Origin of the sequence: Microbacterium sp., assembly GCF_041641055.1 — a bacterium.
Classification (GTDB): Bacteria; Actinomycetota; Actinomycetes; order Actinomycetales; family Microbacteriaceae; genus Microbacterium.
On sequence record NZ_JBEPZB010000028.1, the window covers coordinates 694 to 41,681 of the forward strand.

General features: G+C 68.7%; 44 protein-coding genes and 1 tRNA gene. 20 read left to right on the forward strand and 25 right to left on the reverse strand.

Annotated features, from left to right (window positions below; genetic code table 11):
- Nucleotides 1–450 (reverse strand): Hsp70 family protein (locus tag ACESK8_RS14600; protein WP_372969273.1); only part of this gene is annotated, 450 nt, incomplete at its 3' end.
- Between the two features lie 188 nt (nt 451–638).
- Between ACESK8_RS14600 and ACESK8_RS14605 the strand changes: the two genes are divergently transcribed.
- From ACESK8_RS14605 to ACESK8_RS14615, 3 genes are read left to right on the forward strand one after another with little or no spacing between them, the layout of a single operon-like run.
- The gene (locus tag ACESK8_RS14605; protein ID WP_372969274.1) at nt 639–1,340 is read left to right on the forward strand and encodes a sirohydrochlorin chelatase; all 702 of its coding nucleotides are present in this window, start codon (nt 639–641) and stop codon (nt 1,338–1,340) included.
- Nucleotides 1,337–2,137, forward strand: a complete 801-nt coding sequence (gene cobA, locus ACESK8_RS14610; RefSeq protein ID WP_372969275.1) for a uroporphyrinogen-III C-methyltransferase — start codon at nt 1,337–1,339, stop codon at nt 2,135–2,137. Before ACESK8_RS14605 ends, cobA begins: the two co-directional genes overlap by 4 nt.
- A gap of 10 nt (nt 2,138–2,147) precedes the next feature.
- Nucleotides 2,148–2,822, forward strand: a complete 675-nt coding sequence (locus ACESK8_RS14615) for a hypothetical protein (protein ID WP_372969276.1) — start codon at nt 2,148–2,150, stop codon at nt 2,820–2,822.
- A 21-nt stretch (nt 2,823–2,843) separates the two neighbouring features.
- On the opposite strand, the gene ACESK8_RS14620 is transcribed toward ACESK8_RS14615, so the two are convergent.
- A complete protein-coding gene (locus ACESK8_RS14620) occupies nt 2,844–3,305 on the reverse strand; it encodes a DUF3817 domain-containing protein (protein WP_372969277.1) in 462 nt (153 codons plus the stop codon).
- Nucleotides 3,306–3,375: 70 nt separating this feature from the next.
- On the opposite strand from ACESK8_RS14620, the gene ACESK8_RS14625 reads away from it, so the two are divergent.
- Entirely contained in the window at nt 3,376–4,293 is a 918-nt protein-coding gene (locus tag ACESK8_RS14625) for a helix-turn-helix transcriptional regulator (RefSeq protein WP_372969278.1), read from the forward strand.
- 176 nt (nt 4,294–4,469) lie between these two features.
- On the opposite strand, the gene ACESK8_RS14630 is transcribed toward ACESK8_RS14625, so the two are convergent.
- The gene (locus tag ACESK8_RS14630) at nt 4,470–4,853 is read right to left on the reverse strand and encodes a hypothetical protein (protein WP_372969279.1); all 384 of its coding nucleotides are present in this window, start codon (nt 4,851–4,853) and stop codon (nt 4,470–4,472) included.
- A 114-nt stretch (nt 4,854–4,967) separates the two neighbouring features.
- Nucleotides 4,968–5,675: an MFS transporter gene (locus ACESK8_RS14635; protein ID WP_372969280.1), complete on the reverse strand. Its 708-nt coding sequence runs from the start codon at nt 5,673–5,675 to the stop codon at nt 4,968–4,970.
- Nucleotides 5,676–5,931: 256 nt separating this feature from the next.
- Between ACESK8_RS14635 and ACESK8_RS14640 the strand changes: the two genes are divergently transcribed.
- Together ACESK8_RS14640 and ACESK8_RS14645 are read left to right on the forward strand one after the other, a co-directional pair.
- Nucleotides 5,932–6,807 carry a serine protein kinase RIO gene (locus ACESK8_RS14640; RefSeq protein ID WP_372969281.1) on the forward strand — a complete coding sequence of 292 codons (876 nt, stop codon included), beginning with the start codon at nt 5,932–5,934 and terminating at the stop codon, nt 6,805–6,807.
- A gap of 296 nt (nt 6,808–7,103) precedes the next feature.
- Complete coding sequence (locus tag ACESK8_RS14645; RefSeq protein WP_372969282.1) at nt 7,104–8,516, forward strand: MFS transporter; 1,413 nt, start codon at nt 7,104–7,106, stop codon at nt 8,514–8,516.
- Nucleotides 8,517–8,526: 10 nt separating this feature from the next.
- Here ACESK8_RS14645 and ACESK8_RS14650 read toward each other — a convergent pair whose 3' ends face one another.
- From ACESK8_RS14650 to ACESK8_RS14665, 4 genes are read right to left on the reverse strand one after another with little or no spacing between them, the layout of a single operon-like run.
- The gene (locus ACESK8_RS14650) at nt 8,527–10,422 is read right to left on the reverse strand and encodes an ATP-binding cassette domain-containing protein (protein ID WP_372969283.1); all 1,896 of its coding nucleotides are present in this window, start codon (nt 10,420–10,422) and stop codon (nt 8,527–8,529) included.
- Nucleotide 10,423: 1 nt separating this feature from the next.
- Nucleotides 10,424–11,665 (reverse strand): peptidoglycan-binding protein, encoded by a 1,242-nt coding sequence (locus ACESK8_RS14655; RefSeq protein WP_372969284.1) that lies wholly within the window; start codon nt 11,663–11,665, stop codon nt 10,424–10,426.
- Complete coding sequence (locus ACESK8_RS14660; RefSeq protein ID WP_372969285.1) at nt 11,662–12,516, reverse strand: hypothetical protein; 855 nt, start codon at nt 12,514–12,516, stop codon at nt 11,662–11,664. The genes ACESK8_RS14655 and ACESK8_RS14660 overlap by 4 nt, the downstream gene beginning before the upstream one ends.
- A 38-nt stretch (nt 12,517–12,554) precedes the next feature.
- Nucleotides 12,555–13,007: a hypothetical protein gene (locus ACESK8_RS14665; protein WP_372969286.1), complete on the reverse strand. Its 453-nt coding sequence runs from the start codon at nt 13,005–13,007 to the stop codon at nt 12,555–12,557.
- Between the two features lie 136 nt (nt 13,008–13,143).
- Between ACESK8_RS14665 and ACESK8_RS14670 the strand changes: the two genes are divergently transcribed.
- Complete coding sequence (locus ACESK8_RS14670) at nt 13,144–14,064, forward strand: cation diffusion facilitator family transporter (RefSeq protein ID WP_372969287.1); 921 nt, start codon at nt 13,144–13,146, stop codon at nt 14,062–14,064.
- A gap of 6 nt (nt 14,065–14,070) precedes the next feature.
- Here the strand turns inward: ACESK8_RS14670 and ACESK8_RS14675 are convergent, their stop codons facing one another.
- A complete protein-coding gene (locus tag ACESK8_RS14675; protein ID WP_372969288.1) occupies nt 14,071–14,676 on the reverse strand; it encodes a MarR family winged helix-turn-helix transcriptional regulator in 606 nt (201 codons plus the stop codon).
- A gap of 104 nt (nt 14,677–14,780) precedes the next feature.
- Between ACESK8_RS14675 and ACESK8_RS14680 the strand changes: the two genes are divergently transcribed.
- Nucleotides 14,781–15,611, forward strand: a complete 831-nt coding sequence (locus ACESK8_RS14680; protein ID WP_372969289.1) for a MarR family winged helix-turn-helix transcriptional regulator — start codon at nt 14,781–14,783, stop codon at nt 15,609–15,611.
- A 423-nt stretch (nt 15,612–16,034) separates the two neighbouring features.
- Here ACESK8_RS14680 and ACESK8_RS14685 read toward each other — a convergent pair whose 3' ends face one another.
- Nucleotides 16,035–16,619: a TetR/AcrR family transcriptional regulator gene (locus tag ACESK8_RS14685; protein ID WP_372969290.1), complete on the reverse strand. Its 585-nt coding sequence runs from the start codon at nt 16,617–16,619 to the stop codon at nt 16,035–16,037.
- A 90-nt stretch (nt 16,620–16,709) separates the two neighbouring features.
- Here ACESK8_RS14685 and ACESK8_RS14690 point away from each other — a divergent pair, with 90 nt between their 5' ends.
- Nucleotides 16,710–17,144, forward strand: a complete 435-nt coding sequence (locus ACESK8_RS14690) for a DUF6069 family protein (RefSeq protein ID WP_372969291.1) — start codon at nt 16,710–16,712, stop codon at nt 17,142–17,144.
- Between the two features lie 486 nt (nt 17,145–17,630).
- Here the strand turns inward: ACESK8_RS14690 and ACESK8_RS14695 are convergent, their stop codons facing one another.
- The 4 genes from ACESK8_RS14695 to dcd all read right to left on the reverse strand — a co-directional run bounded on the left by ACESK8_RS14695 (nt 17,631) and on the right by dcd (nt 19,398).
- Nucleotides 17,631–18,077, reverse strand: a complete 447-nt coding sequence (locus tag ACESK8_RS14695; RefSeq protein ID WP_060928475.1) for a GyrI-like domain-containing protein — start codon at nt 18,075–18,077, stop codon at nt 17,631–17,633.
- Between the two features lie 68 nt (nt 18,078–18,145).
- On the reverse strand, nt 18,146–18,358 hold the full coding sequence (locus ACESK8_RS14700; RefSeq protein WP_060928474.1) for a DUF2283 domain-containing protein: 213 nt from the start codon (nt 18,356–18,358) through the stop codon (nt 18,146–18,148).
- Nucleotides 18,351–18,791: a hypothetical protein gene (locus ACESK8_RS14705; protein WP_372969292.1), complete on the reverse strand. Its 441-nt coding sequence runs from the start codon at nt 18,789–18,791 to the stop codon at nt 18,351–18,353. Before ACESK8_RS14705 ends, ACESK8_RS14700 begins: the two co-directional genes overlap by 8 nt.
- Before the next feature lies 1 nt (nt 18,792).
- Complete coding sequence (gene dcd / locus ACESK8_RS14710) at nt 18,793–19,398, reverse strand: dCTP deaminase (protein WP_060927152.1); 606 nt, start codon at nt 19,396–19,398, stop codon at nt 18,793–18,795.
- Between the two features lie 93 nt (nt 19,399–19,491).
- Here dcd and ACESK8_RS14715 point away from each other — a divergent pair.
- Nucleotides 19,492–19,565 (forward strand) — tRNA-Gly (locus ACESK8_RS14715).
- A gap of 6 nt (nt 19,566–19,571) precedes the next feature.
- Here the strand turns inward: ACESK8_RS14715 and ACESK8_RS14720 are convergent.
- Nucleotides 19,572–20,588, reverse strand: coding sequence for an NAD(P)-dependent alcohol dehydrogenase (locus ACESK8_RS14720; protein ID WP_372969293.1), 1,017 nt, complete (start codon nt 20,586–20,588; stop codon nt 19,572–19,574).
- A gap of 131 nt (nt 20,589–20,719) precedes the next feature.
- Here ACESK8_RS14720 and ACESK8_RS14725 point away from each other — a divergent pair, with 131 nt between their 5' ends.
- From ACESK8_RS14725 to ACESK8_RS14735, 3 genes are read left to right on the forward strand one after another with little or no spacing between them, the layout of a single operon-like run.
- Entirely contained in the window at nt 20,720–21,433 is a 714-nt protein-coding gene (locus tag ACESK8_RS14725) for a DUF2306 domain-containing protein (RefSeq protein WP_372969294.1), read from the forward strand.
- Nucleotides 21,434–21,437: 4 nt separating this feature from the next.
- Nucleotides 21,438–22,556, forward strand: coding sequence for a sensor histidine kinase (locus ACESK8_RS14730; protein ID WP_372969295.1), 1,119 nt, complete (start codon nt 21,438–21,440; stop codon nt 22,554–22,556).
- The gene (locus ACESK8_RS14735; protein ID WP_372969296.1) at nt 22,553–23,233 is read left to right on the forward strand and encodes a response regulator; all 681 of its coding nucleotides are present in this window, start codon (nt 22,553–22,555) and stop codon (nt 23,231–23,233) included. The genes ACESK8_RS14730 and ACESK8_RS14735 overlap by 4 nt, the downstream gene beginning before the upstream one ends.
- Before the next feature lie 46 nt (nt 23,234–23,279).
- On the opposite strand, the gene ACESK8_RS14740 is transcribed toward ACESK8_RS14735, so the two are convergent.
- A complete protein-coding gene (locus tag ACESK8_RS14740) occupies nt 23,280–23,906 on the reverse strand; it encodes a hypothetical protein (protein ID WP_372969297.1) in 627 nt (208 codons plus the stop codon).
- Between the two features lie 93 nt (nt 23,907–23,999).
- On the opposite strand from ACESK8_RS14740, the gene ACESK8_RS14745 reads away from it, so the two are divergent.
- Both ACESK8_RS14745 and ACESK8_RS14750 read left to right on the forward strand, forming a co-directional pair.
- The gene (locus tag ACESK8_RS14745; protein ID WP_372969298.1) at nt 24,000–24,635 is read left to right on the forward strand and encodes a TetR/AcrR family transcriptional regulator; all 636 of its coding nucleotides are present in this window, start codon (nt 24,000–24,002) and stop codon (nt 24,633–24,635) included.
- A 3-nt stretch (nt 24,636–24,638) separates the two neighbouring features.
- Nucleotides 24,639–25,301 (forward strand): hypothetical protein, encoded by a 663-nt coding sequence (locus tag ACESK8_RS14750; protein ID WP_372969299.1) that lies wholly within the window; start codon nt 24,639–24,641, stop codon nt 25,299–25,301.
- Nucleotides 25,302–25,312: 11 nt separating this feature from the next.
- On the opposite strand, the gene ACESK8_RS14755 is transcribed toward ACESK8_RS14750, so the two are convergent.
- Complete coding sequence (locus ACESK8_RS14755; RefSeq protein ID WP_372969300.1) at nt 25,313–26,143, reverse strand: methyltransferase domain-containing protein; 831 nt, start codon at nt 26,141–26,143, stop codon at nt 25,313–25,315.
- Between the two features lie 90 nt (nt 26,144–26,233).
- On the opposite strand from ACESK8_RS14755, the gene ACESK8_RS14760 reads away from it, so the two are divergent.
- A complete protein-coding gene (locus tag ACESK8_RS14760; protein WP_372969301.1) occupies nt 26,234–26,947 on the forward strand; it encodes a winged helix-turn-helix transcriptional regulator in 714 nt (237 codons plus the stop codon).
- Nucleotides 26,948–26,960: 13 nt separating this feature from the next.
- Here the strand turns inward: ACESK8_RS14760 and ACESK8_RS14765 are convergent, their stop codons facing one another.
- From ACESK8_RS14765 to ACESK8_RS14775, 3 genes are all read right to left on the reverse strand, one after another.
- Nucleotides 26,961–27,776 (reverse strand): hypothetical protein, encoded by an 816-nt coding sequence (locus tag ACESK8_RS14765; protein ID WP_372969302.1) that lies wholly within the window; start codon nt 27,774–27,776, stop codon nt 26,961–26,963.
- A gap of 67 nt (nt 27,777–27,843) precedes the next feature.
- Entirely contained in the window at nt 27,844–29,148 is a 1,305-nt protein-coding gene (locus ACESK8_RS14770; RefSeq protein WP_372969303.1) for a cellulase-like family protein, read from the reverse strand.
- 14 nt (nt 29,149–29,162) lie between these two features.
- Entirely contained in the window at nt 29,163–32,096 is a 2,934-nt protein-coding gene (locus ACESK8_RS14775) for a DUF5107 domain-containing protein (RefSeq protein ID WP_372969304.1), read from the reverse strand.
- Nucleotides 32,097–32,187: 91 nt separating this feature from the next.
- On the opposite strand from ACESK8_RS14775, the gene ACESK8_RS14780 reads away from it, so the two are divergent.
- Complete coding sequence (locus tag ACESK8_RS14780; RefSeq protein ID WP_372969305.1) at nt 32,188–33,057, forward strand: helix-turn-helix domain-containing protein; 870 nt, start codon at nt 32,188–32,190, stop codon at nt 33,055–33,057.
- Between the two features lie 24 nt (nt 33,058–33,081).
- Here the strand turns inward: ACESK8_RS14780 and ACESK8_RS14785 are convergent, their stop codons facing one another.
- Together ACESK8_RS14785 and ACESK8_RS14790 are read right to left on the reverse strand one after the other, a co-directional pair.
- Complete coding sequence (locus ACESK8_RS14785; protein ID WP_372969306.1) at nt 33,082–35,448, reverse strand: beta-galactosidase; 2,367 nt, start codon at nt 35,446–35,448, stop codon at nt 33,082–33,084.
- Between the two features lie 366 nt (nt 35,449–35,814).
- Nucleotides 35,815–36,528 carry a YfbU family protein gene (locus tag ACESK8_RS14790; protein WP_372969307.1) on the reverse strand — a complete coding sequence of 238 codons (714 nt, stop codon included), beginning with the start codon at nt 36,526–36,528 and terminating at the stop codon, nt 35,815–35,817.
- A gap of 258 nt (nt 36,529–36,786) precedes the next feature.
- Between ACESK8_RS14790 and ACESK8_RS14795 the strand changes: the two genes are divergently transcribed.
- Both ACESK8_RS14795 and ACESK8_RS14800 read left to right on the forward strand, forming a co-directional pair.
- Nucleotides 36,787–37,023, forward strand: a complete 237-nt coding sequence (locus ACESK8_RS14795; RefSeq protein ID WP_372969312.1) for a DUF1016 N-terminal domain-containing protein — start codon at nt 36,787–36,789, stop codon at nt 37,021–37,023.
- 356 nt (nt 37,024–37,379) lie between these two features.
- Complete coding sequence (locus ACESK8_RS14800; protein WP_372969308.1) at nt 37,380–37,544, forward strand: PDDEXK nuclease domain-containing protein; 165 nt, start codon at nt 37,380–37,382, stop codon at nt 37,542–37,544.
- A 653-nt stretch (nt 37,545–38,197) separates the two neighbouring features.
- Here ACESK8_RS14800 and ACESK8_RS14805 read toward each other — a convergent pair.
- Entirely contained in the window at nt 38,198–38,491 is a 294-nt protein-coding gene (locus ACESK8_RS14805) for a hypothetical protein (RefSeq protein WP_372969309.1), read from the reverse strand.
- The gene (locus ACESK8_RS14810; RefSeq protein ID WP_372969310.1) at nt 38,484–38,969 is read right to left on the reverse strand and encodes a hypothetical protein; all 486 of its coding nucleotides are present in this window, start codon (nt 38,967–38,969) and stop codon (nt 38,484–38,486) included. The genes ACESK8_RS14805 and ACESK8_RS14810 overlap by 8 nt, the downstream gene beginning before the upstream one ends.
- A gap of 383 nt (nt 38,970–39,352) precedes the next feature.
- On the opposite strand from ACESK8_RS14810, the gene ACESK8_RS14815 reads away from it, so the two are divergent.
- On the forward strand, nt 39,353–39,604 hold the full coding sequence (locus ACESK8_RS14815) for a ribbon-helix-helix protein, CopG family (protein WP_372969311.1): 252 nt from the start codon (nt 39,353–39,355) through the stop codon (nt 39,602–39,604).
- 1,191 nt (nt 39,605–40,795) lie between these two features.
- Here the strand turns inward: ACESK8_RS14815 and ACESK8_RS14820 are convergent.
- A complete protein-coding gene (locus tag ACESK8_RS14820; protein WP_372969313.1) occupies nt 40,796–40,969 on the reverse strand; it encodes a CsbD family protein in 174 nt (57 codons plus the stop codon).
- Between the last annotated feature and the right edge of the window lie 19 nt (nt 40,970–40,988).

Consider the following 40,988-nt stretch of genomic DNA (forward strand, 5'->3'; position numbering starts at 1 on the left):
GGCGGTCGGCTCGTTGATGATGCGCAGGACGTTGAGGCCCGCGATCTCACCGGCCTCCTTGGTGGCCTGACGCTCGGCGTCGTTGAAGTACGCGGGGACGGTGATGACGGCATCCGTCACCGTGTCACCCAGGTAGGACTCGGCGTCGCGCTTGAGCTTCTGGAGGATGCGCGCGGAGATCTCCTGCGGCGTCCACTTCTTGCCGTCGACGTCGAACGTCCAGTCGGTGCCCATGTGACGCTTGACGGATGCGATGGTGCGGTCGACGTTCGTGACGGCCTGGCGCTTCGCGGTCTCGCCGACGAGCACCTCGCCGTCCTTGGTGAATGCGACCACCGAAGGGGTGGTGCGGAAGCCCTCGGCATTGGCGATGACCTTCGGCTCGCCACCCTCGAGGACGCTGACGACGGAGTTCGTCGTACCGAGGTCGATTCCAACAGCACGTGCCATGTGATTCTCCTTTGTTGCTGAGGTTGATGTGGTCTGAAAACCCGGGGCGATCAGGGAAACCTGAGTCGCGATGACTCAACTGTACTCCGACCTCGGAACGCTGTCAAACAAACTTGATACGAGAAGGCTCAACTTTGCTCGCAGGTCCTCGAAACATCTCCGTCACACGACTCCCTTAGAGTCCCGGCATGCGTCACCCCACCCTTCTCGCCGTGTCGCACGGCACATCGGACACGGAAGGAGCCCGCGCGATCGCCGACCTGGTCAGCGCCGTGGCCGCCGCCCTGCCCGAGGTCGAGGTGCGCAGCGCCTTCGTCGACGTGCAGCAGCCGGATGCGGCTGATCTGCTGCCCACCATCGACGGCCCCGTGGTCATCGTCCCCCTGCTGCTGTCTCGCGGCTTCCACGTGCATCACGACCTCCACGGCATGGCGGCGAAGAAGGCGGATGCGGTCGTGAGCGCCGCCCTCGGCCCCGACCCGCGCCTGGCCTCGGTGCTCGCCGACCACCTCGCCGCCTCCGTTGCGACTGCCCGGCGCCCGGTCGTCCTCGCGGTCGCCGGCTCCCGCGATCCCGCCTCCCTCGAGGATGCGGAGGCGATGGCGGCGCTGCTCGCCGACCGGATCGCTGCCCCCGTCGAGCTCGCCTACCTGGCTGCGCGACAGCCGGACCTCCCCGCTGCGCTCGCCGCGCATCCGGACGCCGTCGTCTCGACGTACCTCCTCGCCCGCGGCTACTTCTTCGATCTCACGGTGCGCCAGGCGTCCGGTGCGCCGCTCACCCCGCCGCTGCTCGACGGCGTCACGGTGCCGCAGCCGCTGATCGACCTCGTCGTCGAGCGCTACGAGGACGCCGCTGCTCTGCTGCTCGCGGGAGCCGGACGGCCATGACCGCGCGCGGTCGAGAGGCTGCCACCGGGAGGGTGACGCTCGTCGGCGCGGGCCCCGGCGATGCGGGCCTGCTCACCGTGCGCGGATTGCGTGCCATCGAGACCGCGGATGCGATCGTCGCCGACCGCCTCGGCGCGCGGGCCGTGCTCAGCCAGCTCGCCGCCGAGGGAGTGCGACTGGGGGAGATCTTCGACGTCGGCAAGCTGCCCGGCCACCACCCGGTGCCGCAGGACGGCATCAACGAGCTCCTGGTGACGCTCGCCCGCGAGGGACGCCACGTCGTCAGGCTCAAGGGCGGCGACCCCTTCGTATTCGGACGCGGACGCGAGGAGCAGCTGCACTGCGAAGCGGCAGGCGTCCCGGTCGAGGTGATCCCCGGCGTCACCAGCGCGGTGGCCGTGCCGGCGATCGCCGGCATCCCGCTCACCCAGCGCGGCGTCGCAGAGACGTTCACGGTCGCCAGCGCCCACGACCAGATCGGCGACCTGCCCGGGGGCCGCGACCACACCGTCGTGCTGCTCATGGGAGTGGGCACGCTCGCCCACTCCGCGCACGTGCTGGCGTCCGGCGGCCGGGGCGACGACTGCCCGGTGGCGATCATCGAAGACGGGTTCGGGCCCCGACAGCGCATCACCGTCGGCACGCTCGGCACCATCGCGCACCTGGCCGCATCCCGCCATGTGCGCTCCCCCGCTGTCGTGGTGGTCGGAGACGTCGTGGGGGTGGGAGACGTGGTCGGGGTCGCGGCCGGAGAGGTCGTGGCTGTCGGAGAGGTGCGCGCCACCCCCGCGGACTAGGCTGACCGGCATGACGCGCATCTCGCAGGTCTCGCCCCTGGCCCGTCTCGCCGCCGTCTCGGTGGTCGCCCTGGCCATGCTGCCGCTGAGCGGATGCCTGTACGCGCAGATCCCGGTGAACGTCCCGGACGGCGACGGACCCGATCCGTCTCCGCCGGCCGAGCCGACGGACGAGCCCTCCGGCGATCTGCCCGCCGCGCTGTCCTTCGACGAGGGAGCGGACCTGCCGTCGACGGCCTACATCCAGTGGGGCGACGGACTCATCGCCGACGACGGCTGGAAGGTCGTGAAACCGGACGACGGGGAGGGTGGCTGGACGTACGGCACGGTGGACGACACCTGCACCGCGCAGTTCTGGCAGGGACTCATCCCGGATGTCCCGACGGTCCCCGGCGATGACGCCGCGAGCTCCGACGCGATGCTCGCCGTCATCCTCGGCGAAGCCGACGCCACCGAGATCACCCCGTCCGCCACCACCGGCACGTTCAGCTATCAGATCGGCGGCAATGCCGACGTCGAGAACCGGCAGCTCGACGGCGTCGCCGGGGAGCGGAAGTGGAGCATCGCCGCGAGGGCGTTCACCGCGACGGGCGTCGGCCTCTACGTCATCGTCGACTGCACCGGCGGAGACGTCGTCGCCACCCTGGCCGAGGTCGTCGACAAGAACGCCGTCGTCGTGGAGTGACCGCCCGCCTTCGGGTCGCGGTCACTTGCCCCCGGGCGGTCCGACGAGCAGCAGGATCACGTAGAGAGCGACGATGCCGCCCGCGAGCAGGATCGCGAGCACCCACGGCCGGCGGAGGAACCAGCGCATCAGCCGGTCGTACCAGCGCGCGTCGCGGGGGTCGGCCGTCTGCTCCAGCCGCCAGTCGCCGGCCAGACGCCCCGTGCGGTGCAGCCAGATCTCCATCGGGATGGTCGCATAGGGGATCACGGCGCTCACGACCGCCAGGATCGCGACCCCCGGATGCCAGCGCTGGTTGAGGGCGACGAGCACCGCGGTCGCCCCGTACGCGAGGAAGACGAACCCGTGGATGCCGCCGCCCACCGTCACGACGACGCCGGGGGCGCCGACGGCACGGGCGATGATCGCCGCGATGAGGATCGTCCAGGTGATCGCCTCGGCGATCGCGAGGACTCGGAACAGGCGGTCGGGTGTGCGGAACACGGGACTCCTCGGGTGGGGGTCCGTTCAGCGTATCCGGAATAGCTATGACTCCCCGGGTGTTGCCGAAGGCATGGTGACCGTCGATTCCGCAGCGCTCGGGCAGGTGCTCGACTCCGTCGAGCTGCGCGTCGGCATCGCGAGGCGCGTCGCCCTGACCGCCGGCGACCTGCTGCCGATCCCCTCGGGATCCGCCACTCTCGTGTACATCGCGAGCGGAGCGCTGAGCGGACACCCGCCGCTGACCACCGGATGCCGTCTCGACGTCGACCGCGCCGCTCAGCTCGTCGCCGTCGACGACCGCCCGCTGAGCGCGGCTCTCGTCTCCGGAGACGCGTTCCTCACACTGGGGCGCGCGCCGATCGCTCTGGAGGCCGAGGCGGACGCCGACCTCGTGGTGGTCGATCTGGAGCTCTCCGCCAGCGCGTCCCAGCTCACCGCGCTCCTTCCCGATCCGATCACGGTCATGTCCTTCGACGCCCTGGAGCCCGCTGCGGCCGCGCTGGCCGGAAGCATGGGTCCGGCCGGTCCGCCGTCGTGCCCGGTGCGCCAGGGCGACCCCGTGATCTGCCGCATGATGGCGCAGACCGTGCTGCTCAGTGTCATCCGGGCGTGGGCGGCGAACGGCTGCGCCCCCGCCGGCTGGCCTTCCGTGTCGAAGGACCCCTTCCTCGACCGCGTCGTCGAGGCCATCCACGAGGAGCCGGGACGCGACTGGACCGTCGAACGCCTGGCGAGCATCGGGGCGATGTCGCGCTCGATCTTCGCGGAGCGCTTCCGCAGTGCGATCGGCCGCTCGCCTGCCGACTACGTCACCGAGGTGCGCGTCGATGCGGCGAAGCGGATGCTCGCGGGAGGCCGCTCGGTCAGCGAGACGTCGCGCGTGTTGGGCTACGCCTCGGACGAGGGGTTCAGCCGCGCGTTCCGCCGCCGCACCGGGATGACCCCGTCGACCTGGCGCGCCGCGCAGCTCACCGCCGTCCCCGCCTAGCTCCTGCCCCTGCTCCCCGCCCTGCCCCTGCTCCGTCCGGTGTGGGACCCGGGCACAGCTTCGGACCGCGGGCCCGACACGCCGCCTGGTGGGCTGACTCAACAGGGTGTCGGATGCCGGATCCGAAGCTGTGCCCGGGGTGGGTCGGACGAGAGCGGCTCACACGAGCCGCGAGCTCAGGCGAGCAGCGCGGCCGCGGTGCTCCGGCGGTTCGAGATGCCGAAGAGCACCGCTCCGACCAGCAGCGCCGCCGCCCCCAGGACGTACACGAACTCCACGCTGAGGGTGTCGACCAGCAGACCGCCGAAGCCCGCGGCGAGCGTGATCGCGCCCTGGAACCCCACGACGACGAGGCTGCCGCCGGCCTCGAGGCGATCGGGCATGCGGTGTCCGACCCAGGTGTTGGCGACGAGCAGCCACGACGAGAAGAAGAAGCCCCACACGAGCACGACGGCACCGACGCCGAAGATCGACCCGGACAGGAAGATCATCGCCAGCACCGACACCGCGATCACGAGCGGAGCGAACACGGCGAAGAACGCGAACGTGCGGTCGATCACGAATCCGAGTCCGAGGTTGCCCGCGAGACCGCCGACCCCGAAGAGCGCGAGGAGGACGATGATCGTCGACGCGTCGACCTCCGGGATGCGCTCGAGCGCGAGTCGGACGTACGTCTAGGCGAGGAAGTGACCGAGCACCACGAGCACGTGGCCGACCATCCCGATCGCGATGCCCGGCCGACGCAGCGTGTCGACGAGGAGGCGGATGCTCGATGCCTGCTCGGCCGGCACGGACGGCAGCGCGAACCGCAGCGCGACGGCGAGGAGCACCATGAGCACTCCGGCGATCGCGAACACCGTCTGCCAGTCCACGACCTCGCTGAGCATCACCCCGAGTGGCACTCCGGCGACCGTGGCGAGCGAGACCCCGGCAGAGGTGAACATGACCCCGCGCCCGAGATGCTCGGGACCGGCGAGCCGCACCGCGACCGTGATCGACATGGCCCAGAACGCGCTGATCGCCGCACCCAGCAGGAATCGGGCGAGCAGCACGATGAGCAGATTCGGCGCGATCGCGACGATCAGGTTCGACGCGGCGGCGGCGAGCGCCATCCAGACGAGGAGCGAGCGGCGGTCGAGCCTCGGGAAGATCAGACCGACCGTGGGAGCGACGACGAGTCCGACCAGTGCGGTGACCGTGACCGTCTGCCCCGCCTGGCCCGGGGTGACCCCGAGGGCGTCCGCCATCTCGGTGAGCACGCCGTTGGGGAGGAACTCGGCAGTGACGAGCAGGAATCCCATCAGCATCAGCACGATGAGTCCGCCGTAGCGGATGCGGTCGGTGCGGTCGATCGTCACGGGAACGGGCGCGGTCGTGGTCATCCCTCCACAGTGGCAGTCCCGCGCACCGCGCACCCGACGGGGCGTCCCCCGCATCCGACCATTCGTCCGGATCGGGTCTGGACAGCATCCGCTCCCGCGCCCTAGGCTCGACGACGCACCGGGGTTCTCCCGGAAGGCCGAGCGAGAGGAGCAGAAGACATGAACACCGTCTCTGTCGCGCCTCTCGCCGACATCCTTCCTCTCGAGGCCGCCCGCTCCTGATCCGCGCGTGGCCTCCCTCTCCCGGAGCCACACCGTGTCTGATCTCTTCGCTTCTTCCGAAGCATCCCCTTCTCTCTCCTTCGACGCGTCCCCTTTCGAGGTCGTCCCGACCTTCGCCGACGTCGAGCCCGGTGAGCACCAGCGCTGGACGACCTGGCCGGCGGTCACCCCGTCGGAGCGCGGACCGCTGCCCCGCCCCGCATGGGTGGTGACGAGCGCGGGCGCACTCGACACCGAGCTCGGCATCCTCAAGACCGGCAAGGAGGCGGACGTCTTCCTGCTCGAGCGAGCCGTCCCCGACGATCCGGAACAGCGCACCCTGCTCGCGGCGAAGCGCTATCGCAGTTCCGACCACAGCAGCTTCCACCGCTCAGGCGTCTACACAGAGGGGCGGAGCACGAGGAACACCCGCGACACCCGCGCGCTCGCCAAGAAGTCCGGCCACGGCCGGGCGGTCGCCGCCCTGCAATGGTCGTTCGCCGAGTTCGATGCGCTGAGCCGGATGTGGGAGCTCGGCGCACCGGTGCCGTACCCGGTGCAGGTCGACGGCACCGAGCTGCTGATGGAGTTCATCGGCGACGAGACGGGCGTCGCGGCGCCCCGACTGGCGGCAGTGCGCTCCGACCGCGCCGAGCTGAGCGGGTTCTACGGCCAGGTCGTCGACCTGATGCGCACCTTCGCCGCGGCCGGCTTCGCACACGGCGACCTGTCCGCGTACAACCTGCTCGTGCATGACGGACGGGTGCGGGTGATCGACCTGCCGCAGATCGTCGACATCATCGCGAATCCGCAGGGGCTCGACCTCCTGCACCGCGACTGCGTCAACATCTGCGACTGGTTCACCCGCCGCCGGGTCGACTGCGACGCCGAGGAGCTCTTCGCCGAGCTGATCGCCGCGTCGTACGCCTGAGTCGCGGCTGCACAACGCATCTGCTCCACAACTCCGCCGCTCCACAACTCCGCTGCTCCACAACTCCGCCGCTCCACAACTCCGCCGCTCCACAACTCCGGAGATCGGCGAGCGCAGTGCCGCAGCGCGGCCGAATCGGGTACGAGCCCGGTGGATCTCCGGAGTCGTGGAGCGAGAGCCGGGCTTCAGCCGAGCCGCAGAGCCGCGGTCAGCAGGTCGACGAGGCGCTGTGCGGTCGCACACCGGGTGCGGCGTGCCGTCACCGTCCGTTCACTGCGCGCCACCAGACTGCGAGCATGAGCGAAAATCCCCAGAGCGGCGAAGTGCCGGAGCCCGTGGCGACGGCCAACAGCGGCGCGGTCGGCGTGGTCGGTCTCGACCTGCGGGGCGAGACGCCGGCGCCCAAGAAGCAGGTCTATGCCTGGGCGCTGTGGGACTGGGCGACGCAGCCCTTCAACACCGTCATCCTCACCTTCATCTTCACCGCCCTGTATCTGACGACGGAGGCGTTCCTGCCGGCCTCGATCGCGGGACTGGACCCGAAGGACCCGATCCGCGAAGCCGCCGAGGCTGACCTCGCGTCGGGACTCGGGATGGGGTCGACGATCGCCGGCATCGCGATCCTGCTGATCGCGCCCGTGCTCGGACAGCGGGCGGATGCCGCGGGTCGCCAGAAGCTCTGGCTGGGGATCGGCACGGGTGCGCTGGTCGTGTGCATGCTGGGACTGTGGTTCGTCGAGCCGACACCGACGCTGTTCTGGCTCGGTGTGGCACTGATCTCCGCAGGGTCCGTGTTCGGGGAGATCGCCGCGGTGAACTCCAACGCCATGCTGATCGGCATCGCCAACCCCAAGACCGTCGGACGCATCTCGGGCCTGGGCTGGGGGTTCGGCTACATCGGCGGCATCCTCGCCCTGGTCCTCGTCGTCATCTTCTACACGTTCGACTGGTTCGGGCTCCCCGAGGACAGCGGCCTGCCGTTCCGTCTCATCGCGGTCGGCTGCGCGATCTGGGCGATCGTGTTCTCCATCCCGATCTTCCTCGCCGTGCCGGAGCCCTCGCTCGGCCGCCCGGAGCGCAAGGTCGGCTTCTTCGCGTCCTACCGCCTGCTCGTCACGGACGTCGTGGGCCTCTACCGCAACCCCGACACCCGCCAGACGTTCTGGTTCCTCCTCTCCAGTGCCGTGTTCCGCGACGGCCTCGGCGGGGTCTTCGCGTTCGGCGCGATCATCGCCGGCCAGGTGTTCGACTTCGCCTTCCTCGACCTGGTGATCTTCGGTATCGCGGCGAACCTCATCGCCGGAGTGTCAACGATCATCGCCGGCCGCTTCGACGACCGCTTCGGTCCGAAGCGCATCATCCTCGTCTCGCTCGCCGCGATGGTCGTCGCAGGTCTCGCCGTGTTCTTCCTGGTCGACGGGGGCACGATCGTGTTCTGGATCGGCGGGCTGCTGCTGTGCGCCTTCGTCGGCCCGGCCCAGGCGGCGTCGCGCTCGTTCCTCGCCCGCATCACACCCGCGGGGCGAGAGGGCGAGATCTTCGGGCTGTACGCCACGACGGGGCGGGCGGCCAGCTGGATGTCATCGGGGGCCTGGACCCTCCTGATCGTGCTCACCCAGTCGACGGCCTTCGGCATCCTGGGCATCGTGCTCGTGCTGATCGCCGGCTTCCTGCTGCTGCTTCCGGTGAAGGCGACGCGACGCGTCTGAGGCCCACAGCTCAACTCCGCAGATTCTCGGCGGGGCGCAGACGTGCCGCGCGGATCGCCGCGAGCCCTCCGCCGCCCGCGCCGACGAGCAGTCCGACGGAGATGGCAAGGGGAAGCAGGACGACGTCGAAGACGGGCGCCCACCGCTGACTCACGGTCACGGCAAGGATCGCCGCCATGCCGAGGCCCAGCCCGGCAGCCCCTCCGACGACGCCGATGTAGGCGGATTCGACCGTGATGAGCGCCCCGACCTGTCGATCACGGGCTCCGAGAGCCTTCCGCATGCCGATCTCGCCCCGCCGCGCATTGACCGACAACAGCGTCGCGTTCATAAGAGCGGCGATGGCCACGATCAAAGCGAGCACCGTGAAGGCTGTGAGCGTAGCCCGCACGCCCTGCTCGATCTGTCCGCGGAGCTCGGTGGAGTCGGTCGGAGCGACGACGGCGATCTGTTCGGCCTGGAAGGGATTCACCGCAGCAGGCAGCTGCCGGGCGACCTGCTGCGCGGCACCCGCGGTCGTCACGGCCAGCATCGTCACATCGATCGGGCCGTTCGAGGTGAGGTCGTCGCGCGGCCCGAGCATCACCTCGCCACGGAGCAGCGGCAGGCGGGACGACTCGGTGACGATACCCGCGACGACGTAGGACCGGCCGTCGATCGTGATGGTCGGGGCCGCGGCGATGCTGCTGAGCCGCAGGTCGTGCGCGAGCAGGTCCCCGACGTACGCCTCTCCCGCGCGAAGCGCTCCGTGATGACCTGGCGCCTCGTCGACCGAGAGTCGAGCGGCCTGCGCGATGTCGCCTATGACGACGTGGGGACGGATCTGTCGGGCCTCCGCGAACGTCGCTACCGTGCTGACCGAGAGGCTGACGACGACCGCGGCCGCCTCGACCCCGCTCAGCGCCTCGACTCGCTCGGGCACGGCGTCGAGCGGGGGCGAGTTCCTCACCGCCGTCGACCAGGTCGCTGAGACCTCGCGATTGAGATGCGCGTCGAACGTGGCCGCTACCTGCGCCTCGGCGGATGCGGACAACCCCAGGGTGGTGATGGTCAGTGCGACGGCGATCGCGACGGCCAGTCCCTGGCCGATCGTCTGGGCCCGCCTGGACATCACGGAGGCCCACGCATCACGCAGGAGGTCGGTGCCCCGGATGCGCCTTCCGGCCCACGCCGGCCGGTCACGGTTCCCTCGCGAGGTCTCAGCCCTCCGGGGGTGCGCTGCCGACGACGTCACGTCGGATGTGAGCCGTCCGTCCGCGATCCGGATAACCCGTCGCGCACGCGCCGCCACTTCCGGTGAATGAGTCACGACGATGACCGTCGCACCGTCCTGATTCATGCGTTCCAGCTCGTCCAGGATCCTCGCCGCGGCGACGGAGTCCAGGTTGCCGGTCGGCTCGTCCGCGAGGATCAGCGTCGAATCGGACGCGATCGCGCGAGCGATGGCGATGCGCTGACGCTGCCCACCGGAGAGCGTCGACGTGCTCTGCTGCGCGCTCTCGCCGAGACCGACCGTCGCGATCGCATCGAGGGCCTTCTGTTCCCTGACGACTCGCGGGACGCCCTGGTACAGGAGGCTCAGCTCGACGCTGTCGACGGCCGGTCGCGCCTCGAGCAGATGGAAGGCCTGGAATACGAACCCGATCGTTCGGGCACGGACCCGCGACGCGCGACGCCCGTCGCTCGCCAGGATCTCCTCGCCCTCGAGGAGGTAGGTGCCCTCGGTCAGGTCGTCGAGCAGCCCCAGGATGTTGAGAAGCGTGCTCTTGCCCCCGCCGGAGGGCCCGACGACTGCAACGAACTCCCCCGACTCGATGTCGAGGTCGATCCCCCGCAGCGCCTCGACGTCCGGACGACGTGGGGCCGAATACGTTCTGCGGGCACCGCGTACCTCGATCAGCGCCACGTCAGCCGACTCGGACGCGGTCGCCGTCGTCGAGCGTGCCCCTCTTGAGCGGCTCGACGGCGACCTCGCCGTGCACCGTGCCGAGCACGGCGACCGGGACCTCGAGGAGCGTCCCGTCGGCCTGCCGCTTCGTCACGACGTTCTTGTCGCTGCCGCGGTCGGAGACCGCGAGGACGGGAACGATCAGCGCATCCGCCGCGACGACCTCCTGGGTCACGGTGACCTGCGCCCGCCCCGTCGTGATCGGGAGCGCTTCCGACGGGATGACCGAGAAGGACACGGCCGACTCGCTGCTCCCGAGTGGAACGGCGTCTTCGCGATCGCCGATCGCGGCCGGGTCGTGCGCCACCTCCCCCTGCTCGACCGCACGCATCTCGCCGACGACCGCCTCGACCTCCGCACCGTCGACGAACACGGTGGCGACATCGCCGGTCGCCACGTGCCCGACATCCGTGCTCGGCACCGTGATGGTGACCACGACGTCGGCTGATCCCAGTACCAGATCCGGCGTTCCCGCAGTTCCCACCAGCTGGCCGATCCGCAGACCCTGGATCACCGCCGCGGACGCCGTCGGTATCGCCAGGATCTCGGACGTGGGGACATACCCTGTCTCCAGCGATTCGCTCGCTGCGTCACCGGGGTCGCTCCCCTCATCGACCGCGGCGTCAGCGGCGCTTCTCCGGACATCCGGCGCGCCTCGTGTGGGGGCACCGTATCCGGCATCGCCGTACCAGCGTTCCACAGCGTCTGCCGTCACGACACCGAAGAGCCCGTCAGGCTCGACCGGATAGCCACGCGCCGCAAGCGCCTCCTGCAGCGCCTTCACATCCGGCCCGCTGTCCCCGATGCCCATGTCTCGATAGAACGCGAAGGCCGAGTGCAGGCCGAAAACGGGGCGTCCGTTGACCTCGGTGAGCAGGCGACCGGTCGACACTTCAGCGCCCGTCTCGAGCGCATGCCCCGTGACCACGGACAGCGCGGCATCCGGAGTCGGAGGTATCGTCACCGAGCTCTGCGTCGAGGGCCCGAGCTGTCCCACGAAATCGACGCCGCTCACCAAAGAGCCCCGGGCCACATCGGCGAAGACGGGACCTGGCGGCGGTGCCTTCGCGTCCGCCTCCTGCTGTGCAACTGACTGGAACTGCGTCGCGAACCAGAATCCGCCGGCGAGGACTGACACGAGGGAGACCCCGGCGGCGATGACACGCCACCGGGTGCGCGGGAGATGGGGGCGGAGTGTCATGGTGCCGGCGGCGCGTTATCGGCCACGATGGTGAGCAGGTACGCCTTCCGGTCCTGTGCATCGTCGCGGATGCGCTCCAGCTTGTCTCGGTTCAGGTCGACGAGCTTGCGCTGCTCTTCCCACTCCGTCTCGTACGCCGCAGCGCTGAGTCCGCTCGACTCCCGACATTCCGCGTCGGCGACAGCCACGGCGATCTCGTCCACCGACGGATGCCCATCCACGGACACCCAGTCAGCGTCGGCCCCGTGCGGAGGCATCTCTGTTCGGGGCTCTTCCGGCAGCGTGAAGTCGACCTGGGGCTGCAGGCACTCCCGCCACCTCTCCGTCGCCTCCATGACCGCGGGACTCTGCAATGCCACCTGATCCGCCTGCAGCGCCAGACCCATGATCTCGTTGACCCCGTCGAAGCTCTGGTTCGAATCCTCATCGACCGCACGGATCTCGTCTCGACAGTTCACGAGCTCCTCGTCGAGCTCCGAATCGGGGAAGTACGCTTCCGCGGTCTCGATGAATTCTACCCAGAGCCTTGCGCTCTCCACATCGGCGGGTGGAGCGAACTGATACCCGTACTCCGTCGCGAGTTCGAGCGTGAACAGCCGGATCCCGACCCGGTTGAAATCCTTCGGTTGCGGATAGTCCGTGTTCTGCCACGGGACCGGCCACTCGTAGCCCCGCTGCTCCAGGCATTTCGAGGTCAGCAGTTGCTCCGCATAGTTGTCCAGCTCCACCGAGTACACGTAGAACTCATCGAGCGGCATCTTCCAGGCATCCTGGTCCTTGAGCCCTGACTCCCCCGCAGCGTCGGCTCCCGTGCAGCCGGCAAGCGAGGTGACGGCGACTGCAGCCATCATGACGGCGCCGAAGGAGCGGCCGCGCCCGGCTCCGTCGATCACCGGCACAGAGCGGACCCCGAGCTCCCGAGCGTGGAACTGAAGTAGCCGGAGGCAGCTGTGTCGTTGAAGTCGCGAGTTCCGAGATTCGCGGTTCCCTTCCCCACGCCGAAGGAGATCCACTTGCCGGTCTTCTTCGCCCCCGCGTAGAGGTACGACGTCTGTAAACGGCCGTCGTTGAATGCGGAGGAGGCGACGTTCATGTATGACCTCCATCCGATGTACATTTCGTCGACGCAGTGCAGGAACTTGTGCGTGGACGGCTGCTGCCACGCGTCGTTGCCGTAGTTGTAGCCGGAGTAGGTGCAGTGGTAGCCCACACCGCAGTCGCTCGGTGCGGCCGCGGCAGCACCCGCCACGCCGAACACCCCTGCGACGGTCAGCGCGAGCGTGATCAGTGCGCCAGCAGTTCGTCTTCTCCACGAACTGATGAAGACCCCATTTGTAGACATATCGTCTCCTTCCGACTCTTATCTGCGACTGCATGACCCGTCGGAGTCGATGATCGGTGACTTCTGACCTATGGTCAAGAGTTTCGCCCTCACCCGCGATATGAAGCACCTTCCGTAGCGGGAGTACCCTGACCTCGTGACCGTCGTCATCGCCTTCCTCGCCAACATCCTGGTCGCCCTCGCCAAGACGGTGGCGGCCGTCATCACCTCGTCGGCGTCGATGGTGGCCGAGGCCGCGCATTCGTGGGCGGATGCCGGCAACGAGGTGTTCCTCCTCATCGCCGACCGTCGCGGGGCACGGACCAAGGATGCGCGGCACCCGCTCGGGTACGGCCGCTCGGCGTTCGTGTGGTCGCTGATCGCCGCGTTCGGGATCTTCACCGCCGGCTCGATCGTGTCGATCATGCATGGCGTGCAGGAGCTGTCGGACACGGGGCCGGTGGAGAGTCCGGGCGTGGCGTACACGGTGCTCGGCATCGCGTTCGTGCTCGAGGGGGCCTCGTTCACGCAGGCGATGGTGAAGTCGCGACGGCTGGCAAGGGAACGCGGCTCGTCGACCTGGGACTACGTGCTGGAGACCAGCGACACCACCCTGCGCGCGGTGTTCTTCGAGGACATGGCGGCGCTCATCGGGCTCGGGATCGCCGCGGGTGCGATCGCGCTGCACCAGATCACCGGGGTCGCAGCCTGGGATGCGGTGGGCTCGATCCTCGTGGGGATCCTGCTGGGCGTCGTCGCGATCATCCTGATCGGACGCAACATCGCCTTCCTCGTCGGGTCCAACGCGTCGCCCTCGCTGCGCGACCGGGTCGGAAGGGCACTGCTGTCGTCGGAGCAGATCCAGCGGGTGACATATCTGCACATCGAGTACGTCGGTCCGAATCGGCTGTTCATCGTGGCGGAGGTCGACTTGACGGGTGACGCCCGTGAGCACGATGTCGCGAGGAGTCTGCGCGCGATCGAGCAGCAGATCGAACAGCATCCCGTCGTCGAGACCGTGGTGCTCTCACTGTCCGTCGACGATGAGGCGTCCCTCGACTTCGGCACATCCTCCTGAGGCGCGTCACTGCTCCCAGTTGTCGGCGAGCTTGTTCAGCAGATGCGCGAGCTGCGCACGCTCCTCGTCGGTGAAGGCCGCGAGTGCCGTGTTCAGCGCCTCCCTCCGCTCGCCCCGCATGCCGCGAGCGATCTTCCGCCCATCGTCGGTCAGCGCGATGCGCGTGCGTCGCGCATCATCAGGGTCGGCCTCGCGACGGACGAAGCCGTGGGCGACACCCTGCTGCACCAGCCTCGATGCCCGGGGCTGATCGACTCCGATAGCGGCACCCAGATCGCTGACGCTCAGCGGAGCGGATGCCGCGGCGAGCGCCTCCAGCATCCGCATCCGCGCCGGTCCGCCGAATCGTCCGGACGGGTCTGCCACCCACGGCGGCACACCCGGTCCGCCAGGGCGTCGATGCCCGTGTGCATCCCCGTGCGCGTTTCCGTGCGCACCCTGCTCGCTCCCGTTCCCGTGCGCGATCTGCTCACCGTGATCGGAATGCGGCCCGCCGTGCCATCCGTGCGGACCACCCATGCCCCGGGGGCCCCGACCGCCGGGCCGCCGTCCTCGGAGACGGGACAGTGCGAGGGCGATGGCCTCGGCGGGGTCGTTCTCTGCGCTGCTCACGATTCGATTTTACATGCGACTTGACATGGATCAGATACACATGTCACACTACATATACATGCATTGTGACAAGCACATGCTCTATGACATCCAAGGACTTCACCATGAACACCTCTGACACTCAGAACACAGACAGCACTCCTCGCCCCTTCGGCTACTGGCTGAAGGCGGTCGACCGGCTCATGGCCGCCGAATTCGACTCGGCCTTCGACCGAGAGGGCGCGAGCCGCCGCGACTGGCGACTCCTCAACATCATCGACGGGACCGTGGCGGCTCGCCGCCCCCTGACGGCACACAAGGTGCACGGGCTCGTCGAGCGCGGATGGGTCGTCGCAGACGGCGACACCTGGACGCTCACCGACGAAGGCCGCGCCGCCAAGGAACGCCTCGGCGGCATCGTCGACGGCATCCGCGCCCAGGTCTCCGACGCCGTCTCCCCCGACGACTTCGAGACCACGCTCGCGACGCTCGAGCAGATCGCCCGCTCGTTCGGATGGGATGAGGAGACCCCTCTCCCCCGCGGACGCGGACGTCGCCGCGGCTTCGGTCGGCGCGGGTTCGGGCCTGGGTTCGGTCCGGGCTTCGGTCCGGGCTTCGGTCCGGGGTTCGGTCCTCGCGGCTTCCACCGTGGTTTCGGACCGGACCACTTCGCTCACGGCTCCTCCGACGAGCACGGATGCGGGCACCGGGGCCACCCGGGACACGACCGCTTCTCCGCCCCGCAGGGGCACGAGCACGCCGAACGTCCGGGTCACGACCGTGACCTCAACCACGAGCACGGTCACGGCCGCGGTCACGACCGTGACTTCGGCCGCGGCCACGGCCACGGGCACCCCGCCCACTCGGGTCGCGGCGAGCACCGTGTCGCGCGAGCGGCTCAGCACGCCTATGAGCGCGGCTTCGACGCCGGGTTCTCGCGTGGTCGCGACGCCTGACGTATCCGCATCCCGGCATCCGCATCCCGGCATCCGCTGCACCAGGACGCCCCGTTCGCTTCGGCGACCGGGGCGTTCCTGTACCCGCGCCGTCCGCGCCATCCGCGCCGTTGCAACTCGGAACGCCGGAACCGCCCCGCACCCTGACACCGACCCCGCCGAGCGCAGGACGACGGCCCCAGGTCAGGACCATTCGCCGCATTCCGTCCTGATCTCGGACGGTCCTCCTGTTCTCAGCGAGCCAGACCTCAGGCATCCCTTTCTCAGACGCCCCATCCCCGTCGTCCGAACGCAGGACGACAGCCCGGGATCAGGACCATTTCCCGCATTCCGTCCTGATCTCAGACGGCCCTCCTGTTCTCGGGGGGGCAACAGCGCAGCGGAGCACCGCGGCATGGGGGCAACAGCGAAGCGGGGCAGCGCCTAACGCAGTGCGGGCAGCACGACCTCGTCGACCAGCTGCACGACGGCATCCGGTTCGAGCGCGCGGCGGCGCAGGCTGACGCTGCCGAACGCTGCGGTCGGCACGAGGCCGGCGATCAGGGCGACCGGAGCGTCCGCACGCACCTCGTCCCGCTCGATCCACCGCTCGATCACTGCCGTGAGTGCGGCGACCGGCGGCCCGCCGACCACTCGGTACGCGACGTCGCGCAACTCCTCGTCGCGCCCGATCTCGCTCAGGATGCTGGCGAGCACGAGCGCTGTCCGGTCATCCGCCCTCGCGAAGTGCATGGCCGCTTCGAGGAGGTCCCCTCTGAGGGTGCCCGTGTCGGGGACGTCAGCCGCGATCTGCAGTGCGCCGACGGCCGCGACGACGAGCTCCGCCTTGGTCTCCCACCGGCGGTAGATGGCGGATCTTCCGCAGCGGGCGCGGTCTGCCACGGCGCCGATGGTCGTGCCCGAGTAGCCGCTCTCGATGAGCAGATCCTGCACCGCCGCGAGGATCGACGCCTCGACGCCGGGGTCGCGAGGACGCCCCGTCGGCTTGGCCATCGCATCTTCACTCATCCGACCCATTGTACATTCCGGGATCGAGCAGTACCGTTATATCCGGTACCACTCAGTACCGGATCGAGTCGTCAACCGCAAGGAGTTGCCATGGTCACCACCACCGCCCGCGCCGATCGGAGTATCACCCGACCTCGGCTGCGCACAGTCGTCATCCTCACCGTTGCGGTCGTCGTCGCCGTCGCAGTGAACTCCGTCGTCGCGCTCATCGCCGTCGCCACCGGCGCTCCGGCGAACTACGGGCCACTGACCTTCCCCGCCTACACGCTGTTCACGACTCTGGGCATCGTGGTCGGCTGGGTCGGCTGGTCGCTCGTGCGCCGGCGCGTCCGTGACCCGCGCCGCACCCTGTCGGCGCTCGTGCCGATCGTGACCGTGGCGTCGTTCATCCCCGACATTCTGCTGCTCGCGTTCCGCTTCATCCCCGGGACGAACGTGAGCGCCGTCATCGGACTCATGGTCATGCATGTCGTCGTGGTGGCCGTCGCAGTCCCGGCGTATGTCTGGGCGTCGAAAAGGATGTGAGGCCCGGACGTCACCTTCGGGGGATGCGGCGGACGGCGGATGCGGCCAACGGCGGATGCGGCGGATGCGGCGGACGGTGGATGCAGCGGATGCGGCGGATGGCGGATGCGGCGGAGACGCGACAGTCGAGCGCAGGAGAACAGCCCGAGATCAGGACGATCCGCCACATTTAGTCCTGATCTGGGACGGTCCTCCTGTTGTCGAGCGGAGCGTCAGGCGAGCGGAGCGGCGGATGCGGCGGATGCCGTTGATGCGGCCAGCGGCGGATCCGCGGGGGTTCTCCAGCGGAGCACAGGAGTACAGCCCGAGTTCAGGACGATCTGCCGCATTTCGTCCTGAACTGGGGGTGTCCTCCTGTTTTCAGAAGGTGGAGCGGAGCCTCGTCCGCCGCGAGCCTCGGCCGCCGCGAAGCCCCGGCCACCCCCGGGCCCCGGGAGCTCCGGCCGTCCCGGAGCCTCCGCCCACGCCGCCCCTGCGGCCCGAACGTCAGCCGTGCGAGCGCACCACCGGGACGAGACAGTCGACCTCCCCCTCGCGACGGTAGTACTCGATGTGCGGTCGCGCGGCATCGTGGTCGGCCAGCGCGAACAGGGCGTCGAACGCGGACGAGATCTGCCCGTAGATCTCGGGCGCCTCGCCGCGAAGCCGCAGCCGCAGATACGGGCCGCCGGGGATCGTCGTCTCATCGAGACCGAGCGGATTCTCGGCATCCCGGTCCAGACGCACCGACGTCAACCGATAGACATCGCTTCCGCCGAACACGAGGCCCATCATCCGTCGCCCCTGCAGCGAGTCGAATCCACCCTCGAAGTCGGGCCACGCCTCCTGCACCGCCTCGACGTCGAGCGGGACATCCCTGCTCAGCGCCGCGGTGTCGTCGAGTTCGACGACGTCGATGCGTCCCAGTCGATGCTCCTGCGCATAGTCGGTCATGCCTGCGTGTCTAGCATTTTTCCGGAGGTCGGCACCAGGGCGGCGCGCCGCAACAGAGCGGCACAGCGTCAGCCGATCGCCTCCGGCCGGAGGATCAGGGATGCTCCGAGGATCTCGATTCCGAGCAGCCGCCCGTCGGCATCGAGGTCGAGGAACAGCTCTCCCCGGGCATCAGCCGGGAGCGCGATCGGGAGCGTCTGCGCGACCGCGCCATCGGCGATCGGGCCACCGACGGTCAGGTAGGCCGCGTCGACCTCAGGGTCGTAGCGGAGATCACCCATGCCGCAGGGAGGCGAGCACCGCGATCGCGTCGGTAGAGGCCGCGGATGCGAACGACGTCGTCGTGCCGAGGTAGACGGCCCCGGCGATCGCCGCCGCGAGCAGCAGCACGAGGAATCCGAAGATCACCACCGACAGTGCGCGGTATCCGCCGGAGGTCGGCACCTCGGGCGCCACGGACGGCTGGGCCCAGTCGTCGGCGACGGGGGCGGGCTGATCGCCGGTCAGGATCGCGGGCTTCGGACGGGAACGGCGCGTCGCGGGGAGCATCGCCTCGGCGGGAGGCGGCGGAATGACCGCATCCGGAACAGACGACTCCGGAGGAGGCGGCGGAATCACCGCATCCGGAACAGACGACTCCGGAGGAGGCGGCGGGATGACAGCATCCGCGGACGGGATCTCCGGGTTCTGCGGGTCGGTGCTGTCGCCGCTCATGTCAGCCTCCTAGGGCTCCGACGTCGGTCGTGCCGACGTTCGTTCGGTGGAAGTTCTGGAACGAGCGGGATGCCGTCGGACCGCGCTGCCCCTGGTAGCGGTTGCCGTACGGGCCGGAGCCGTAGGGGTTCTCCGCCGGCGACGTGAGCCGGAAGAAGCAGAGCTGACCGATCTTCATCCCCGGCCAGAGCTTGATCGGCAGCGTGGCGACGTTCGCGAGCTCCAGCGTGACGTGGCCGGTGAATCCGGGATCGATGAATCCGGCGGTCGAGTGAGTGATCAGGCCGAGTCGGCCGAGCGACGACTTGCCCTCGAGCCGTGCGGCGATGTCATCCGACAGCGTCACCTGCTCGAAGGTCGCGCCGAGCGCGAACTCCCCCGGGTGCAGGATGAACGGCTCCTCGGGGTCAACTTCGATGAGACGGGTGAGCTCCGGCTGATCGACCGACGGGTCGATGAACGGATACTTGTGGTTGTCGAAGAGGCGGAAGTAGCGGTCCAGGCGCACGTCGATGCTCGACGGCTGGATCATCTCCGGCTCGTGCGGTTCCAGGCCGATGTGGCCGGATGCGAGTTCTGCTCTGATGTCGCGGTCGCTGAGAAGCACGGCACCAGCCTAGTTGCCGCACGCCCGCGACACTTTGGACGTGACGGATCCGACGGGTAGGCTTGCGATCACCTGCTCCTCGGATGCAGGTTCGGGGCTGTAGTTCAATGGTAGAACTTCTGCTTCCCAAGCAGATAGCGCGGGTTCGATTCCCGTCAGCCCCTCCACATTCTTCAGTGCCGACCAGCATCCTCTTCGGATGATGCGACGCGCAGCACGACGCTGCCGCGCTTGCGCCCGGTGTCGACGAAGCGGTGCGCTTCGACGATGTCAACCAGATCGAAGGAGCGGTCGATGACGGCCCGGAAGCCGCCGGACTCCGCAAGGCTGACGAGATGCGCGAGGTGCTCTGCACTCGGCGTGCCGACGTTCCAGGTGACGAGCTTGCCGGAACGACGGCTCTGGCCGCGGCTGCGCAGCATGGCCCGCAGGTCGCCGACGACCAGCAGGAGTGCTCCGCCGGGGGAGATCGATCCTTCGACGCGGCCGAACGGTGCGTTGCCGACGCAGTCGACGATCACATCGTACGAGTCGCCTCCCGCGGTGAAGTCCTCTCGGGTGTAGTCGATGACTCGGGCCGCGCCGAGTGACGAGACCAGCGTGGCATTGCCGCCGCTGGTGACGGCTGTGACCTCGGCGCCGAGCTGACTCGCGAGCTGGACGGCGGCGGTCCCGACCGCGCCGGATGCTCCGTTGACGAGCACCGAGGTGCCGGGTCCGATCGACACCTGCGCGAAGAAGCCCATCGCCGTGATACCGCCGAACACCAGGGTCACCGCCACGTCGAGCGACATGTTGCTCGGAGCGCGGGTGATCGCACCGTCGGCGGGCACGCACACGTACTCGGCGTGCCCTCCGAACGCTCCACCCATCGCCGCGATGACGCGGTCTCCCGGGGTGAAGGCGGTGACGTCCGAGCCGACCGCAGCGACGACGCCCGCGGCATCCATCCCGAGAATGGGCCGACGGGGCCGGAAGACACCGAGCCCGACCGCGGCGAGCAGCCCGAGCCCGGCGGGGACATCCCGAGCGCGGGCCCGGTGGTCGGCGACGCTCACCGTGCTCGCGTGCACTCGGATCAGCACCTCCCCGGGTCTCGGCGTAGGGATGGCGCGTTGCTCGAGGCGGACCACCTCGGGGGCGCCGAAGCGACGGTAGACGGCCGCGGTCATAGTCGTGTCGGTTCTCATGATTCGATGCTCCCGACCTCGGGGATGCGCGTCATCGGTCGACAGCTCAGGATCCCATCGGCCGAAAGTACGGCTTCGAGTCCATGCGCAGGACCGATGTCGTCCGCGCCCGCTGACGCCAGCATCGAGACATGTCGCACACACAGATGAACGCCGTTCCGCCGACTGCCGGGCAGAACGAACAGCGTCGGCGGCCGAAGAGCGGATGGCCGGCCATCACCGGCCTGCTGCTCCTCGCCGCGCTTCCCGTACTCGGCGGCGTGTTCCGCCTGACGGAACTGGGCGCCGAGCCCAGAGGCATGCTGCCTCTGCCGTCGACGGTGGCATTGGTCGTGCACATCGTGGCGATGACCGTGTTCTGTCTCCTCGGGGCCTTTCAGTTCTCTCCGGCACTGCGCGCACGCCGATGGCACCGGGCCGCCGGCCGTGTGCTGATCCCGGTCGGCATCCTCGCCGCCCTGTCTGCCACGTGGCTCGCGGTCTTCTTCGGCGGCCACCCCGATGCGCTCGCGCTGGCGATGATCCGTCTCGTCTTCGCCGTGGCGATGACGGTGTTCCTCGCGCGCGGGATCATCGCCATCAGACGCCGCGACTTCGCCGCGCACGGCGCATGGATGACCAGGGCCTTCGCCATCGCCGTCTCCGGCGGCACGCAGGCGCTCGTCTTCGCGCTGTGGACGATCCCCCTCGGTGAGGTCGACGCGTTCGGCGAGGCCTGGCTCGTCGCGGTGGCCTTCGTGATCAACAGCGCCGTGGCGGAGCTGCTGATCCGGAGACGCTCGAGCCGGAGACGGTCGGGCGGGCGGAAGCGCGGCGTGCCCGGCGGGGGTGCGCTTGTATCCTGACGAGGTGACCGGGCTCCTGCGTTCCGCGTGGAGGGCGCCGAGCGCCGTTCCCCCACCGCCACGTCGGGTCTGGCGGGATTGGGCTCTCGTGGCCCTCGTCGCCGTGCTGGCGGTCGTCGAGGGCGTCCTCCGATCAGCGGAGCTGCCGCAGCCACTGCTCGCGGTGATCGCACTGCTCGCTGCGCTGCCCACCGTGCTGTGGCGCCGCATCCTGCCGCTCGCGATGCTCGTGCTCGCGATGGTGCCGTTCACGCTTCTCCTGCCGGACTCGACCCTCTACACGAGCCTTTTCGTCATGGTGAACGTCTACGCGCTGTTCCGCTGGGGATCGGGACGCAACCTCGTGCTCGGGTCAGCTGCTCTGGCAGCGAGTCTCGGCCTCACGTTCGTGCGCGGCGGAGGCCTCGAAGACCTCATCGGCGGTTTCGGACTGCTCGTCTCGGTGGTGCTGCTCGGCATCACGTTCCGGTTCCGGGCGGCTTCCCGCCATCGCGGCCTCGAGCGCATCCGGATTCGCGAACGCGAGCACCTCGCGCGCGACCTGCACGACACGGTCGCCCATCACGTCTCGGCGATCGCGATCCGCGCTCAGGCGGGGCTCGCCCTGGCGCCGCGAGATCCGCGTGCCGCGGAGGATGCGCTCCGCGTCATCGAAACGGAGGCAGCCAGGACACTGAGCGAACTCCGGTCGATGGTGCGAGTGCTGCGCCAGGACGATACAGCCGAGCTCGCACCGAGCCCACGGCTGGGCGACATCGAGCAGCTCGCCGGAACGAGGCCCGGCGGCACGACGGTCGCCGTGACGGTCGAGGGTGACGACACCAGCATCCCGCCACCGGTGGCTGCGGCGGTCTTCCGTCTCGCACAGGAGTCCGTGACCAACGCCCTCCGACATGCTCGCCAGGTCAGCCGTGTCGATGTTCTCGTGGTGGCGGACGACGGCGGGGTACGGGTGAGCGTGACGAACGACGGAGACCTCGCCGCGTCGCCGACGCCCGGATTCGGCATCATCGGGATGATGGAGCGCGCTGCCCTGCTCGGCGGCACCTGCCAGGCAGGTCCCATGCCCGGTGGCGGATGGGCTGTCACCGCTGTCCTCCCTCGTGTTGGATGGGCACTGTGACCATCCGCGTGCTCATCGCCGACGATCAGGAGCTCGTGCGCACGGGGCTGAGCATGATCGTCGACGCGCAACCCGACATCGACGTCGTGGGGCAGGCCGTCGACGGAAGTCAGGCGGTGGCGCTCGCCCGCAGTCTGCGACCGGACGTCTGCCTGTTCGACATCCGCATGCCCGGCCTCGACGGCATCGAGGCGACCCGCGCCCTCGCAGGTCCCGGGGTGGACGACCCGATGGCCGTCGTCGTCATCACCACCTTCGATCTCGACGAGTACGTCTTCGCGGCTCTGCGGGCCGGCGCCAAGGGATTTCTGCTCAAGGACGCCGGACCCGAGCTGCTGGCCCAGGCGATCCGCGCCGCCGCGACCGGCGAGGCGCTGATCGCGCCCAATGTCACGGTGCGGCTGCTCGAAGCCTTCGCCGGGGATCGCCCAGCAGCACCGCCTCCGCAGCCGGTCGAGCCGCTCACCGAGCGGGAGGAGCAGGTGCTCGCGACCGTCGCGCGGGGTCTGAGCAACGGCGAGATCGCGAACGAGCTCTTCATCACCGTCAGCACGGTGAAGACGCACGTCGCGAGCCTCATGACCAAGCTCGGCGCCCGCAACCGCGTCGAGATCGCCATCTGGGCGCACCAGACCGGACGGATGCGCGCGCGCACGACGGGCGGCGATTCGAACTGATCCTCCGATGGGCAGGGGCTGCGGCGCCGGACGGTGCCTGCTCTGGCTATCCCAGCAGCCACTGCTGCAGCGGGTAGACGAAGTACAGGAGCGAGAAGGCTTCGTAGATCGCGCCGATGACGAGCAGTGCGAGGGCCGGCAGGCTGAGCCAGCCGATGTGCTGGAGTCCGCGCAGATAGCCGTGGCGCCGGTTCTTCGCCTCGACGGTCTGCGGGCGCAGCCAGTACGTGCCGAGCAGGAACGCTCCGAGCAGCAGCAGGATGTAGGCCTGCAGCTCGATGACCAGTGTCAGCGAGTGCGGGATGAGCGCGACCCAGCCCTCCGGGGTCGCCGGGACGAGGGTCACCCCGGTCGTCACCGACCACGCGGCGAAGGTGGCGAGGCCCAGGAAAGGCACCGCGAGGGAGGGGAGCAGGATGGTGAGCGCCCCGAGCCGCAGGGTGTTGACGGCGAGGATCGTCAGCGCGAAGAGCCAGGGGCTGCTGAGGAGCGAGGCGACCAGATCTGCCGTCCCGTCGTCCTGCATCGCCTGCGCCCGTCCGGCCACGAGGTCGGGAAACAGCAGGCCGACGACGAATCCGATCAGGAAGGTGCCGTAGGCGAGCACGTTGAGGAGGAGATAGACGCGCAGGTTCGCGCGGATGATCTCGAACGGTCGACGGATGACGATCATTGGTGGCCCTTTCACCTGGACTAACACAGTGTGTTAGTGACGACACGCGCCACTGTAACACGCTGTACTAGTGGGAGGGGCGACAATGGGAGCATGACGGTCGACCCGAGCACGCTGCCCACCCGAGATCGCATCCTGCACGCTGCTCTCACGATGTTCGGCGAGAACCGCGGAGCGAGCCTCAGCGTGCGAGCGGTGGCGGCGCGAGCCGGGGTCAGCACCGGATCGCTGCGATTCCACTTCCCGACGCAACGAGAGCTGCTCGACGAGGTGCTCCGCATCGTCTACGAGCTCGTCGCTCCGGACGACCCCATCCACGATGAATCGCTCACCGCGAAGGAACGGCTCCTCGCCTGCCTCCGTCAGGTCCTCGCGCCCTCAGGTGTCGGCGCGCAGGCGAGGCAGGGCGCCACGCTGCTGCACCAGACCTTCATCGAGCCCGAGCAGACCGACGACCTCCGTGAGGCCTACCTCGCGAACGAACGCGAGGGTCAGCGCAGGGTCGAGCACTGGCTGTCCGTCCTCGAACAGGAGGGCTCGCTTCCGGCCGGCGACAACCCTCGACGCGCGAGGTTCCTCAACACGGTCCTCTCCGGACTCGCGCTCGAGCGGGCGCTCCCCTCGGACTCCTCGCTGCTCGCGTCGGAGACGAACACGCTCACGATGGCCGTCGACGCGGTGTTCCGCGACACCGAGACACCGACCCCGACCACGGAAGAAGGGAACTGAGAGGTGGCCTCAGAGAGCAGAAGACGACGCGCGGCGAAACGCGCGAAGGCCGGCGACGGGCATCCGCTGCAGCGCTACCGCTGGTGGCAGCCGTTCTCGCGCGCGCTCTTCCACCTGAGGCTGGTCGGGGCGGACGGTCGCCCCGAGACCTGGTCGGTCGACGTCCGGCTCGGCGGCGACGACAACGGCGTCGTGCGCGCTCAGCTCTATCGCGACGGCGTGAACCGGGCCACATCGAAGCTGCCGGCCGCGTTCCCGGTTCCCGGCGGCGTGATCGAGGTCGCCGCGAGCGGCTATGGCCTGAAGAGGGCGCACTTCGTCGCCGACGACGGCACCGAACGTCAGCTCGTCCCCGATGCGGCCTCGGCCGAAGGCAGGCGCGCGCGTCTGCACCGGAAGGCGCCGGGGCTCAGCCGGATGATCGGCGCCGCGTCGATCCTGGTGCTCGTCGTCGCCCTGGTGCTCGGCGTCCCGCAGCTCATCGAGCAGATCACGCACATCCCCCCGATCGCCGATGCGATCGGGACCTTCGAGAGCCCCATCCACCTCGCGCCGTGGGAGAACATCTCCCTCGTCGTCGGAGCGCTCCTCGCGAGCACCGAGCGTGCGCTGCGCCTCCGCTACAACTGGCTGCTCGACGGCGGCCTCTTCGAGGGCGAGGACTGACCGGCGCCGGGTCAGACGACCTTCGCCGTCACCAGCAGGTACTCCCACGGCATCGTGCCGCCGTCGAGGTGCCTCTCGCCGAGGGCGGCGAGCGCGTCATCCAGCTCCTCCCGGCGTCGCTCGTCGTCACCCACACTCCGGTAGGCGGCAGCCGTGGGTCCGTAGAAGTCGCGGAAGAAGTCGCGGAACTCCTCGCCTGACGCGAATCGGTCGACGGACAGCACTCGGCGCTGCAGAGACAGGTCCCGCACCCGCTCGCCGAGGAGCTCACGCACATGCTCCTCGTCGCCCCACAGCGGCGGGGGCTGGACGCCGGCGGGAGGCGCCGGAACGAACTGCTTCAGCGTCGCGAACAGCTGACCCACGAATCCCTCGGGAGTCCAGTTGATCAGCGCGAGCCGGCCGCCAGGTCGCACGACCCGGGTCAGCTCCTGCGCCGCAACAGCGTGATGCGGAGCGAACATCACCCCGACGCACGAGAGCACGACGTCGAACGAGTCGTCCTCATAGGGCAGGGCCTCGGCATCCGCCTCCTCGAAGGTGAGGTCCACGCCCTGCGTCTCGGCATCCGTCCTCCCGATCTCGAGCAGTTCGGGCGTGAGGTCGCTGGCGATCACCGATGCGCCCGCCCGCGCGGCTTCGATCGATGCGTTGCCGGTGCCCGCGGCCACGTCGAGCACGCGATCGCCGGGTCCGACTCCGCTCTCCGCGACGATCACGCGCCCCAGCTCGGGGATCACCTCGCGGGCGACAGCCGCGTAGTCTCCCAGCGCCCAGACGATTCTGTGCTTCGCCTTCAGCGCACGGTCGGCGTCGGCCTGGAGGTCGGTGGTGGTGTTCATGATGGGCTCCTCTGCCTTGTGCTCCTCACGCTACGAAGCCCGCGCAGACCGCTCTAGTATCCGATCTGTACCGGGTCTATCGTGAGGTCCGTGGGCGCCCCCTACTATCAGTTCTGCCCCGTCGCCAAGGCGATGGAGCTGCTGGATGAGAGATGGACCATGCTCCTTCTGCGCGAGCTGCTGCTCGGCACGGAGCACTTCAACGAGCTGCGTCGCGGTCTTCCCCGGATGTCTCCGACACTGCTGTCGCATCGCCTCGATCAGCTGCAACGCGCCGGGCTGCTCGAGCGGCTGGTTCAGGGCGCCGATGTCCGCTACATCCTCACTCCGGCCGGCGCTGAACTGCGCCCTGTCGTGGAGCAGCTCTCCGCGTGGGGCGTGCGCTGGATCGGCGAGCTCGGCGACGCTGACCTCGACCCCAAGCTGCTGCTCTGGGACATGCACCGCAACATCGATCACACAGCAGTACCGCCGGTGCGCACGGTGATCTCCTTGCACTTCACGGATGCGACTCCGGCGCAGCGCCGCTGGTGGCTGGTCATCCACGACGGCGACGCCGACGTGTGCGACGCCGATCCGGGGTACGACGTGTCGGTCGGCGTGCAGTGCTCACTGCGAGCGCTGACCCGATTCTGGCGCGGGGACATCGAGTGGACGACGCTGCTGGTCGCCGAGGATGCCACGACCACCGGCCCGAGCCACCTGCGGCGAGCGCTGCCGTCGTGGTTCACGCGACCCGGCTATTCGGCGGTGCCGCGGGTGCCGGCGGCGGGTGACCTGACACCGACCGCACTCGCGCGGTGATCGCGCCCGCGGATCAGTCCTTCCCGCGATCGAGGAAGACGCCGACACGATCCCCGTCGAGCACGAACTGCAGGGCGGTGCCAGACGGATACTTCTCGATGAGCTCGTCCGGCGTGTTTCCGTCGATGGGCATCTCGACCGTGGCGGGGAACGCCGCGATGCTGCATCCCGCGGACATCACGCCGCCCTGGGAGATGCCGTCCGGGTCCCACTCCTCGTCCGTCGGGAGGTCTTCACTGCGCAGGATGTTGAGGCAGCGGTTCTCCGACGAGCGATCGCCGGACTCCGACACCCATCCCGGCGTCTCGTAGATCGTCAGACCGTAGAACTCGGCCGCCGCCACATCCTCCTCCGCACCGAACCACCCGGGCGGCACCGCGCCGGTGCGCGTCAGTTCGAGGGTCGCGATCTGCGGCGCGTCCGCGGAGGCGGAGACCGCCGGAATGGAGGCGAGCGTGTAGGTGACGGCCGCGGCGAGCGCGGCCGATGCCACGACGGACGCCACCCAGAGCAGCCCCCGCCAGCGCGTGAGGAACCCGGCTTCGCCTGCGCCCTCTGCGAGAGGGTCTTCCCCTTCCCAGAACGAGTCCTCGTCCGCATGCGGATCTGCAGATGCGTCGTCGACGTCCGTGCCCGGGTGCGATTCCGCCGCCGCGGCACGGTCCTCGGCGACCGGCTTCCGGGATGCACGCGCCGCCTGCGCCGAGCTCCGCGACGACTCCAGCTCCTGCAGCCGCAGCTGCGCGACAGGATCGGACGCGATGTCGGCATACGGGCCGTACGCGCGGGCACGGAGCTCACGCAGTTCTCGGTCGGCGGCGGCATCCATCTCCGGCATCGTCTCACGACATCGCGTCGCCCGCGCGACTCGGCCCGATGCCGGCGGCACCGCGCGCTCAGCTCGCGAGCACCCGGGCGTTCATCATGCGCTGCCACTCGCGCAGCTGCCACATCGGATGATGCGGGGCGGCGTTCGACGACAGCACCACCCCCCAGACACCGGCGCGCAGCGCAGCATCCACCCCGCACTCGGCGAACGCCCGACCGTACTCGCTCTCCTCGTACCAGGCGTGCAGCGGCGTATAGCCGAGCCAGCCCTCGCCGATGACCGCCGGCACCTGCCGCCAGTGCGCCCACTCCGCGACCGCCGCGACGCGCGACTCGATCTCGCGGCGCATCATCAGCCGATACGGAGCGTCGTGCTCGGCGAGCCATTCGTCCCAGAGTCCCGGATCGACCCAGTCGTAGCCGTAGATCATCTGATCGGTGACGACCGTCGCCCGCAGCTTCCAGTCGGCTGGGCGGCCGTACTCGGCAGGGGTCGGCGCCCCGTCGAGCAGGAGAGAGCGGAGCATCGGGTTCGGGAAGCCCTCGGTGTGCTCGGAGCGGATGTCGATGCGCTGCTGCAGTGCATCGAGCACGCCGTAGCTGTAGACGTGGAACTGCGCGGCACCGAGCGCCTCCGACACCCGGTGCATCGCGAGATGGGGCGGCTTGCCGTAGCTCGCCGTGATCAGGAGGTCCGGATGCTCGTCCTGCAGCGCCCGCAGCGCCCGCTCCCCCTCCCCGGCGAGCGCGGGCAGGATCGAGAAGTCCACCTCGTTGTGCAGCTCGACCATCGCGATCTGCGCGCGGAGCCCGAGCTGCGTCACCCAGTCGATCAGTCGACCCCATGCCGTCGCCAGGTGCGCATAGCGCCGCTCGAGCGGGACGGCGTCGATCGCCTCGAACCACGCCGACGACCGCGCGAAGCTCGGCGACTGCTGATACTCCCAGCTCGCGAGGATGACCACGAGGCCGTGGCGCCTGGCCGCCTCGAGCAGCTGCCGCAGCCGCTCGAGCAGATCGATGCGGAACCCGCCGGGCACGTCGTACCACCGGGTGCCCCGACCGTAGAAGCCGCCGTCGGGCGCCGCGCCGAGGCCTTCGATCTCGAGATCCCGCGCGAGCCTCGACAGCTCGGGGTGCCCGAACAGCAGCAGGGGTGCGGCGCAGATCCGGATGGCGTTGTAGCCGAGGTCGGCGGCATCGGCGCAGGCCTGTTCGAGGTCGGCGTACGGCTCCCCCTCCCCCGCTCTGGTGTACCAGGAGAAGTCCCAGAGCGTGATCGCGAGGCGCTGCGGCAGGTGCGCGGGCACACCGAGCGGCAGGGGCTGCGCGGCATCCGCCTCGTGCCCCGTACCGAGGTACCGTTCGGTCATCGTCGGCGCTCCCGTCAGTCCTCCTCCGACTGCCGGGTGAACAGCAGCAGCTCAGGAAGGCTCGTGGCGAAGTAGTCCGTCTCGCCGGATGCGTGACGTGCGACCGGCGGCGTGTACGGGTTGCGCGCCTCACCCAGGTTCGCGGGGGGATCCGCGGGCGGCAGGTCGAGCGCGGCGAGAGTCGCATCCCAGGCGGCGAGCGCCTCGCCCTCTCCGCCCTCCCAGGGCCGGAACTCCCGCTCGCACAGGATGCGGTGTGCCCTCGACGCGTGGCCGACGGCGAGCAGCAGTCGCACGTAGGAGATCGCGAAGTCGTCGCGGGTGAGCGCCAGCGCTTCGTGAGGTTCCAGGCGCTCGAACCTCTCGGCCTCCGCCTGCCCGAGTCGGGCGGCGAGCTGGTCCTGCTCGTAGCGCAGCCGGGCATCGGCCGGCGCGAAGGCCACGGCCTGCTCGTAGAGCGCCCAGGCGCGGGCGTCGTCGCCTGCCACGCTGAAGGCCGCCAGAGCTGCGTCGCGCAGCAGCACCGGATGCCGGAGTCCGAGTCCGATCGCCGCATCCCACTGCGTTGCGGCGTCTGCCCGCCGCCCCGAGGCGTACAGCAGCGTGCCGAGCAGCATCCGCGCGGTCGCCGCGTCCGGGTCGGCAGCGACCGTCCGCTCCAGGGCGTCGAGCGCGTCGAGCCCGCTGGGGAAGGCCCAGGTGAGGTCGGCCGCTTCGGCACGTCGACGGTGCGCGGCGGCGTCGTCGAGGCGCCCCTCCGCCTCGTGGATCGCGGCCGCGAGATGGTGAGCGATCGGTCCGAGGTTCCCGGTCGGGGTCACCTCGGCCGACTGGACGCGGTCGAGGAGCCGCAGAGCGGATGCCGTGTCGCCGGCGTCCCTCAGCTCCAGCGCGACGTCGAGCAGGATGCCGGTGTCGTTGATCTCCTCACCCGCGAGGAACCGCAGGGTCGCCGCGAGCGGGTCGTCGATCAGCGCCCGGTCGAGCACCCGCTGCGCGTCGTCGTCACGACCGGTGCGCCGGAGGAGGATCGCACGCAGGGCGATGCGGCGCGGATCGTGCGCGGCCACGGCATCGAGCTCGTCCAGGATCCGCAGTGCGTCCCGATCCCGGCCCTGGTGGGCGAGCGACTGCGCCAGCGCGAAGCCGGCCGGCGCCGCCCAGGTGGCATCCCACCCCGCCTTGCCGAACGCCTGCTGCGCCTCGGCCGTGCGTCCGAGCCGGACCAGCACGAGGCCGAGCAGGTAGAAGGCCTCCGCGTCCGTCGGGTTCGCGTTGCGCAGCGTCACCCTGGCCACCGCGGCGCGGGCGTGTCGGAGGGCATCGTCGTAGCGTCCCTGCCGGAGCAGGCGATCGGCGACGGCGAGGTGGGTGCGCGAATCACCGGGATCGCGGTCGAGCGCCGCGCGCCAGTACGGCATCGGCGAGCGCGTCGGATGCCGGTACTGACTCAGATGCAGCCCCGTGAGGTACAGCTCCTCGACCGAGCGGATGTCCGCGGGCGCCGGCGGCTCCTCGGCCACCCAGGGCTCCTCGGCGTCCGCCGGTTCGCCCGGCACCCAGCGCACCAGCACGCGTCCGTCCGCGTCGAGCACCCGCACGTCGAGATCGTCCTCCACCTCGACGCCCTCGGCGCTGACCCGCACCGGCGCTCCGGGTTCGAGGTCGAGGCGCTGATCCTGCACGACGAGTCCCGCGGAGCGGATCTCGACGCGTGCCCCTGGCCTGGGCGTCGTCACCGCGACGGCCACTGACACGGCGTTTCCGTCGCGGTCGACGTGCACGGCGGCATCCGGCGTCGCCTGGTGCACGACTCCGATCGCGGGAATCGGATACCAGTACTGCGTGAAGGTCTTCGTCTCCCCCGGCAGCAGCCACGAGAAGTCCGGCTGATTGTCGGTGTACACCCCCGCCATCAGCTCGATGTAGGGCCCATCCGCGTCTGATAGCTGCGCGTCCCACGCGTGCCCGAAGGGCGCATCTCCCCAGGTCCAGAGCTTCTTGCCCGGCGCGACCCGACGTTCGGCCCAGTGCACGAAGCCGGCCCCGGCCGCGTGGTCGTATCCGCCGAAGAAGTCCTGCTGCGAGTCGACGATCATGTACGAGGTGGGCACCGGGATGTTGCGGTACCAGTCGATCCGATCCGCGCCGGGGGTGTCCCGCGCAAGGGCCGGATAGTCGACGCCGTAGTACGGGCGGTCAGCTGCAGGGAACGCCGTGAGCGCGCGGCGTGCGTGATCGGCGACGTGGTGCACATCCTCCGGGAAGAAGGCCTGGTAGTCGTCGTGCACGCGGGCTGCGACGTTCGCCCACCAGAGGAAGCTCTGCCGCTGCGGCGTGCGGTTGTGCAGCCGCACCGCGACCTCGACCACGGAGCTGCCCGGCCTCAGCCGCACGCCGTGCTGCGCCGACATGCGGGCGAACGGATCGTGGTCGTGACACCAGACGGTGACCGTGCCGTCGGCATCCGTCTCGATCCGCACCTCGACCGGCTGGAAGGTCGCCGGACGGTGATGCTGCGGCCAGTTGAACTCCACACCGCCGCTGATCCAGGGCCCTGCGAGCCCGACCAGGGCGGGCTTGATCACGGTGTTGCGGTAGAAGAAGTCGTAGCCGGTGACCTTGTCGTACCCGACATGGATGCGGCCGCCGAGCTCGGGCAGCACGACGAGGCGCACGTACTCGTTCTCGATGTGGACCGCATCCCAGTCGCGCGGGCTCGCCTCGCGGTCGACGCTCTCGATGAACGGGATCGGATACACCGCACCGCTGGAGCCCTGATAGACCCGGCGGTCGAAGAACATCGGGTAGAGGCTGGGGGCGCCGGCCTCGTACGTGGTGATGGTCAGAGGCTCCCGCCAGGCGACGGGGTGTCCGGCGTCGAGCGTCGGCCGCAGCCGCTCCGGCACCTCGGGGAGGTGGAGCTGCTCTCGGGAATCGACCGTCATGGGTTCTCCTCGGACCGGGCGGCCCGCGTCGGCCGCCCTCCGAGGCTACGAGCGCCGGAGTCCCGCGGGTATGGTGAGAACGAGGGATCACATGGACGAAACGACGACCCAGCGAGCCGAGGGCTTCGCACATCAGCGACTCTGCGTCGTGCCTCGCCCGCAGGTGGATCTCGCGCTCGCCGCACCCGTCACCCGCCGCCTCACGGTGACCGACGCCGGGCTCTTCCCGCGCGCCGAGGGGCATGTCCGCGTGCGCCGGGACGGTGCAGCGGAGACGATCGTTCTGGTCTGCATCGCGGGGTCCGGTGACGTGCGCTTCGGCGGCGACGAGTACATTCTCGGTCCGGGAACCGGCATCGCGATCCCGGCGGGCGCCCCGCACGAGTACCGCAGCTCCACGGCGGACCCATGGACGATCTGGTGGCTGCACGTCCGCGGGACCGATGCCGCCGAACTGACGGCTCCGGCAGGCGGCACCCGTCTCGTGCGACTGCGGGCGGTGGACCGGATCGTCGCGCTGTTCGACGAGCTCGTGACCCTTCTGGAGCGGCGCATCTCCCCCGCACATCTCGTCGCAGCATCCGGCATCGCGTGGAACCTGCTGACGCGATTGACGGTCGACAGCACGCTGCCGGCAGACGGCTCGCCCCTGGAGCGCGCCATCCGCTACCTCGAGGCACGGGTCGACGGCACCATCCCGGTCGCCGACCTCGCGGCACTGGTCGGGCTCTCCCCCTCGCACCTCAGCGCGCTGTTCCGCCAGGCGACCGGCAGCGGGCCCGCGGCCTTCCACACCTCGCTCCGGATGGGCAGGGCGCGTGCACTGCTGGACACCTCGTCGCTGACCGTCGCCGAGGTCTCCGCCGCCGTCGGCTACGCCGATCCGCTGTACTTCTCGCGGCAGTTCCGCCGCGTGCATGACCTCAGCCCGACTGCCTACCGCGCCCAGCACAAGGGCTAGGACGCAGCCTGCGTCGGAGGCGCGTCAGAAGGCGCGCGCGTACCGCCGAGCGTGCACCGTCGCCGACTGCACCGAGAGCTCAGGGACGGATGCCGTGGGCCGCACCCGCGGATCCACGTACACGGTGGAGTGCGGGTTCCACGCGAACGCCGCGAGACGCAGCGGCCGCTGGTGCAGTCGCTCGCGGTACTCGGACAGGTCGACCTCCAGCCTCCGCCCCGACCAGAACTGGTCGGCGATGAGCTCGTCGCCGAGGTACACGCGGAGGACATCGCCCGTCCAGGCGAGCTCAAGCACCACCCGCTCCACGTCGTCCTGCCAGACCTCGTTCGGGATCCGCAGTTCCGCCACCGCCGCGTCGGCGAAGTCCGGATCCGTCGGCGCAGAGGATCGGGCTGCCGGACCGCCCGTGCGCAGCGGGACGACCGGAGCGGTCGCGAACTCCGGGACAGGGAAAGGGAGCCTGCCGCTCCCACCCGCGACCGTGCTCGTCACGAACCCGACGCCATCGGCGCCGTCGTCTTCGTCCTCCCGCGCCCGCAGCACCAGGACCTCAGCATCCGCCTCCTGCCGCTCCACCACGAAGTCCGCGTCGTCGAACCAGCCGCCGTGCGGCCAGACGACCACGCTGTCGACCCCGCCGACGGGTCCTCGCCAGACGGCATCCGCGGTATCAGAGTCGAGGATCACGAAGACGGTCGTGCCGATCACCACGCGGCAGTCGATGCCGGTAGCGGCTTCCGGGCGGAGCACGAGGCGACCGTCCTCGCCCGGCGTCGCGGTCGCGCCCTGAACGTCGTCGGCTCGCACGCCCTCGACGTGGAGCTCGACGTCGATGCCGTCGACCGCCGCGAGCAGCACCACCGCGTGTGCGCCGAGGCGCATCTCCGTGATCGGCTGCGCAGTGGCGCTCACGGCCTCCACATCGCCGAACGGCTGACGGATCGGCCAAAGGAAACGGGCACCCACGGGCACGTCGACCGCCGCTGCGGGGATGCGCACCGGAGCATCCGCTCCGCCGATCTCGAACCGCACGCCGTCGACCCGGTCGAGCGGACGGAGCGCGGGCTGGTGGTTGTTCACGAACAGGAAGCCCCTGTCGCGATCGCCGCGCACCGACCAGCGGAGACCATCGGGCTCGGACGGCCCGATGCGCGCGGGGTACGTCGCAAGTCGGTCCCCGAAGGCGGCGAGGAACAGGTGCTGGCGACGCAGCTGATGGAAGTGCGGACGCAGGGATCCGGCGGCGCCGATCGGCGCGAAGAAGTCATAGTCCCGCACCGGCACGTCGTTCGGGTATCCCGTCTCCTGCGACTCGTGCGTCGTCGAGCGGACCCCCGCAAAGTGCCGTCCGCCGTGGAACATGTAGTACCCCTGCCACGCCGAGCCGCTGCCGAGCTTCGTCAGTGCGAGCGCCGAGACATCTTCCGCATCGACCAGCGGGCGCCGGTGGTACGCCGTCGCCATGCCGCTGCCCAGCTCGCACGTCGCGTACGGCCATGGGTCAGACGCCTCCGATCCGGGAGCCGAGGCCACGGCTCGCGTCGCCCTCAGATCAGCCCCGACCGTGAGGTCGTCGCGCACCTCGCTGAAGGTGAAGTGCTGGCGCCCGAAGTCCGGCCATCCGGTGTCCGATTCCTCCCAGAACCCGTCGGCATAGCCTGCGTAGACCGGGAGGAACCGTCCAGGCGGCAGCTGCGCTCCGCCCCAGCCCGTCGCGGTGAACAGGCTCGCGGCCAGCCCGGCCGATTCCGACATCGACCGGAGGGTCGCGAGGTGCTGCGGTTGATCGTAGAGCTCGTTCTCGATCTGGATGCCGATGATCGGAGCGCCAGGATCAGCTGGCCGGTGCACCAGGTCGGCGACCTGCCCCGCGATCGCCGCGTACCACCGCTGAACCGCCGCGAGATATGCCGGGTCGTCGGTGCGATGCGCGAGGTCGCGGGCCTGCAGCCAGTCCGGGAAGCCGCCGTTGCGCGTCTCGCCGTGCGCCCATGGTCCGATGCGCAGGACGACGTCGAGGCCGACCCGTGCGGCGGTCTGCACGAAGGCCCGCAGATCGCGGTCGCCGTCCCATCGGAACTCGCCCTCGACCTCCTCGTGCGCCAGCCAGAACACGTAGGTCGCGAGCACGTCGATCCCCCCGGAGCGCATGGTGCGCAGTTCGCGCTCCCAGACGTCTCGGCGATCGCGGACGAAGTGGTACTCGCCCATCACCGGGATCCACGGCCTGCCGTCACGACTCAGATACCGGTCGGTCACCGCGATGTGGCGTCCGACGCCGACCGGGTCGCCGAGGTCGAGTCCCGACGGCGCCGCTGCCGCCGGTCGGGGAAGATCCACTCGGTATCGCGTCGCAGTCTGAGTCGTCGTCGTCGTCGCCGTCGTCACTCTTCGACCGTACGCAGGAGCGAGGGGCCGCGACAGTGACGAACCGACGGGAACGCTGGAGAGAACGACGGTGCGGTGCCGTGCCGTCGCGCGCGTAAGCGTGCTACCGGCTGTGGGGGCGGGGGACCCGCACGAGGAGGATCCAATCGCCCCGACGGGCAGCGACCCTCATCCCGGGAGCAACGCATGTAGATCCAGGCGGGATGTTCACCTCTCGTGTGCGGACAAGGCATCCCGGGACGCGTACGTGCGGCGTCGTCGACGTGCCCACACGGTTAACAACGCTGATGCGATCCACTTCGCTCGGCAGCGGCAGCGGCAGCGGCAAGAGGCGTGCCGTGCCCGACGCGCGTGTTGTCACGTCCGTCATCGGATTCCAGCGATGCGCTCGAGCTCCTCGAGGGAAAGCAGGTAGGTCGTCGGCCCGTCGATGCGGGGACGACTCTCCTTGACAGCGCGATACGCGGAGAGCATCCGCGAATACGTACTGACCATCGGCATGTGCGAGTTGCCTCGCTTCGGCCCCAAGACGAACTCCTCCTGCTCGGTCCACTTTCCGTCCTTGACGAGGTAAGCGACGTAGTTCGACATGTGACGCTCGAGGGTGTCGTTGTGATCGAAACCTCGGAAGGTGAGGCGATGGCGGAGCACATCGTCGATGACGCCGCCCTCCTTTAAGATTTCATCCATGCTGTAGCCGGTAATTCGGAACATATCGAGCACATCCATGACGAGCGCACTTTGGCTCTCGGTGAGCTCGGCGCGGATGCCGGCGAACTCCGTCCAGTACTCCTGAACGAACCCGTTCTCGAGCACCTGCGCACGCTCGATCTGGTAGTCGTGGTCGCCCTCAACACCGTTTGCATTCTCGGGAAGCACTTGGGCGAGGATGCGGTGCAGCAGTGCGAGCTTATGTCGTTCGAGCGGATCCAGCGACTTCGGGTCGATCACGCGATCATCGGCGCCGGGGGAGCGGAAGTCGAAAACTGCGTTCGCGATCGCATCGCGAACGAAGTCGCTAACGGATTGACCTTCGCTGTCGGCCTTGCGCTGTAGCGCATCGCGCAACTCTTCGTCCACTCGGACATTAATAGTAGGCATGAGCCCTCCCAATAAATTGTAGTACAAGCGTTACGTTCGATACATAGCGTAACACACTGTGGATAATATAGGGACTTGGGCTCGCTTTTCGGGCTACCGACGGTAGGGGGAGGGGCGCGCTACGGTGAGGCCAGGGGCAACCTCGTCCCAGACGACTACGCGGCCAGGTTCGAAGATCTGAAGCACCGCGTTCATGCCGCTCGGCTTCGAGTTCAGCGGGAAGGCGAGTCTGAACTCTTGCGACTGTGGCGGCAAACAGGTCGAACGATCCGCGATCGCCAGGAAGACGCCTCCTGGGGTGATAGCGTCCTCACACGGCTCGCGACAGGCCCCCGCCGAGAGTTCCCGGCCATGACAGGCTTCTCAATCACCAATCTCAAGGACATGAGGCGCTTCGTCGCAACATGGGCGCAGCCGGATCTAGATGGTCAACGACCCGTTGACCATTTGCCATGGGCCAGGTCATCGATCTGATCGAAGCTTCACGATCAAGAGCTTCGCGACTGGTACGCAAGCAAGTCTGCCTTCCACGGGTGGAGTCGTGCGCTGCTCTCCCATCAGATCACCACTCGACTTCACGAGCGTGAAGCAGCAGCGCCGAGCAACTTTGCCGACGCTCTCTACCGAGGCGATTCGGACCAGGCATAAGAGATCCCTTACGATCGGTGCGCGCTGCAGTTCTTCGCGATCGACGGCGACGCAACAGAGCGCGAGCTTGGGCAGCGCACGGTTGACCGGATTCTCGACACGATGCACGAGCTCGGGGTGGATTCGCTCTCGTCGGTCGCCAGGTGCATCTGGACATCGATGGCGACGACTTCTAGATCGATTTGCTGTTCTTCCGCATCGAGCATCTCCGATACGTCGTCATCGAACTGGAGACAACGACGTTCGATCCTCGAGACGCCGGTCAGCTCAGGTTCTACGTTGCGGCCGTCGACGAACGGTTCAGCATCGTAGCGAGACACCAGCCCACAGTTGGCATCTGCTCGTAGCGGGGAACAACGATACCGTCGTGCGCTATCCGCTGGCGTTAACAACCCAGCCATTCGCAGTCAGTCGTCACGAGCTTGCCTACGACGCGCAGAGGACTCTACCGAACGAGAGCATGGTCGCGAATGCTTTGCCGACGAACTCGCTCGCGGCGAGGACGTCTAGTGAAGTTGGGCAACGGATCGTTGACCATTCGGAGCGGCGGATCGAAGGCGTTCTTCGATGCTACGGGGAGACCGTGCGAGTCTCGCGAGGCGCTGTTGAAGAGGGCTGACGGATCGGCGCCAGCCCTCAGCGGCTCAGCGCTTCCTCTGGGAGAGGGCGCTTGCGGCCACGCTCTTAGTGCGCGCAGACGTGCGGCCATCTGAGAGCATCTTCGATGCCTTCGACGCCACACTCTTGCTCGTCACGCGATTCGATGACTTAGCCATAGGGCATACTCCTTTCCCACGCGCGTTGGGTATCGTTGACGAGCATCACCTGCGAAAGTGATCGTCCTGTGCCCTCTGCCCCCGATCGGGTAGAGGGCACGCCCATATCTGTGACGTCGGAGACCGCGCGCGCGACCCCCCACGTGTCGCGTCGATGACGCAACCGGTGATCCGGAAAGAGCCCTCTTCGCGTACCACTCGCTAATCGTCGGGTCGTCACGACATCAGCCTTTCTCCCGGCTTCCGAAGAAGAACCCGATCGTGGCGGCAGCAAGAGCCTGCAGGGGTGAGAGTGCGGCGATCACGGCAACGAAGTTCTCCCGGTCAATCCAGTCGACCACCACGGCGAGGACCAGATACCCATACAGGAGCAGAGTCACGCTGACGATGGCGACCGCGAGAACGCGCTGGGTGTCCGCGACATGTAGCCACTGAGGAACCCTTCGGGATTGGACCCCCCATCTTGGCCGCACCTCGGGATCTTTCGCCGGGTCGTCTGCCTCGTTGAACTCAGACATCGCCATCCCCCCTCGGGGCCTGGACAGCAAAGACCGGCGGCGGCCAATTTTCAGAGAGCGGCACCTCGTGCTCCTCAATGTCGTCCGAACGCTCCGCCGTGAGCGTGGTTGAGGAGGCTGCCGCCTCCGGCCCCGCGGGTTCTGGGGCGGTGGCGACCAGCAACTCAGAGACAGAAGCGTCATCGAGGGCACGCACTAGCGGTCGCAGCACATCCTGCGGCACATCGGTCGGTCCGTTGATGCGGCCCTGACCGTCTTCGTCCGCTGTGATGTAGACGTCAAGCAGCGCAGGGGACATCGGCTGGTCGTCACAGTAGAGCAGGTGAACCGACTCATCCCGTGCCGGCTCCTCGACCGCCGGTGTCGGCACAGTCGTGGCAGCCACGCGAATGCGCGGCACGTTGTGACGAACCATCCACGACACAAGGGGCGCGATGAGCTCCCAGGGGACAGGCTCATCCTTCGAGTTGTCGTTCACGTATCGGTCCTCACGGTCTAGAAGCTGATGCGAGGACTATCGGAGTATGGCCTCCCATGCCATCACAGCATACCAGATGGTGCATCAGATCCACACAGGATGTACACGCAAGTTGCATACCAAGGTTGCGTTAGCTGCATTGCGTGCTACATTTGATGTGTGATGAACACCCACCCGAGTTGCAACTGACCTAAGCAACTCAACGCGTACGAGAAACCGGCCCAGGCAGACACCTGAGCGCCAACCTCTCCCACACGGGCTCGATGCCTAAGTGACTGGCATCCGATCCGTAGCGCCTTCGCCTTCACCGGCAGGCGCTCTTCGTGCTACCTGCGCACCGCGAAATGCAGAGCCGAAACGCGTAATAACTAGAAGGAGAACCCGTGAGCGACAACGAAGCGACCAGTGGACGGCGTACAGCTACGCAGGAACTTGTCCGCCTCAGCGTCAACATGAACCCAGAGACTGCTGACGCGCTGAAAGAACTTGCAGCGAGCAAGCATCTCTCGTACACCGAAGCGATCCGTCGAGCTATCGCGATCGCGAAGTACATCGATGACGAGGTCAAGGACGGCCGAAAGGTCCAGACCGTTGATGAGGAGCGCAAGGACATCCGCGAACTTATTCTGATCTGACAACGAAAGGGGTGGAGGGTGGCAGACGCCGCCCTCCACCCCTTTGTTGCGCCCATGGGCGCTCTTCCCAGCTCACTCCACGTTTTGATGGCGCGCGGCAGCAACGCGCTCCTCGTGACGCTTCGCCGTCCGATAGACACTCGCCCTCGAGGTGCCGAACAACGTTGCGTCCTCCTCTGGCGTCATTTCTTGTTCTTACATGTGGCTGACTATCGCCGCATCCTGTCTTGGTGTGAAACGGGGCTGACGGCCCTTCAACTTTGCCCGCACGCTAGATCGCGCCATGGCCTCCTGCGTCCGCAGACTGATCCAACCGCCCTAAGCCTCGGCGAGGGCGGCGAGGAAAGCCAGGAGAGCTTGCTGCACGGGTCCCGCGGGTCGTGCACGGTGCGGTTGAACTGGAGCGCCACCCCGCGGTCGATGAGCTCGCGCACGATGCGCAACGTCTCCTCGATGCCTGTTTCATCGACGGGAGAGATAGACAGTTCTCCGCGGGGAGGCTCCGGGAGGTGACTATGAATGAACGAAGAAGACTATGTGCCGCCGGATTCTCGGCGCTGTTGCTCGTGGGGCTTCTCGGGGTGGGGCGAACTCGGCAATAGTTGATGATCCTGCGCCGGTGGCTGAGCCCAACGCCTCGGAGCCAAGTTGCGCGGCGGAGGTTGGTGAGGCTGTCCGCGAGGCCGGCCTCGCGGGCGTGGCGGTGGACTTCGCGTGCGCCGCGATGGGAGCGACGGTGGAGGCTGCGTCGGAGTCATCCATCGCGCTTGCGCTCGCGAAACCGGTGCGACCAGGAAGGAGTCGGCCACTCAGCGATCGGGAAAACCGTGCAATGTGGCGAGTCCGTGTCTGCGGACGATCACCAACGAGATCCAGGAGCAATACTCCTTCTGCGTTGTTTACGGCCAGAAACAAGCCGTAAGCGGGTATCTCGCGCGGCGATCCCCTACGGACAGGCCGATTCGTAACGAACACCCGGGCGGCGCCGGCGTGCGAGCTTCGTCGGCGTAGCACTCGCTCGACTCTCCGCCGCGGCCGATCTCCGGGGTATAGATTCCGATCAGGCGCACACGCGCTGCCACCGCGTCGGTGGCGACATCGATCGTGTCCCGTCCGCGACGGCTATGACTTCGGCGCGTACGACGACGGGCGGGTGGAGCGTCACGCCGCTCCACCCGCCCGTCAGAGGTCCTACTTCTTGAACGCGTCCTTCACGTTCTCGCCGGCCTTCTTCGCGTCGGCCTTGACCTGGTCGGTCTTGCCTTCGGCGGCGAGCTTGTCGTTGTCGGTCGCGTTGCCGATCGCTTCCTTCGCCTTGCCGGCGATGTCCTGAGCGGCGTTCTTGATCTTGTCATCGAGTCCCATGAGGAGCTCCTTTCGTGAG

Excerpts from the sequence above, each read along its gene's own strand:
- ACESK8_RS14705 (WP_372969292.1), bottom strand. The coding sequence starts at position 18,791 with ATGAGCGGCGACAGCACCGACCCGCAGAACCCGGAGATCCCGTCCGCG.
- ACESK8_RS14765 (WP_372969302.1), bottom strand. The coding sequence starts at position 27,776 with ATGGATGCCGCCGCCGACCGAGAACTGCGTGAGCTCCGTGCCCGCGCG.
- ACESK8_RS14605 (WP_372969274.1), top strand. The coding sequence starts at position 639 with ATGCGTCACCCCACCCTTCTCGCCGTGTCGCACGGCACATCGGACACG.
- ACESK8_RS14820 (WP_372969313.1), bottom strand. The coding sequence starts at position 40,969 with ATGGGACTCGATGACAAGATCAAGAACGCCGCTCAGGACATCGCCGGC.
- ACESK8_RS14745 (WP_372969298.1), top strand. The coding sequence starts at position 24,000 with ATGACGGTCGACCCGAGCACGCTGCCCACCCGAGATCGCATCCTGCAC.
- ACESK8_RS14770 (WP_372969303.1), bottom strand. The coding sequence starts at position 29,148 with ATGACCGAACGGTACCTCGGTACGGGGCACGAGGCGGATGCCGCGCAG.
- ACESK8_RS14695 (WP_060928475.1), bottom strand. The coding sequence starts at position 18,077 with ATGACCGACTATGCGCAGGAGCATCGACTGGGACGCATCGACGTCGTC.
- ACESK8_RS14775 (WP_372969304.1), bottom strand. The coding sequence starts at position 32,096 with ATGACGGTCGATTCCCGAGAGCAGCTCCACCTCCCCGAGGTGCCGGAG.
- ACESK8_RS14755 (WP_372969300.1), bottom strand. The coding sequence starts at position 26,143 with ATGAACACCACCACCGACCTCCAGGCCGACGCCGACCGTGCGCTGAAG.
- ACESK8_RS14645 (WP_372969282.1), top strand. The coding sequence starts at position 7,104 with ATGAGCGAAAATCCCCAGAGCGGCGAAGTGCCGGAGCCCGTGGCGACG.
- ACESK8_RS14805 (WP_372969309.1), bottom strand. The coding sequence starts at position 38,491 with ATGTCTGAGTTCAACGAGGCAGACGACCCGGCGAAAGATCCCGAGGTG.
- cobA (WP_372969275.1), top strand. The coding sequence starts at position 1,337 with ATGACCGCGCGCGGTCGAGAGGCTGCCACCGGGAGGGTGACGCTCGTC.
- ACESK8_RS14690 (WP_372969291.1), top strand. The coding sequence starts at position 16,710 with ATGGTCACCACCACCGCCCGCGCCGATCGGAGTATCACCCGACCTCGG.
- ACESK8_RS14615 (WP_372969276.1), top strand. The coding sequence starts at position 2,148 with ATGACGCGCATCTCGCAGGTCTCGCCCCTGGCCCGTCTCGCCGCCGTC.
- ACESK8_RS14725 (WP_372969294.1), top strand. The coding sequence starts at position 20,720 with ATGTCGCACACACAGATGAACGCCGTTCCGCCGACTGCCGGGCAGAAC.
- ACESK8_RS14720 (WP_372969293.1), bottom strand. The coding sequence starts at position 20,588 with ATGAGAACCGACACGACTATGACCGCGGCCGTCTACCGTCGCTTCGGC.
- ACESK8_RS14685 (WP_372969290.1), bottom strand. The coding sequence starts at position 16,619 with ATGAGTGAAGATGCGATGGCCAAGCCGACGGGGCGTCCTCGCGACCCC.
- ACESK8_RS14625 (WP_372969278.1), top strand. The coding sequence starts at position 3,376 with ATGGTGACCGTCGATTCCGCAGCGCTCGGGCAGGTGCTCGACTCCGTC.
- ACESK8_RS14635 (WP_372969280.1), bottom strand. The coding sequence starts at position 5,675 with ATGACCACGACCGCGCCCGTTCCCGTGACGATCGACCGCACCGACCGC.
- ACESK8_RS14660 (WP_372969285.1), bottom strand. The coding sequence starts at position 12,516 with ATGATGGCTGCAGTCGCCGTCACCTCGCTTGCCGGCTGCACGGGAGCC.
- ACESK8_RS14740 (WP_372969297.1), bottom strand. The coding sequence starts at position 23,906 with ATGATCGTCATCCGTCGACCGTTCGAGATCATCCGCGCGAACCTGCGC.
- ACESK8_RS14665 (WP_372969286.1), bottom strand. The coding sequence starts at position 13,007 with ATGTCTACAAATGGGGTCTTCATCAGTTCGTGGAGAAGACGAACTGCT.
- ACESK8_RS14655 (WP_372969284.1), bottom strand. The coding sequence starts at position 11,665 with ATGACACTCCGCCCCCATCTCCCGCGCACCCGGTGGCGTGTCATCGCC.
- ACESK8_RS14680 (WP_372969289.1), top strand. The coding sequence starts at position 14,781 with ATGAACACCTCTGACACTCAGAACACAGACAGCACTCCTCGCCCCTTC.
- ACESK8_RS14780 (WP_372969305.1), top strand. The coding sequence starts at position 32,188 with ATGGACGAAACGACGACCCAGCGAGCCGAGGGCTTCGCACATCAGCGA.
- ACESK8_RS14700 (WP_060928474.1), bottom strand. The coding sequence starts at position 18,358 with ATGGGTGATCTCCGCTACGACCCTGAGGTCGACGCGGCCTACCTGACC.